The organism is Alphaproteobacteria bacterium HT1-32, from assembly GCA_009649675.1.
GTDB lineage: Bacteria > Pseudomonadota > Alphaproteobacteria > Rhodospirillales > HT1-32 > HT1-32.
In genome coordinates this window covers 2192598-2248859 of record WJPL01000001.1, presented here as the reverse complement: position 1 = coordinate 2248859, position 56262 = coordinate 2192598, and the positions used below count along the sequence as shown (strand labels likewise).

The following is a 56262-nucleotide window of genomic DNA, read 5'->3' as shown; positions in this document are numbered from 1 at the left end:
CGGTTTCCGGGACTGGAACATTGAGGAGTTCCTGCCGGACATTACGGTTCCGCTTCTCGCCATTCAGGGTGAGAAGGACGAATACGGCACCGAAGCACAGGTCAAATCGATCGTTTCCACCGTCTCCGGCCCGGCAGAGGCCTGGATGGTTGCGGGTTGCGGGCATTCACCCCATCTGGAAAACCGGGACGAAGTAGCAGAGCGTATCGTCGAGTTTATCACCCCCCTCTTGCAAAAGGACTGATCATCATGCAGCGCGAGGAATTCACCGAAATTCTGACACCCGTGATTGATACCGTGAAGGGATCAGAATGGAACACCACTCTTGAAACCGAGCTGAACAGCCGTTTTCCGGCTGATGGCAAGGTTGTTCAGGCCATCACCACCGCCTGTCATGCAGCCATTGAAGATGGCTGGATGTGCCGGCATGGAGAAGCGCCGCTGAAATATGGCCGGGTTATCAAGCCCGGTGACGCAACCGCTGGTATGAGCGTGGATGTCGTCGACATGACCGATATCGCCGGACCGCGCCACACCCACCCCAATGGCGAAGTCTGCCTGACCATGCCCGTCGACAGCAGCGCCACCTTTGACGGAGCCGGGGCCGGCTGGTCCGTCAACACACCCGGGAGCGCCCATCGCCCGACCGTTAAAGATGGCCGCGCTCTTGTGCTCTATCTGCTGCCCGATGGTGCCATTGATTTTGGCTGAGCCCGGCGATGCTGCTCATCCGCCGATGACTGACCCCAGTGTCTTGCTTTTCTCGACGGTTTCCTGCCATTCCTCTGATGGGACAGAACCGTCGACCAGGCCTGCACCGACATACAGATAGACAGTCCGCCCGATAATCTGTGCCACCCGCAGATTGACGAACAGGTCTGACGACCCGCCGATATTCAGCGGGCCGAGATAGCCGCAATAATAATCCCGTTCATAGCCTTCTTCTGCGGCCAGAAAGTCGATGGCTTTCTGCCGGGGCATGCCGCAGACAGCAGAGGTCGGGTGCATTTCGCGCAGCAGATGATTACAGGCATTTCTGAATGCACGGTCATCGGCAAAGTCCCCGGCATTCGCCGGCACCGTGAAGACAGACCGAAGATGCGCCAGGTTGGCCGCACGGACGGTACGCGGTCCGGCTTCCTGATAGGTATGAAAACCACAGGTTTCAAACCGGGTGCGCATATAACGACAGACCAGCGCCTGTTCCTCGATGAATTTGCCGCGCCAGCTCACAGCGTCCACATCGGCATCCGCATCCAGCGTCTGCGTTCCCGCAAGCGCCATGGTCCGGGCGCTTGCATCATCGACCGAAAGCAGACGCTCCGGCGTCGCGACAACCCAGCAGCCAATTCCCGGCAACAGGGTCAGACAGACAAAAGCCGCCGGATATTTCACCCTCAGCTTGTCGAACAGATCCAGCAGGTCGCCATCACCCGGCAGATCAACAGCGACCGCCCGCGAGCCCACGGCTTTTTCAATCTCACCACGATGGATTGCCGCCAGTGTCTTTTCGACCAGACCTTCATAATGCGCGCGATCGACAATCACCGGCGGTTCAGCCGACGACCCGTCAGCCGTCACGCGCCTGTCGTCCTCGCCGATCCCGTCCAGCAGGCTGGCAAAGTCAGTCTGGGCCGCGGTAACCGGGACATCATGCGACGTGCCATCCGGTCCGATAAACTCTGCCCGGCCATCCCGGATCAGCAGATCAGCCCGGATCAGTTCAGCCGCATCACCATCAAAATTATCATACCGGGAGAAGGCAAAGGCCGGACGGTTATCAGCGAAGTCCACCGCCCCTTTCGACCATCCACCAGGAAGTGAGATCAGCAGGTCTGTCGATGTGGCATCAGGCAGCCGCCAGAGAGCGACAGCAGCATTTCGGGACTGGGCAGCGGCAACCGCACGGCGAAGAAGCATCGGAGAGGACATGGTCGACATATGCTCGGCTGTTTCGAAAAATCGGGCAGCGAAGATGTCAGCCGACAGGCAATCATTCAACCGGAACGACAGATATCAGGACTCCGGGCAGGCTGCATTATGAGCCTGCCCCGCTATTTTCCCGACCGGCGGTAACAGCGAAGGCTGAGATCAGCCTTTCGCTTTCTTGATATTGCTTTTCAGTTCTTCAAGGCTTTCACCGATACGGCGGTTTACCTCGTCAACGGCCTGCGTGTTCGATTTGGCCATCATTTCCGACAGTTCGCGCATGTTGGAAACGGTTTTTTCAAACGACTGTTTCATCATGTCGGTCTGCTGGACGACAACATCTTCCGGCAGATTTTTCGTCGACATTGACTCCACGGCACCCCGCATTTCTTCCATCGCCTCACGCAGGATTTCCGCCTGCCGAGCCATCACTGCCTGCGCACCTTCAAAGGCCGTCCGGTTTGCGGCGGCCAGTGCTTCAAGGTTGCGCTGCTGGAACTGGACAATCGACTGGACATCAATTCCCGGCGCCTGCATGTCGCCCATCATTTTTGCCGGATCAAAGTCTTTCCAGAAGGCCATCGGGTCAAAACCGGGCATAGACTGGGTCTTCTTCGCCATATCTTCTCTCCTTCTGTGATGCCGGCCGGTATCAGCCGACGATTAAACAGCAGCCTCCGCCGCCGGTTCTGTCTCAGCCGCGCCTCTGCGCCGTCCGGGCATGCGCGACAGCCCGCGCTCCATCCCGGACGCAAACCGGCCAGCCTGTTTCAGCGCCCGGTCGAGGGCTGCCATGGTTTTCGCCATATCTTCACTGTCATCCCGCATCCAGACACGCAGCGTATAAAGATACACAGCCATCAGTCCCTTGATCCGGAGCATGCCGCGCCATCCGTCGGATGACAGGCCTGCTGCTTCCAGCATCCAGCTCATGGACTGGCGCAGCTGACCGGCACCACATAGTGCCATCATCGGGTCTCGCGATGATGCATCTACAATCGACAATACCCCCTCACGATAGCGGTTGAGCATATCAAAGCGGCGCATCAGCACATCGAACAGACGGTCTGCCGCCGGTTCGTCCATGGCAGCCGCACCGCCTGCCAGTACCCCGGCATCAATCATCCGGCCAAATCCGTTCAGCAGCGCAGACCGGCTGGAAAATTCTTCGTAAAGGTCGGCGATGCTGATATCTGCTTTCGCCGCAATGTCAGCCATCGACACGTCCCGCCAGTCGCAATCTGCCGCGCAAACAAGCGCGGCTTCGATGATTCTGGTTCGGATATCGGTTTTCTCGACCATAACTCACCTCGTCAGTTACTGACCCTGAGATGGTAACAGAAAGCCCGCATCGCAACCACCATGCGTTCGGGATTTGTCATGGAGGCATTGTTTCAATTGACGAGAGGCCCGACTTGGCAGTAGCCAGATCAGGCAAATGACAAACAGCTTTCTCTACGCAACCACCGTCCTGATCTGGGGTACCACATGGTACGCCATCATCTTTCAGCTTGGCGTGGTCTCACCGGAAGTCTCGATCGTCTGGCGATTCATTTCAGCCAGTCTGATCCTGTTTGGCTGGTGCCTGCTGCGGGGCAAAAACCTGCGCTTCAACTGGCGACAGCATTGCTGGATTGCCTTTCAGGGCTGCTTCCTGTTTTCCGGCAATTATCTGATCTTTTATTTTGCGACGGGGTTTGTCACCAGCGGCCTGGTCGCCGTCTCCTTTTCGATGATCATTCTGTTCAATATCAGCCTTGGCGCGCTGTTCTTCGGGCAACCTGTCCGTCCCCGGGTGGCCGTCAGTGCCATTATAGGACTGGGCGGCATTGGCCTGCTGTTTCTGCCGGAACTCAAAGGTTTCAATTTTGAGGACGAAGGCTTCCGGGGCATGGCACTCTGCATTGCCGGAACGGCTCTCGCCTCGGTCGGTAATCTGATTTCCGGACGGAACCAGCGCAGCGGTCTGCCGGTCATCCAGACCAACGCCTGGGGCATGCTCTACGGTTCAATGGTTGCCGCTACTGTCGCCCTGCTGCTGGGCCGGGATTTCATCATCGACTGGCAGGCACCCTATCTGCTGTCGCTGGTCTATCTGTCGCTGTTCGGCACCGTCTTCGGTTTTGGCGCCTATCTGACCCTGCTGGGCCGGATCGGGGCTGACAGGGCCGCCTATGCCACCGTGCTGTTTCCGCTGGTGGCATTGCTGTTGTCCACAATGTTTGAGAACTATCACTGGACCCTGCCTGCTGTTGGCGGTGTCGTGCTGGTGGTGTTCGGTAATATCCTGGCCCTGAAACCCTCCCGCCGCGCCGCGCTCGACGGACGCCTGAAGGAGACGGCAAAAAGGAGTTGAGATGAGCGACCTCGATTATTTCCGTCTGTTGTCACGCTATAACCGGTGGGCCAACAACCGCCTGTATGATGCCGCCTCGAAACTCAGCAGTGACGATTATTACCGTAACCGGCAGGCTTTTTTCGGCTCCCTGCATGGCACGCTGAATCATATCCTTGTCGGTGATCGCATCTGGATATCCCGCATCGAAGGGCGGGACAGCGGCATCAGCCGGCTGGATGAAGTCCTCTACGACGATCTCGACTCGCTCTGGTCCGCCCGGGAAAGCTTTGACGAGACGATCATCAACACGCTGCTGGATATGAAACCTGCCCGTCTTGAAGGTGATCTGGCCTACCACACCACGTCCGGTGAAGCCTGTGTCACACCGCTCAGGCTGGTGCTGGGTCACCTGTTCAACCATGCCACCCATCATCGCGGCCAGGCACATGGCCTGCTGAGCCAGACAACAACACCACCGCCGGTCCTCGACCTGATCTATTTTCTCCGGGAGGAGTAAAACCCGATATCCGTCCGATGACGAAAAGGTTGTCGTCAACCGGTCAAACCGGCATTAACCCGCATGGGCTGGCAAGCCCGCTGGATAAACGGCTGAGGACAGGACAATGCGCGGCTATTTCGGGATTGGTATCGAAGGCGGGAACAAGGCAATGAATATCGGCAACCTGTTCCGGTCTGCCCATGCCTTCGGTTCCAGCTTCGTATTCACCGTCAATCCGCAATACCGTGAGAAAGTGGTCCGGCTGTCGGACACGTCAAATGCCCGCGACAATATGCCTTTCTATGCCTTCGACACCGTGGACGAGATGATGCTGCCGTCGGGATGCCAGATCGTCGGCATTGAGCTGACGGAAGACGCCATTGAACTGCCAAGCTTCCGCCACCCCCGGCGGGCGGCCTATGTTCTGGGACCGGAACGGGGCGATCTCAGCCCGGCCATGCAGGAAAAATGCGATTTCATCGTCAAGATCCCGCTCGCTTTCTGCGTCAATGTCGGCATTGCCGGCGCCATCGTGATGTATGACCGGATGGTCTGCCTGGGTCGCTATGCCGAACGGCCTGTCCGCCCCGGCGCCCCGACCGAAAGCCTGCCGGAACATCAGCAGGGCGGCCCGGTGCTTCGGACCCTGCGGAAATTTGAGGCCAGCCTGCCCGTCCCGGAAGGCCGTCATATCGGCAAGGACTAGATTCTAGCCGTCGAGCCAGCCCTCGGCTGCACGGGTATGGCCACAGAGGACACCATTGCGGTTATGGATCGGCGGGGTCAGGATATCGGTAAGCCGGTCGAGATGCTCTCCGGACACAACCCCGAGATGCACCATCACAGCCCCCATCGCCACTTCGGCGGCCCGGGTGCCACCGTCATCAATTTTCAGGGCAACCCCCAGACCAAGGCCCGGTAATATCCCGGCATAAACACCTTCCGCACCGGTTTTGATCGCAGCCTTCTCACGAACAATTTTCATGACCTGGGTACAGAAGCGGCCTCGCCCCGCGACATAAAACGGCTCTTCCGTCATTGCCCTGACAATACGTTTCGCGGCCTCGGCCCGTGCCGGGGCAAGACCGTCAGGGGCCGCCATCCTCGCCATGCCCTGCGCCCAGCCTGTCAGGCTGGCACCGATGACCGGAATGCCACAGCCGTCAAAACCACAGGGTGAACTGCCGAAGGATTCACCGGTCATGTCACGCATGGCCGCCGTCACCCGCTCCATCACCGGATGGTCCGGTCCGATATAACCGGCGGGATTATCTTCCAGATGAACAGCTGTAGACAAAAATCCCGCATGCTTGCCGGAACAATTGTTGTGTACGGCACGCGGCGTGACCCCGTTTTCGATCAGCGGCCGGAACGCAACTTCCTTGTCCGGCAACTGCACCCCGCATTCCAGCGCATCACCGCTCAACCCGACCCGGGCCAGCATCTCGGAAACTTTCGCGACATGTTCGGCTTCGCCATTATGCGAGGCACAGGACAACGCAATCTCGACATCACCAAATCCGAAAGCGTCCGCTGCACCACTTTCAACGAACGGCAGGGCCTGCAGCGGCTTGGCCGAACTGCGGGCATAAACCGGCGCGGAGATATCGCCAATCGCCATCACCACCTTGCCGCGGGCGTCAACCACCGCCACCGAACCACGATGGCGACTCTCGACCATATCACCGCGTGTCACCTCAACCAGAACCGGATTTGCCTGTGTCATCATGTCTTCCAGATTATCGTGCGGACAGAATAGCTGTTGAAACTTTACTGCTTCAGAGTGCCTCAAATTAAGGAATCATCAACCGATCACGGTTAAGACACTATCTGAACCCAGATCAGCAACCGCGAAAGCGAGGAGACGCATGCGTTTCATGCCGACGATCAGGTCCCTGTTCCACACCTGCCTGCCCACCGGTGCCGCCATGGCGGTCGCCCTTATCCTTGTCACCCCGGCCCATGCCGCCGAACAGCGCCTCGGCAAGTTCAGTGAATGGGAAGCCTTTGTCTATAAGACAGAGAAGCAGAAAGTCTGCTACCTGTTTGCCACGCCGGAGAAAAGCGAAGGCAAATACAGCAAGCGCGGACAGACCTATGTGATGGTCACGCACCATCCGAAGTCGAAAGACATGAATGTGGTCAACGTCGTTGCCGGCTACACCTACAAGCTGCAATCCGAAGTCGAGGTCGAGATTGACGGCAAACAGACAAAACTGTTTACCGATCAGGATTCTGCCTGGGCTGTCGATGACGACACGGACAACAAGCTGGTGAAGATGATGCGGGCCGGTTCAACCCTGGTCGTCGAAGGCCGTTCTTCCCGTGGCACCCTGACCAAGGATGTCTATTCCCTGTCCGGCTTCACCGCCGCGCATAAGGCAGCCAGCAAGGCCTGCGGCGTCAAAGCCTGATCCCCGGATCAGTTGCTGTCGCTGGCGGAGAATACGCCGTACAGGTTCGGCCCCCAAAGAGGGGGCGGTGTCAGCAACGCCCATCCGAGAAAACGACGAAGCGCCGCGTCGGTAAAACGACGCCGGCGCGAACCGCGATGCTGGTCGTAAATCTGCTCGACCTGCAATCCGGCGGCGACCGCAAGCTGGCGGAGGCTGATACTGTTGAAGGCCGTCAGATGCGTCAGGTCACCGAACTGATAGGTCAGCCCCCAGGGTGATCCCGCATTCGGTACCTTGACGACAATCCGGCCACCCGGCGCCAGACGGCCTGCCAGATCCCGGATCAGCGACATGCCGTCAGATGCAGTGAAATGCTCCAGCACATCCATCAGCACGATCCGGTCAAAAGGCTGCTCACCCGCAGTCTGGTGCAGCCAGTCACGAACATCCTGAATAATAATCCGGTCCCGGACGGACTCCGGTGCAACCGCCGTCACCTCCGGGTCATGGTCAATGCCGACCATGTCCTGAATGCCTCTGGCTGCCAGATAGGCGAGGAACTGGCCCGTGCCACAACCCAGTTCAAGAATACGCATATCCCGGCCAAACGCCGCCCGATGCCAGACTTCATCGTCAAACCGGGCGATGTCCTTTGATGACAGTCCCGGCGTTTCATATTTCTTGAAGGCGCTGTAGCTCTGGTAGAAGTCGCTGGTCAATTCCCATCTCCACAGCAGATTGCGGGCAATGCCTGATTAATCCAGGAGCCAGTTCATCGCCGTCTTTTCATTCATGAAAATGCGAAATTCAACGCCGGTTGTTTCACCCACAGAGCTTAGTGCCTCCCAGAGGCCGAGGATTCCCTGATCAGCAATACTGCCACTGAGAATGGCACAGCGGATATTCACCCCGCCCCGGATTGACTGATTCTGCGTCTTCACCTGAGCCAGTGCATTGCGGAACTCTGACAGGTCAAAAGCTGAAAGGTCAGCCTGTCCATCGATAAAAACGATTGTGTTCCGGTCTGGCAAAAACTCCGGATGAGCCGCCATTTCCGCCATCGATGACACAATATCGGATGTCACGATATGGCCGGTCAGCCACCAGCAATTCAGCTTTCGGTCAGGTGATAAATCAACTTTATACGGCAACAGCAGTCTCCGGAACTTCTGCCGGATAATATCATTCTGTCTGCAACCGGAAAGCCCTATCCTCCCATGGCCATGCGCCGGTAGCTGATGGCCTCGGCAATATGGATGCGGCGCACCCCGTCGCTGCCGTCCAGATCGGCCAGCGTGCGGGCGACACGGAGAATGCGGTGATATCCGCGACCGGACAATCCCAGCATCCGGGCCGCATCGACCAGCAGGCTGCGACCATCCGCATCGGGACGGGCAACTTCTTCCAGCAGATCGCCATCCGCCTCCGCATTCAGGCGCACCCCGTCCTGTCCGGCATAACGTTCGGCCTGGATCGCGCGTGCCACCGCAACCCTTGCGGCAATTATCTGCGTGGCCTCTCCCGGCGGGGCATCCGCCAGATCCAGCGGGTTGACCGGCGGGGCATCGACATGCAGGTCGATACGATCGAACAGCGGGCCGGAAATCCGGGCCTGATAATCACGACCACAGGCCGGCGCGCGGGAACAGGCCCGTTGCTCATCACCCAGAAAGCCGCAACGGCAGGGGTTCATCGCCGCCACAAGCTGGAACCGGGCCGGATAGGTGACATGCATATTAGCCCGGGCAACCGAAATGCGCCCGGTTTCCATCGGCTGACGCAGCGCCTCCAGCGTGGCGCGCTGAAACTCCGGCAACTCGTCGAGGAACAGCACCCCGCGATGGGCCAGCGATGCCTCCCCCGGCCGCACCTTCAGCCCTCCCCCCACCAGCGCCGGCAATGATGCCGACTGATGCGGATCCCGGAAGGGCCGGGCGCGATGCAGACCGGCGGGGCCGATGCAGCCGGCAACCGAATGGATCATCGAGACTTCCAGCATCTCGTCCGGCGCCAGCGGCGGCAGCAGACCCGGTAGCCGGGACGCCAGCATCGACTTGCCCGACCCCGGAGGACCGATCAGCAACATGTTATGGCCGCCCGCCGCGGCGATTTCGAGGGCACGTTTGGCCGCCGCCTGCCCTTTGACCTCCTTCATGTCCGGATAGACCGGTTCAGGCGGGCGGTCTCCCCGACGCGGCGGACCGAGACACTGAGCACCACTGAAATGATTGACCAGCGCCAGCAGGTTGGGCGGGGCCAGCACATCGACATCCCCGGCCCAGAGCGCTTCGCTGCCCTGATCCGGCGGGCAGATGATGCCGCGCCCTCTGGCAACTGCGCCAATGGCGGCCGGCAGGACACCCGCAACCGGTGCAATGGCCCCGTCCAGCGCCAGTTCGCCCAGCGCCACAAACCGGTCCAGCGCATCCTGGGGTACCGCGCCGAGCGCCGCCAGCAGGCCCAGCGCCACCGGCAGATCGTAATGACCACCTTCCTTCGTGACATCCGCCGGTGACAGATTGATCGTCACCCGCTTCGGCGGCAGGGCCAGCCCCATTGCCGACAGCGCCGCCCGCACTCTCTCCCGGCTTTCCCCCACCGCCTTGTCCGGCAGCCCGACCATGGTAAAGGCCGGCATGCCGTTTGTGATATGCACCTGCACATCAATCGGCTTCACCTCGATCCCGAGAAACGCCACTGTCTCTACCCGTGCGACCATGCTGCATCTCCGCTTCCCTGTTCAGCTTCATTATGGAGCCGTCAGGTACAGTTCCGATGACACGGGCCCGGAAACGATCAGAGAACAATCGCAGCTATATTTCTTTAAGTAGAAAATTATAAATAGTTTCAATTTCAACAGAACGTCACGAGGCTTAAACATCTTTCGAAGATCAGCACCTTATTCTTATAATAAAATAATCCGAAAACCCCTGTCAGTTCAGTGATTAAGGATGGACAGGCTGCTTTATATTCCGATTATCCCCCCGCACATCAAAACAGCAGGGCTTCAGCCTACATCCATGCCTTTATTCAATAAGAAGAGTTCTGAGTCTGACGCGATTGTAGAGGCGATTACCAGATCCCAGGCCGTCATAGAATTCACGGTGGATGGCATCATCCTCCATGCTAATGATCTTTTTCTGAACGCCCTCAAATATGAACTGGCAGAAGTACAGGGAAAACATCATCAGATTTTTGTTGAACCGGCGCATGCGCAGTCAGAAGAATACAGAGAATTCTGGGCCGGTCTGAAGAAGGGTGAATATCAGTCAGCCGAGTATAAACGCCTTGCGAAAGACGGCTCTGAAATCTGGATTCAGGCATCCTATAACCCGATCTTCGACAAGACCGGCAAGCCATACAAAATTGTGAAATTCGCAACTGATATCACAGCACAGAAAGTACTGAACTCCGACTATGCCTCGCAGATTACAGCGATCAGCAAGTCGCAGGCCGTGATCCAGTTCAACATGGACGGCACGATCATTACGGCGAACGAGAACTTCCTCGATGTCCTCGGCTATACGCTGGAAGAGGTTGTCGGCAAACATCACCGGCTTTTCGTTGAGCCGGAATATGCAAAGTCAGCCGAATATCAGGAATTCTGGCAGCAGCTCGGCAAAGGAAAGTATCAGAGTGCCGAATACAAAAGGCGCACCAAGACCGGTAGAGATGTCTGGATTCAGGCGTCTTACAATCCGATCCTCGACCCCTCCGGAAGACTGCGGAAGGTCGTCAAGTTCGCCAGTGATGTAACCGATATCGTCAACGAACGGATGCGTCTTTCCGAGTTGCAGAAGACAATCGATCTGGAACTGGTAGAAATTGCCAATCGCATGTCAGACGCATCACAAAATGGCGCCAAAGCGGCAGAAGACACATCTGGAAATGTACAGGCCGTATCCGACGGCGCAGAGGAAATGTCTGCCTCGATCCGCGAGATCAGCGAACAGGTAAACCGGGCATCAGGAATGACCCGCGCCACCGTTGAACAAGCCGAACAGAGCAGCAACAGCATTGCCAGCCTGGCAAATGCCACAGGAAAGATCAGTAACGTCATCGAACTGATCAACGACATTGCGGCCCAGACCAATATGCTCGCGCTCAATGCAACAATTGAAGCGGCCCGTGCCGGAGAAGCCGGCAAAGGCTTTGCTGTCGTGGCGTCCGAAGTCAAAAACCTTGCAAAACAGACCTCAAAGGCGACAGAGGAAATTCGCAGCCTTGTATCGACAATTCAGCAGGCGACAGACAATTCCGTTGCGTCGATCAAAACCATCAGCGGATCGGTCAGCGAAGTTGATGAAATTGCCTCCGCAATTTCCGCCGCCGTGGAAGAACAGACCGCTGTCACCGCGGATATGTCGATGAATATGCAGACAGCGTCTCAAAGCGTGGAAACTGTTGCGTCAAATCTGGATGAAATTGTCGCCATTACCCAGCAGGTAAATGCCGCCGTCGAAAAGGTCCGGAACGCGACATCCTGATATTTCCTGACCGGCCGGAAACCGGGCCGGAGGCTCAGAACTGCCGGCCCCAGCTGATCCGGGACCACAGCTTTTCGTGCAGGTAGAATGTCGCCAGACCGACCACTGCACTGACGACCGCAATCAGACCACCGGCATTGATCGATCCGGTAATCAGATAACAGATCAGTGTCATCACGATGATCCCGGATGACTGCCAGCTGATCGACTTGGCAATAAGCCGGATATTGCTCTCCATTGTTATCTCCTGAATTCTTGTGTTGCGAGCCCTGATATAGACCGGGCCTGCGGTGATGTGTATTCAGGGAATTTGCTGCATAATAACTGATATGAGCACTTTTCACTGCTTTGGTGATTTTTATGGACAAACGCAATCGATCGACGCTGTTTCGTCAACGCCTTGAGCAGGCGATGGCGCATGTCGGCTTTTCGCGCAGCCGACTGGCGCGGGAAACCGGCGTTGACCGGTCGACCATCGGCCAGATTCTGGCGGAAGGAACAACCCGTCTGCCGAATGCCCAGCTGGCTGCGGATGCAGCACAGGTGCTTGGTGTCAGCACGGACTGGCTGCTCGGGCTGACAGAACGGCCGGAACGACCGGGGGATGTCATTGCCGCAGCCATGTCGGTCACCAAGGCTGAACGCAAACCGGCCGACCAGCAGATACTGGACTGGCACCACGAAGCAGCGGGCTACAAGATCCGCCATGTCCCGGCGACCCTGCCGGACAGCCTGAAGACCGAGGACATGCTGCGCTGGGAATATGCGGCCTTCCTGGGGGTTACACCGGAACAGGCCATTGAGACCATGCGCAGCAGTATTGAGCACCTGCGGTCAGGTGATTCCGACTACGAGATCGCCCTGCCGCTTCACGAACTGCACGCCCTTGCCGAAGGCTCCGGTTACTATCGCGGCCTCGACATCGAAATCCGTCGAGAGCAGTTGCGGCAAATGGCCGGCATTTGCGACGAACTCTATCCGGCATTGCGGTTGTTCCTGTTTGATGCCCGGGAGGTCTTCAGCGCCCCGATGAGCGTATTCGGGCCGATCCTCTCAGTGATCTTTGTCGGTCGTTTCTTTCTGGCTTTTCGCGAGTCCGAGCGAATCAAATCAATGACCACCCATTTCGACTGGCTGGTACGTGAAGCAAAGGTCGATGCACGGGATACGGCAGCCTTTATCAGCACACTTGCGGACAACCTGACAGACGATGTCCCGTCTCAATCGCCCGGAAATCAACTCTCCGGCCGGCAGGAACTGATGCTGTCGACCACGGGGCATGATCTGAAGACCTCCCTGTCCGTCCTGCTTGCCCAGGGTGAGAAGCTGTCGGGCAGTGCCCGTACCCTGTCACCCTCCGAACTGGAAAGCGCGGGCCGGGCCATCCGCCATGCCTCTGCCAGCGCCTGTAGCTTGCTTGCCGGGCTCACCGATGGTGACTTGCTGCGGGAAAACCGGGCCTCTGCGGTTCAGGAGATCTTTGAAGTTACCGACATCATTGACGCGGCCCTCGACCTTCTGAAACCGCTGGCAGATGAAAAGGACATCCGGATCACCCTGCATCACGAAGACGGCCTTAAAGCCACCGGCGATGCGCAGATGATCGAAGCGGTGATGCGTAACCTCATCGGCAATGCGATCAAATTCACCCTCCCCGGTGGAACAATAACCGTTGCTGCCCGTCAGACCGGTGACGAGGTCACTGTTCAGGTCACTGATGACGGCGTTGGCATGACCCCGGACCAGACAGAGGCCGGGATGTCCGGAAGGAAAATCATGTCGCTTCGCGGGACCGAAGGCGAGCGCGGGTCGGGCACAGGACTTGCCCTCTGCCACAAGCTTCTGACAGAAAACAATGGCAGGCTGAAACTCCTCAGCACATCAGGACACGGTACGGAAGCAAGCATAATGCTGCCATCCGGCGACCGGGGTCAATCTAGCGCCGGCACGTGACGCGGTCTCCCTGCCGGGTTATCCTCGTCAATTATCAGAGCAAGGATGGAAACCGGATGAAATTCAGCATCAGCAAGGCAGCAGACGGTAAATTTGACGATGGTGGATTACGGTCATTTTTCGAGTACCGCGACCTAGGCATCAGGGATGCCACAGAAGGCCGCTACATGGCTCATGTCATCCGCGCCAAACAGGCTTGCACAGACGGCACCGGCTTTCATCGCCATCCCCTCGATTTCCAGATCTTCTATGTTCTGAAAGGCACTGTCCGGTTTCGCTATGACGGACATGGAGAACATGATCTTGTGGCCGGGGATTGTGTCCACCAGCCGCCGGGCATACGCCACGAACTGATGAGCTGTTCCGACGATTGCGAGATCCTGGAAATCACCTCCCCTGCTGAATTCGAGACAATTGATGCCTGATACATTTCCTCTGCCAACCCCCTGCCTGATGCTGGATCGTGACCGGCTGAAACATAACGCTACGCGGATGAGTGAACGCGCAAACCAGCTGGGGGTGCGTTTGCGGCCTCATCTCAAGACCTCCAAATCGGCGGAGGTCGGGCGGGTGGCGACACGCGGACAGTTCGGCGGGATCACCGTGTCTACCCTGCGGGAGGCAGACTATTTCCTGACGGCAGGGTTCACCGACATCACCTATGCCGTCGGTATCGCCCCCGGCAAACTGGACAGCGTCGCCGCCCTGATGGATCGCGGCGCCAATATCGGCCTGATCGTCGACGAGGTGGAGACAGCACGGGCCATCGCCGCACATGGCCATCATTTTGCCGTTCATATTGAAGTCGATACCGGCGGTGAACGCGGCGGTGTGTTTGCGGATGACCCCGCATTGATGGAAATCGCAGCTGCCCTGACCGCAAACGGCACTGTCGATCTGCGCGGCGTGCTGGCCCATGCCGGGCATTCTTATGGCGCCAGCGACATTGCGGCGGTCGAACAGATCGCCGAAGAGGAACGGGCCGGAGCCGTCGATGCCGCGACACGCCTGCGGGCGGCTGGCCATGCCTGTCCGGTTGTCAGCGTCGGCTCAACCCCCACCGCCCTGTATGCCCGTCACCTTGATGGCGTCACGGAGATGCGGCCGGGCGTATATCTGTTCGGTGACCTGTTCCAGGCGGGCATTGGAAGTTGCAGCCTTGATGACCTTGCAGTCAGCGTACTGGCAACGGTTATCCGGCACCGGAAAGACGAAAACCGCCTGCTGATTGATGCCGGGGGGCTGGCGCTGTCGAAAGACCGGTCAACCGCGAAACTACCCCGTGATCTGGGCTACGGCATGGTAAAGGGTGCGCCCGAGATGATCATTGCCGACGTACATCAGGAACATGGCATCGTCGAGAGCACCGGACCGATTGATTTTGAGGCCTGGCCGATCGGCAGCCAGATGCGCATCCTGCCCAACCATGTCTGCATGACGTCTGCCGCCTATGACCGTTACCACGTCATCGAAGACGGTGAACTGACCACGGAATGGCCGCGCGTCAACGGCTGGTAGGCTGGCGGACTTGATATCCGGAGCGACTATTCTCTTATTATTTGCATAATCACGGGACCATACGTGTTTCCCCTCACTATGCATGATCTGTCGATTTCCTTATGACTTAATTCCTCTCAACGGGCAGGTAGTCAGGGGATAAAATCATGTTGCCATTTTCAGCACGGATTCGCGAACTGGAGGCTGTAATGGCCGCCATCGGCAAATCGCAGGCGACCATTGAATTCAATATGGACGGTACGATTATCACCGCGAACGATTTGTTTCTGCAGGCACTTGGCTATGAGCTGAGTGAAATTAAGGGTAAGCACCACCGGATCTTTGTCGATCCGGAGGAAGCAAAGTCACCGGAATATGAAGCCTTCTGGTCAACCCTGCGGGACGGCAACTATCAGTCCGCCGAATATCGCCGGGTTCGCAAAGACGGTCAGGGCGTCTGGATTCAGGCCTCCTACAATCCGATCCTCGGCAGCAAAGGCAAACCGTACAAAGTCATAAAGTTTGCCACCGACATTACTGCCCAGAAACGGCAGAACGCCGATCACGAAGGCCAGATCAATGCGATCAACAAGTCGCAGGCCGTTATCGAATTCAATCTTGATGGCACGATTCTGCGGGCGAATGAAAACTTCCTCAAAGCGACCGGATACGACGCCCGAGAAATCATCGGCCAGCATCACCGTATCTTCGTCGACAGTACCTATGCGGCATCGTCTGATTACAGGAGCTTCTGGGAAGCCCTCAATCGGGGTGAATTTCAGGCCGGTGAATTCAGGCGCTTGCGCAAGGGTGGTCAGGAGTTCTGGATTCAGGCGACCTACAACCCGATCAGACGGCCAAACGGCCAGCTTCTGAAGGTCGTTAAATTTGCCTCGGACATCACCGAGATGGTAAATGATCGCTTGCGCCGGGAAGAAGTCCAGAAATCCATCAATGCCGATCTGGTCAGGATTGTTCAGGAAATGGAAATCGTCACCAGTCAGGTCACCAGTGCGGCCTCTACAGCAGAAGTGACCTCCTCGAACGTACAAGCTGTCGCCGCCGGGTCAGAAGAGCTGTCAGCATCAGTACGGGAAATCAGCAGTCAGGTCGTCCGGGCATCACAGATGAGTAACGAAGCCGTGGATCAGGCAAGTCAGAGCGGTGAAACCATCGCCGGACTGGCAAAGGCGGCGGGCAAGATTGGTGATGTCATCGAACTGATCAACGATATTGCTGAACAGACCAACCTGCTGGCCCTCAATGCCACCATTGAAGCCGCCCGGGCCGGTGAAGCAGGCAAAGGGTTTGCCGTGGTTGCCTCAGAGGTCAAGAACCTCGCCAATCAGACAGCAAAAGCCACCGGGGAAATTCGCGGGCTCGTCACCGAGGTTCAGCAATCGACCGACGCTTCGGTCGGTGCCATTGCCGCCATTTCCGATTCAATCTCTGAACTCAGTCAGATTTCATCAGCGATTGCCGCCGCCGTCGAGGAACAATCAACCGTAACCGACGAGATGTCAGGCAACATGCAGACTGCTTCCAACGGCGTCGATTCAATCGCCAGCGGGCTGAGCGAAATCGTTGGTTCGGCGAACCGCGTCAATGAGGCGACATTCAAGGTACAGGAAGCCTCGGCACAGATAAGCTGAACGCCACCGGAACAGGTCCGGCCAAAAACTATTCGTTTGCGGCAATCTCCAGTAAACCGTCTGTGTCTTTCAGGAAGGCGTGCGATTTATCCGGCAATTCAATCAGTCCGGTCTTGCGGAATGATGTGAAGGTACGGCTGACCGTCTCGATGGTCAGCCCCAGATAATCGGCAATGTCCCCCCGGCTCATGGGCAGTGCGACGGGATTGGAAGGGCGACCCCGCCGGGCCTGACCTTCGGACAGACGCAGCAGGAAAGAGGCCAGGCGTTCCTTTGCCGTTTTCCGCCCCAGCAACAGCATCTGTTCACCTGCCGCATCGATTTCGGTCCGCGCCATATCAAGCAAACGCCGCCCCAGCTCCGGATGTTCTTCCGACAATACCCGGAAGTCCTTCAGGCCAAACCGGCAGAGCTTCACATCGTCAACCGCCTGTGCTGTCGACTTGTACTCCGGCGTCTGGGGCATCCCCAGATAATCACCCTCAAACATAAAACCGATGATCTGCAGCCGCCCGTCCGGCAACATCTTGTGCAGCTTTATGCAGCCTGCCGTGACGTTATAGACATGTTTTGCATCATCGCCTTCGTGATACAGAACGGCACCGGTTTCCGCGGTAATGGTGGTCAGTATCCGGGCAAGGTGATGGATTTCGCCTGCCTCAAGCGCGGAACAGAAGGACAGTTCGCGGGCCTCACACACATCACAGGGGCCACAATTCCGAAAACTCGGACTTGGCAGACTGACAATCTTGGGAAGTCCCATTAATAATCCTCCCGCACCATAGACGGCATATTTCCGACACAAGAATTATCTATAGCACGTCGCGCCGCAAACAAAATGACCTCCCGGTACAACGGGTTTACTGTTGCCGGACAGGCGCAGGCCGCCTATCGACAATGCCGACACAGGGAATAGCATGACCTTCACCAGACTTGTCCTCCTTGCGATTTGCAGCACCCTTCTGCTGTCTCCGGCATCCCGGGCACAACCGGGTGGCCAATATATGGTTTCGGCGGCAAATCCGCATGCGGCACAGGCCGGACTGGATATTCTGGCCGCTGGTGGCAGCGCCGTTGACGCCGCGATTGCGGCCCAGCTTGTCCTTGGTCTGGTTGAGCCACAGAGTTCCGGCATCGGTGGCGGTGGCTTCCTGATGCATTACCGTGCCGGCGATCAGGCCATCGACGCCTATGACGGACGCGAGACAGCCCCCGCTGCGGCAACCGCCGACATGTTTCTCGGACCTGACGGTAAGCCGCGGAAATTCTACGATGCCGTGGTCGGTGGACTGTCGGTCGGAACACCCGGTCTGTTGCGCATGCTGGAGCTGGCTCATCAGGATCACGGAGAGCTGCCCTGGGCTGATCTGTTCGCCCCGGCAATCCGGCTGGCCACCGACGGTTTTCAGGTGTCTCCGCGACTGCATTACCTGATTGATCGCGATGCGAAACGTCTGACGACCTTCGACGCCACCCGCAGCTACTTCTATCAGCCCGATGGCACGGCACTTCCCGTCGGTTCGCTATTGCGCAACCCGGCCTATGCAGACGTACTGCAACAGGTGGCACAGGGTGGAGCCAATAAATTCTACAATGGTGCCATTGCCGCCGATATCGTCCGGACAGTTCAGGAAGCCACCCGTAATCCCGGGCTGATGACACTGGAAGACCTGTCCGGTTATCGCGCGGTCAAACGACAGGCGGTCTGCGGACTCTATCGGAATAATCACATCTGTGGCATGCCGCCACCTTCATCCGGCGGTGTGACAGTCGCACAAATGCTGGGTCTGCTTGAAGGCTATGACCTCGCAGCAATGGCCCCCGACAGCCTGTCAGCAGCCCATCTGATTGCAGAATCCGGGCGGCTGGCCTTTGCAGATCGTAATCTCTATCTCGCAGACACCGATTTCGTTCCGGCCCCTCTGAAAGGCTTGTTGGACCCCGCTTATCTGAAAAGCCGTGCCGCACAGATCAGTCTCAAAAGCAGCATCGGCAAGGCTGAAGCCGGCACCCCGCCACAGGACCACGGTTCACTCACCCCCATGCAGGACGATTTCGAACGGGAATCGACCACTCATCTCTCGGTCCTTGATGCAGACGGGAATGCTGTCTCCATGACATCCAGCGTCGAGAATGCCTTTGGTGCGCGGTTGATGACCCGTGGTTTTATTCTGAACAACCAGCTGACCGATTTCTCCTTCAGCCCCGATAAAGACGGCATGCCTGTTGCCAACCGGGTCGAGCCCGGCAAACGCCCCCGCAGTTCGATGTCACCAACACTGGTTCTGGCCCCGGATCGCAGCCTCCGCATGGCTGTCGGGTCGCCCGGCGGATCGCGGATCATCGGTTATGTTGCCAAAACACTGATCGGTGTGATCGACTGGAATCTCTCAATGCAGCAGGCCATCAACCTGCCGCATGTGATCAATCGTAACGGCCAGACCGATCTGGAAGAGGGAACAGCAGCCGCAGAGCTGAAAACTTCACTGGAAGCTCTCGGCCACAACGTCAGTATTCGCAGCCTGAATTCCGGGCTGCATGGCATTCGCCTCACCACAGCCGGACCGGACGGCGGCGCAGACCCGCGTCGTGAAGGCGTCGTGCTGGAAGGACCAAAAGACAAATGACTGACCGGATCGACCCAGACAGCATGACACCTCATCCTGCGGATGATCCCCGGAAACGGTCGATTGTTCGACTGAAATCCGGTCGCGGAAAACGCGTCGGCGAAGGAATGCCGATACTCTATTCCAACTCCATCGACATGGATGAGCGGACCAAATCGCTGGACCCCGGCAGTATCGTTACGGTGATGACCGGCGATGGCGATGCGGTCGGTGTCGCAACCTTCAACCCCCGGTCACTGGCGTCATTGCGGATACTCGACTGGGAATCAAACACCGTGATCGACGATGATTTTCTGATGCGTCGCATTGCCCGCGCGCTGGCTGTCCGGGAGGCCTGTATTTCCGATCCCTTCTACCGTCTGGTCAATGGTGAGGCCGACGGGCTGCCGGGGCTCGTCATTGACCGCTTCAAGGGCAAGGTCGTGATTCAGGCAATGACTGCCGGTATGGAGCGCCTGTTGCCGGTCATCATGGCCGTCCTGCAGGCTGATGCCGTCGTCCTCCGGAACAATCACCGGTTCCGGGACACCGAAGGTCTGCCGAAATATGTCCATCTGGCAGCCGGCAGCATCGATCAGCCGGTGGAAATCTCGGAAAACGGCTTCCGATTCAGGGTCGACCTGATGCGCGAGGAAGGCGATATCTGGAGCTTTGACCAGCGTGACGACCGGAAATTCATTGCCGGACTGAAGTTTCATGGCAAGGCGCTGGACCTGTTTGCCGGGGCCGGTGGTCTTGCCATCGCTGCGGCAAACTCGGCTGACCGGGTGACAGCCATCTGCGCCAATGAAACAGACCTGTCACTTGCACTGCACAATGCGCGCATCAACAAGGCCATCGACCGGTCGGTCATTTCGTCGGGTAATCCGACTGCCGAACTGATCGAGCGCAGCGGGCTGAGCGAACGCTATGCCCTCGTGACCATAACGCCGCCGCCGCTTGTCCTGACCCGCAAGGAAGCAGACCGGGGAGAACTGGAATACCGGGAACTGGCCCGGCTGGCCGGACAGCTGATCAGTGCCGGCGGATATCTCTATCTTGCCTCACGCTCACCGGTTATCGGCATTGACCGGCTGGTCGCCGAAGTTGCGGCCGGGCTGAATGCCGCAGGCCGGTCCTGTCGCCTGATTCGCATGGCCGGCCCGTCACCGGACCATCCCGCACATCCGCTGCTGACCGATTCAAGCCCGCTGAAAAGCGTCGTCTTCGCCCTGGACTGAGGACAGGACCTGTCAGGGCATCGGGATCGACAGCCGGAAGGTACAGCCATTCCGGCTGTTTCGGGTCAGGATGATGTCACCGCCATGCGCCTGCACCAGTTCCCGCGATAACGACAACCCGAGACCGGAGCCACCTTTACGCGTCGAGGCAGAGAACGGCTTGAACAGGTTCTCGCTGATTTTCTCCGGAATACCCGGCCCGTCATCAGCGACAGTCAGCACAAACCGCAATCCCGGCCGTTGCCGGCGGGGCTCGGTCGAGGCTGTGAAGGTCACCGTCCTGGCCCCGGCCTCCACCGCATTGCGCCCGAGATTATCGGCAATCCGGAACAGATGCGCGCGATCAGCCGTCACGACAAAGTCTGCCGGGACGTTATTGACCCACAGCCATTCTGCCTCCGGCGATTTGTCACCGGCCGGCTCAAACGGGTCATCCAGCCCGACAGACGGCGAGAGCGCTTCCCCAACCTCCGCAATCAGGTCATGCAGATTAAAACTGGTCGGACTGGCCTCCTCCGGCCCTTCACGGGCATAGCGCATGGTCTTGCTGCACAAGGCGACAGCGCGGTCGATTGCCCGGATGATACGCGGTGCCACACGCCGGATTTCCGGATCTTCGCTTTGCTCCAGCCGGTCGAAGGCCAGCATCGCCGTGGCCAGCATGCCGCGCAGGTCGTGATTGACCTTGGTCATGCCTTCACCCAGCGCTGCCAGGCGATTCTTCTGGTGCAGTGCATTTCGCAGCGCCGTCTGCATGACCGCCAGTTCACGCTGCGCGACACCAATTTCATCACTGCGCTCGCTCGGCTGGATGGTCACATCCGGGTTCTCCGGATCGGACCGGAACTGTTCCATAGAGGCCGTGATCCGGCGCATGGGCCGGACCATCATCAGTTGCAGGCTGAGATAAACCAGCCCGGCCGTGAACAGGGAAATCACGATTGAAAGCTGGATGATCCGGGATGAGAATTTCAGCATCGCCCGGCGCAGCGGCTTCTCATCCAGCAGCACTTCGACCTGAATCGACATATCCTGTGGCGCCCTGCCGACAACCCGCAACACCCGGTTATCTGTCCGGACCAGGGTGGCAAAGGCATCCACCAGCAAATCAAGCATTGTTGCCATGCGCAGGTCGTAGGACTTGTCGACCTCCGGCGGCATCTTTGACGCCAGCATCAATTCCCGGCGCCCCTGCCCCTTCAGCGCGATACCATGGGCCATCACATGTTTCAGCAGCTCAACTTCAAGCTCTGCGCCAACGGTTTCATTGCTGGAGGCTTTCAGTGCCAGACTGGCGAGATGTGCAGACGAAATCCGGTCCTGCAGGTAATCAAGCCGAAACCGGGCAATCGACGGCGCGTAAATCATGAACTCCGCCACCATCACAAAGAACACGGTCAGCACCAGCAGACGCGCAGACAGACTGCGCCAGGGGCGTATGGGTTCCAGTTTCATCCGGGACACCCGTTCAGTGTCAGCCGAACCGAAGCAGGAAGCGAACAATTTTGCGGGTTCGCTCACTGAACAGCTTTTCCGTATAGAAGCTGCCGGCAGCCCGCTTGTTCACTTCGCCCAGCGTGGGATAAGGCGCGATGTAGGTCGCCATGGCACCGATCTTCAGTTTGTTCTGGATGGCAATGATCCAGGGGTGAATCAGCTCTCCGGCATTCTTGCCGACAATTGTCGCTCCGAGAATATGGCCCTTGCGGGTCGTCAGCACTTTCACAAATCCTTCCGTCGACCGTTCGGACTGGGCCCTGTCATTTTCGTCAAAGCCCCAGTGCAGAATACGCAGATTATCGCCCTGCTCCTGTTTTGCCTCATCAAGCGTCATGCCCACATGGGCCAGTTCAGGGTCGGTATAGGTTACCCAGGGAACCGCCCGGTAATCCACCTTCGCCGGCAGGCGAAACAGGATATTCCGGATCACCACACCGGCATGATATCCCGCCACATGGGTGAACTGATAGCTGCCCGCGACATCTCCCATCGCAAAGATTTTCCGGTTGGATGTCCGCAGACGTTTATCCACCTTGATCGCCCGGTCATAGTCGACCCCGGCCTTTTCGAGATCCAGCCCTTTGACATTCGCCGCCCGTCCGGCCGCGACCAGCAGGTGAGAGCCGGTAATCGTCTTCTCCGCACCCTTCGTCTCAATCGTGACAGACACGCCCTGTGCTGTCTTGTCCGTCCGGATAACCTTCACCTTCTCATGCAGCACCACGCCGTCTTCCAGCACGGATTTGCGCACGACCTCAACAGCGTCCGGATCATCCTTCGGCAGAATTGGCCCCAGATCGACGACCGTTACCGCGATGCCCAGCTGACGATGGGCCTGCGCCATTTCCAGCCCGATCGGGCCGCCACCGATAATCAGCAGATGGTCGATCCTGTCCTTGTTGTCGAACAGGGTTTCGTTGGTGAAGTAGGGCGTTTCCGACAATCCTTCGATCGGCGGTGCCACCGGGCTGGAACCGGTGGCAATCACGAAACGTCTGGCGGTAATGCGTGTGTCACCGGCCATCACTTCCTGCGGGCCGGTGAACCGTGCAGCAGCCTTGATGACCGTAACTCCGAAACTCTCAAAGCGTTCGACAGAATCCATGGGGGCAATGGCGGCGATTACACCTTTGACATGGTCGTGAACCGCGACCGGGTCATAGGACGCAGATCCGAGTGACACACCATATTTTGGAGCGACAGCACCTGCATGGGCTGCATGACCGGCTGCCAGCAGCGCCTTGGAGGGCACACAGCCGTAATTCAGGCAGTCACCGCCCATCTCACCCTTTTCGACGAGCACCACCCGTGCCCCCATCTGAGAGGCGCCTGCCGCTACTGACAGGCCAGCGGAACCGGCGCCAATCACGCAGATATCGGCATCAATTACATTCGCCATATTTCAGCTACTCCAGTATCAGGATAGGGGGATCGGACAGGAATGTCAGCCGTCAGGCTATCTGTGCCGCCGCCTGATTTTCTTGTAGATCACGGGAACCATCGCCAGCACGGCCATACCAATAATCGCACCGAGAATTGTCGGCTCGAAGATAATGCCGAGATCCGGGGTTTCTCCACGATCAAACACAACACCAAGGCCGTCACCGACCGTCGCATAGACAAAGGTTCCCGGAACGATGCCAAAGAACGTTGCCAGAATATAGGTCCGGGTTGTCACCCCCAGAAAGGCCGGCGCGATATTGACCAGCCAGAACGGGAACAACGGCACAAGCCGCAAAACCAGCATGTAACTGAGTGCGTCTTCACGGAAACCCGCTTCCATCCGCTTCAGCGTCCCTCCGACCTTCGCCCGCAGCAGATCGGCAAAGGCATATCTGGCCGCCAGAAAAATCACTGTCGCGCCAATTGTCGCACCAATGACAACCAGCAGCCCGCCCAGGAACCAGCCAAACAGAAACCCGGCGGCGATGGTCAGAACCAGCCCGATCGGCAGAGATGTCGCCGTCGCAACCGCATAGAGAAGCACCATGGCCAGATTTGCGGCAACCGCGTTATCGGCAACCCAGGACTGCAGAACTTCACGATGTTCCCGCAGGGCATCAAAAGAAACGAATCTTCCGAGATCGAAGGCAAAAAAAGCAATCATCACCGCACCGAGAACAATAACCGGAATTAATTTTCCAAACCGGCTGCTTTTCCCGGCAGGATTTTTTTCCTGATCCGCTGAAGTTTCCCTGATGCTCATAAACCCTGACTCCTTGACCCTGAAAGCCGTTGTTCCTCCCGGACCCAAGCATATAGCCGCCCCTCCTGATCCCAAAAAGTCACCATTCCGTGACAGAAGATAATCCGAAGAGATGTGTGACAGGCGTTGACTTGCCCTCCGCACCCCCCTATACACCCCCGCTCTATCCACCCGGAAAACGTACGGAGAGTCCGGTGAAACGCACGTATCAGCCCAGCAAGCTGGTTCGCAAACGCCGCCACGGCTTCAGAAGCCGCATGGCTACCGTAGGTGGTCGGCGTATACTTGCAAACCGGCGCGCCAAGGGACGGAAAAAACTTTCCGCCTAAGGCCAATTCGCATCATGGCATCCACCTGTGGCCGTCTGAAAAAGCGACCAGAATTTCTACGTGTCGCCAATCATGGTAGTCGCTCGGTGATGCGCGGTCTGGTTCTTCAGTCCGCGCAACGCCATGGCGAAGATGACGATGAACCAAGGATTGGTTTCACGGTTTCCAAAAAAGTCGGAAACGCCGTGAGACGCAATCGAGCACGCCGTCGCCTCAAAGCGATTGCAGACATGCTTGCCCCGGAACTGGCGAAAGCCGGCTGTGACTATGTCATTGTCGGACGCTATTCCGCTGCCGACCGACCTTTCGAGAAGCTGGTGAGCGATATGCGCCGCGCCTTTCTTGATCCGAATCCTCAACGGGGGCGCCGATGATTGGCCACCTGACAGGCTGGATTCTGAAAACCCCGGTCTATCTTTACCGATATATCATCTCACCGGTCATCCCTGCCCGTTGTCGCTATCTGCCGACCTGTTCGGAATATGCGATTGAGGCCCTGACCCTCCACGGACCGGTTCAGGGCGGGATTCTTGCAGCAAAACGCATTTGTCGCTGTCATCCATGGGCCGGTTCGGGTTATGACCCCGTACCACCCGTAAACGCGCGCCCGCAGGCGCATTCCTGTTCCCACCGAAGGTCAACGTAAGCACTTATCATGATTGAACAGAAAAACATCATCCTCGCCGTTGTCCTCTCGCTGGCAATCATCATCGGTTTTGATCACTTCTTTGCGTCCGACGCACCGCCGCCGCAGCCTCAGGCCCAGACACAGTCCGGTGCTCAGTCCCCGGCACCCGTCGTCGACGGTCCGGCCGGAACACCGGAAGGCACGGCCCCGGTTGAACTGGCCCCGGTTGGCGCGGCAGAAACCCTGCAGGATCCGCAGGCACAGGATTCCGGCGGCTTCCTGTCGATTCCCGGCACCCGCGGCAAGGAACATATCTCCAGTCAGATCGAACTTGAAACCCGGGCGAAAGCTGTCGCCGCGGACCCGCGTGTCACCATTGATACGGAAAAGCTGAAAGGCTCTCTTCGTCTGAAAGGTGCCCGTATTGATGACATCATTCTGGCAGAGCACACAGAATCCATCGAGGAAGGCTCGACGCTTGTTCATCTGCTGAATCCACAGGGCAGCATGCAACCTTATTATGTCGATTTCGGCTGGATCGTTGACCCGTCGTCGGCTGCCAAAATTGAACTGCCGGGCGGCAACACGGTCTGGACTCCGGATGCCAGCACGCTGACCGTCGGACAGCCGGTTACCCTGAGCTGGAACAACGGGACCGGCCAGACCTTCCGGATGAAAATCAATGTCGACGAGAATTACCTGTTCACCGTTGAACAGTCCGTCGAGAATGCCGGTTCCAGCGCGATCACGCTGCTGCCCTATGGTCGGGTCAGCCGCCTGAGAACACCGGCCACCACCGGCTTCTATATCCTGCATGAAGGTCCGCTGGGCGTCTTTAACGAAGTCCTGGAAGAAGTCGATTATTCCGACCTCGTCGAAGACAGCCGGGAAGCCTTCGCCAAAACCGGACAGGCCCGCCGCACCGCCCGCACCTTCGAAAGCAAGGGTGGCTGGCTTGGTATCACCGACAAATACTGGCTTGCTGCACTGATCCCGGATCAGAAGAGCAACATCAAGGCGACCATCAATCACAGCGCGGACCCGCGGGTTCTCGGTGTTGATGAAGATTACATGATGCTCGGCGCCCATCGTTATCAGACCGACTTCCTCGGTGAGCCGGTGGAAATCGCGCCCGGCCAGACCGCCGGCTCGACCAACAATGCCTATATCGGGGAAAAACGCCTGTCGCTGCTGGATGAGTATGAAACCCAGCTGGGCGTCACACATTTCGATCTCGCCATTGATTTCGGCTGGTTCTATTTCCTGACCAAACCGATCTTCCTGGCACTGGTCTGGCTCTATGGCGTGGTCGGCAACTACGGGGTTGCCATTCTGTTGCTGACTGTCGGCATCAAGCTGATTTTCTTCCCGCTCGCGAACAAATCCTACGTCTCGATGAGCAAGATGAAGAAGCTGCAGCCGAAGATGGTGGAACTGCGGGAACGTCTTGGTGATGACCGGCAGCGCCTGAATACGGAAATGATGGCCCTGTACAAGAACGAGAAGGTCAATCCGATGTCGGGTTGCCTGCCGATTCTGGTCCAGATTCCGGTGTTCTTTGCGCTCTACAAGGTGCTCTACATCTCCATTGAAATGCGCCAGGCACCGTTCTTCGGCTGGATTCAGGATCTTTCCGCACCGGACCCGACGACGCTGTTCAATCTGTTCGGCCTGATCCCCTGGACCACGCCAGGCTGGCTGCCGATGCTCGGTGTCTGGCCGGTGATCATGGGGATCACCATGTACCTGCAGCAGAAACTGAACCCGGCACCGGCTGATCCGGTACAGGCAAAAGTCTTCATGTTCCTGCCGTTCCTGTTCACCTTCATGCTGGCCGGTTTCCCGGCTGGTCTGGTGATCTACTGGGCCTGGAACAACAGCCTGTCGATCCTGCAGCAGTGGGTCATCATGCGACGTATGGGCGTAAGAGTGGGCGGTGGTTCCGACACCGACAAGAAATGACCGATAACCCCGCTGACGATGCCATGGAAGCAGCCCGGCTGGAAAAAGGCCGGCTGCTGTTCGCCAAACAATGCGACTTCCTGCGCGGTGCCGTCAGCGAGGAAGACCTGCCGGATTATACCCTGTCGGAAGTCGCCTTTGCGGGCCGGTCGAATGTCGGCAAGTCGTCGCTGATCAATTCGCTGACCGGTCGCAAGACACTGGCCCGCACATCGAACACCCCCGGTCGTACCCAGGAGGTCAATTTTTTCTCACTGGATGACCGGCTGACGCTGGTTGATCTGCCGGGCTATGGCTATGCCGCTGCACCGCGGGAAAAAGTCGCGACCTGGACCAATCTGATCGGGTTGTATCTTCAGGGCCGGCCCAACCTGCGCCGGGTCATGCTGCTGATTGATGGCCGCCACGGCCCGAAAAAAACCGACCTCACCGTCATGACCATGCTCGACAAGGCAGCGGTCAGCTATCAGGTCGTGCTGACAAAATGCGACAAGCCGAAACCCGCCGAACTTGAAAAGCTGGTTGAGGAAATCCGCGGCCTTCAGAAGACCCATGTCGCCTGTCACCCCGATATTCTGCTTTCCAGCTCTGTTGATCAGACCGGAATTGATGTCGTTCGTGCCGCAATAGCCGACCTCGTGGCTTGACGGTCGGGCAACGGCTCTTTATCCCAATCGGCAACAAGTCCGGGGAAACCGAGTGATGGCAAACGAAGACTTTCAGGATCAGGCGACCATACTGTCCGACGCCCTTCCCTATATGCGGGAATATGCGGGCGAAACTTTTGTGGTCAAATATGGCGGCCATGCGATGGGCAACGCAGACCTTGCGTCACGATTCGCCAGCGATATCGTCATGTTGCGTCAGGTCGGGATCAATCCGATCGTCGTGCATGGCGGCGGTCCCCAGATCGGCAAGATGCTGGAGCGCCTGAAGATTCAGAGCGACTTTGTCGATGGCCTGCGCGTCACCGACCAGGCAACGGTCGAAATTGTCGAGATGGTCCTGTCCGGTTCCATCAACAAGCAGATCGTCAGCGCCATCAATGCTGCCGGCGGCACCGCTGTCGGTCTGTCCGGCAAGGATGGTGACCTGATACAGGCCCAGAAGCTGCGCCGCACCCGGCGTGAGACCGACTCCAATATCGAGAAAATCCTCGACCTTGGTTTCGTCGGCGAACCGGACCGGATCAACCCCGGCATTCTCGAAGCCTTCGAAGAATCCGACATCATTCCGGTCATTGCCCCGATTGGTATTGGTGCCGGTGGCGAGACCTACAATATCAACGCCGACACAGCTGCCGGTGCCATTGCCTCCGCGCTTGGTGCCCGTCGCCTGCTGATGCTGACAGACGTTGCCGGTGTCCTCGACCAGAACAAGGAACTGATTGCTGATCTGAACCTTGAACAGGCCCGGGCCATGATCAAGGACGGCACCATCTCCGGCGGCATGATTCCGAAGGTCGAGACCTGCATGCAGGCCGTAAAGCGTGGTGTCGAAGCCGCCGTTATTCTGGATGGCCGCGTCCCCCATGCCCTGTTGCTGGAAATCTTCACCTCTCATGGTGCCGGCACCCTGATTGGCGATCACTAGGAATCTGACTTTCCGGGCAGCCTGCTAACCGCTGCCATCCTGACCTCTGCCGGGCGAGGTGCAGACGGGCATCATCAGATGAATATCGTCCGGACGATATTGGGAACCAAAGGTTCAAACACGTCTTGTGCAGTGCGGCGAAAGACGGCTAACTTCGCGAGCCGGTAATCGTCCGGTCTGGCTCAGGACAATTTCATGGAATATTCAATAGCGGGAATTCTGTTTCTCGGTCTCGTGATCGGGATGCAGCATGCGCTGGAGGCTGATCATGTCGCTGCGGTCAGCAGCATCGCCGTCCGGCAATCAAGCATCCGCAAGATCATCACTCATGGGGCCGTCTGGGGTCTTGGCCATACCATCACCCTGATGCTGTTTGCCGGTGCTGCCGTTCTGGCAGGTGCCGTCATCAGCGACGGACTGGCAGGCGGTCTGGAATTCGCTGTTGGTGTCATGCTGGTCGGGCTGGGCCTTAATGTGCTCTGGCGTCTGTGGCGTGACCGCATTCACTTTCACGCACATAGCCATGACAACGGTGTCCGGCATTTTCATGCTCACAGCCATGCCGGAGAGACAGGTAAACACAGTCTGCGCCAGCATGAACACAGCCATCGCCGGGCAGAGGTCCGTACCCTGCTGGTCGGCATGATGCACGGTATGGCCGGCTCCGCCGCCCTGCTGATCCTCACCGCAACCACAGCGCCTACCGCAACCCTCGGCTTTGCCTATGTCGTGCTGTTTGGTATCGGTTCAATCGCCGGTATGGCAATGTTGTCTGCCATCATCGCCGTCCCCCTGAGCTGGACTGCCCGTTACCTGACCGTCGCCCATAACGGCCTGCAACTGACCGTCGGCTGCGCGACAGCCGGTCTTGGCCTCTATGTCATGGCAACCAAGGGAATGGAGCTTCTCGCCTGAGACAAGAGGTCCGGTCATGCAGTTACAGTTTATCGGATGTGGAGATGCGTTTGGCAGTGGCGGGCGGTTTAACACCTGCTTTCATGTCACCGGTGAAACCACGAACTTCCTGATCGATTGTGGTGCCTCGTCGCTGATTGCGATGAAGCAGCTGGGCATCAGCCACAATGAGATTGATGTCATTCTGTTCACGCATTTTCATGCTGACCATTTCGGTGGCCTGCCCTTCCTGATGCTGGATGCCCAGTTCTTCACAAAGCGCAGAACACCGCTGACCATTGCCGGGCCTGCCGGACTGAAAGACTGGTATGTCCGGGTCATGGAAACTGCCTTCCCCGGGTCCAGCGGCACAAAGCAGAAGTTCGACCTGAACATGATCGAGCTGGAGCCGGATGTGACGACAGAGATTTGCGGCCTGTCCGTTACCCCGCGGTCCGTGATTCACGGCAATCCCGGCGGTCCTTTCTTTGCCTTACGGGTGGAGGCAGAAGGCAAATCCGTTGCCTATACCGGCGACACAGCCTGGACCGATACGCTGATTGAGACCGCGAAAGATGTCGATCTGTTCGTGGCCGAGGCATACTTCCGGGACAAGAGTGTTCCGCTGCATCTCGATCTGGCGACACTGGAAGCGCATCTGCCGGAAATCAATCCGAAGCATCTGGTCCTGACCCATATGAGCGATGATATGCTGCGGCAGCTGGATGATGTCCCCTATGATCTGGCCGAAGACGGCAAGATCGTGCGGTTCTAGATCAGCGTCAGCAGATACGGAACAACCACGTCACCGATCAGCCCGATCGCGGCAAAAGCCGAGATGACAAGGATCGCCAGACGTGCCCGGCTTTTGTTGATATGACGTGACAGATACCGGCCACCCAGAACCCCGATCAGCGTGGCTGGCAGGAAAGTCAGCGCCAGCCAGATTTCCGCCATCCCGAAATGTCCGAACAGCCAGAGCATAAAGAGAGAAATAACCACACCGATCAGCAAACTGACCGACAGGATGCTGCGCACTTTTGACGGCTCTTCCCCGGAATAGAGCAAGGCAATCGGCGGGGCACCCACCCCGGTCAGCGTGCCCATGATTCCTGCAGCCACCCCGGCGGCGGTAAGGCTGCCCCGGTTACGCCGGACCATGCGGGCACCAACACCTGCGGTCAGCAGGACAGCAATCAGCAAAGCGCCCCCGAGGACCAGCTTGAAGATATCAGGATTGAAGGCACCGAACATTGCGGCCGCAGCAAGCGCACCGGCAACCCGTCCGGCCGTTATCCAGCCAACAGCCGGGAAATCGACATCCCCGCGTTCACGGAAAGCGATCTCGCTGTTGATCGCCAGGGTCAGCAGCAGGATAGGACCGGGAATCAGCTCCGGCAGAATAAATACAGCAACAGGGGCAAGCAGATAGGGAAAGCCAAATCCCACGGCGGCCTGAATGGCCGCACCGGCAGCAAGCAGCGCCGAAAGTAGAAAAAAATCACCGTCCATAATTCACGCCAGATAAAGCTGCCGTGACGATGGAGTAAGGTCAGGCGCGCAGGGAGTAAGGTTCAGGGCGTGACCCGCTGGCCACGCCCTGAATGCCTCAATACATATGCTGACCGCCGTTGATCGACAGGGTCGAGCCGGTAACGAAACCGGCCTCGTCAGCCACCAGAAACAGGACGCCGCGAGCAATCTCGCTGGCTTCACCGAGACGGCCAACCGGCACTTTCGCGACGATCTTTTCCAGCACCGCTTCCGGCACCGCACGCACCATGTCGGTGTTGATATAGCCCGGCGCAATCGCGTTGACCGTGATCCCCTTGGCAGCACCTTCCTGCGCCAGCGCCTTGGTGAAACCGTGGATACCGGACTTGGCCGCGGCATAGTTTACCTGGCCATACTGACCGGCCTGACCATTGATCGATCCGATATTGACGATACGCCCAAAATTCCGGTCACGCATTCCGTCGATGACACAACGCGACATGTTGAAGCAACTGCCGAGGTTCGTATCAATCACAGCCTGCCACTGGTCCTGCGCCATACGGTGCATGGTTCCGTCGCGGGTGATACCCGCGTTATTGACCAGCACTTCAATCGGACCAACTTCAGCTTCAATCCTGGCGATCCCCGCCTTGCAATCCTCAAAATTCCCGACGTCAAACTTGTAGGCCGGAATGCCGGTAGCCGCCGTGAATGCCTTCGCGGCATCATCATTGCCAGCGTAACTGGCGACCGTGTTATATCCGGCATCTTTCAGGGCAATACTGATTGCCTCGCCAATGCCCCGGGTGCCGCCTGTCACTAACGCTACTCGCGCCATAGAAACCTCCTGTTGGTATTACTGTTATGCCCGTTCAGGCTGTTGGCGAAGGCGGACTCCCACCCGCCTTCGCAAGATCAGCCTATCAGCGTTCGACGCAGAGGGCGATGCCCATTCCGCCGCCGATGCACAATGTCGCGATGCCTTTCTTTGCGTCCCGACGCGCCATTTCATGCAACAGCGTCGTGATCACGCGCGCACCGGATGCGCCAATCGGATGGCCAAGGGCAATGGCACCACCATTCACATTCACGATATCCGTGTTCCAGCCAAGATCCCGGTTCACGCCGATCGCCTGTGCAGCAAATGCTTCGTTGGCTTCGATCAGGTCGAGATCACCAATCGACCAGCCCGCCTTGTCCAGTGCCTTGCGGACGGCCGGAATAGGGCCGGTCCCCATGATTGCCGGATCAACACCGGCGGTCGCCCAGGAAACAATACGGGCAAGCGGTGTAATACCCCGCTTTGCAGCAGCATCACCAGACATCATGACCAGTGCCGCAGCCCCGTCATTCAGGCCGGATGCATTACCGGCCGTGACCGTGCCATCTTTTGAAAATGCCGGGCGCAGTTTTGCCAGCGAGTCAACGGTCGCACCGTGACGAATATATTCATCCTGATCGACAACGATATCGCCCTTGCGGTTCTTCACCGTTACCGGAGCGATCTCATCAGCAAACCGGCCATCCTTCTGCGCGGCTTCCGCCTTGTTCTGGGAAGCACAGGCAAAAGCGTCCTGTTCGTCGCGGGTAATCTGGAACTTCTCGGCGACGTTTTCTGCCGTCGTGCCCATGTGATAGCCGTTGAAAGCGCACCACAGCCCATCCCGGATCATGGTGTCGACCATCTGGGAATCACCCATCTTCGTGCCAGACCGCAAATGCATGGCATGGGCAGAAAGGCTCATGCTTTCCTGACCGCCAGCGACAACAATATCAGCATCGCCGCATTTGATTGCCTGCTGCGCCATCGCAACCGCCCGCAGACCGGAACCACAGACCTGATTGATCGTCATCGCCGTGGCACTTTCTGGAATGCCGGCAGCCATTGCAGTCTGGCGCGCAGCATTCTGGCCGACGCCCGCCGTCAGCACCTGACCCAGCAGCACTTCATTGACTTCCCCCGGCTCGACACCCGCCCGTTGCAATGCGGCATCAACCGCCACCTGACCGAGTTGCGTAGCGGAGAGCGTGCTCAAAGCGCCCGAGAATGAGCCAATCGGCGTTCTTGCTGCACCTGCGATAACAACGTCCGTCATGGGGGTCTCCTCCTGAGGTTGCGACTTGTTCTGAATGGCCTTCAATAGCCGAGAAAAAGCCAAAAATCAATTCATATGCAGGTTTTGAATTCAGCCTGAAGCCCAATGCTGCATTGCAGCATAAAAGACAAAACCCTGAATCTTCCGGAAGATTCAGGCCTTCGGCTTCGCCGGCTTTCTGGTTGTCCGGCGGGGTTTTGCCGCCTTTGCTTTCTTCAATGCTGCAAGTTCTGTCTCGACCTGTGCCAGGCGCGCTTCGAGCTGTTCGATCCGGGCTGTATTCACCACGGAAGGCTCTGCTGAAGAAGCCGCCTCGCGAAAATGTTGTACCGCCCGCTCACTGAACCCGGTGGCAAATGCCTGCATTCCTTCCATCACCATCCGGTAGGCTTTTTGCTGCACTTCGGCAAAATCCTTCTCCGTCTCATTGAGGTCGGACGGTGGCTTCATCAGCTCCATCCAAGCGCGGGAGAATTCATCAAAAGGTGGCTTGTCTGTCATGCTCTTATCATAGCCCGGAAATGCTGCAGCCGTCACGTTCAGGCTGTTTCAGGCCAATCGCGTCTTGCATTGCACAATAATTTGGTTGATGGTTTTTGCTGCGCAATAATTACGGGTTGGAACAGGATGGCCGAAAGCTCAGACGGCGCCAAACCAATTACAATAAAAAAATACGCGAACCGGCGCCTGTATAACACCGAGACAAGTTCATACGTGACGCTCGATCACCTCGCCCAGATGGTGAAGGACGACAAGGATTTTGCGGTCTTCGACGCAAAAACCGGTGAAGATATCACCCGTTCGGTCCTGACCCAGATCATTGTCGAGGAAGAAAGCAAGGGCGGACAGAATCTGTTGCCCATCAGCTTCCTGCGACAGCTGATCGGTTTCTACGGCGACAGCCTTGGCGGGCTGGTTCCGCGTTATCTGGAACATGCGATGGGCAGCTTTTCGACCAATCAGGACGAAATGCGCGGCTATATGGAAAAAGCCCTCGGCGGCATGTTTCCGCTGAACCAGATCGAGGAACTGAACAAGCAGAACGTCGCGATGTTCGAGAATGCGATGAAGATGTTTGCCCCCGGCATACCAACGCCGAACCTGTCAGAAAAGCCTGCTGCGGATTCCAAGGAAGAAGAGCAGGATGATGATCTGAACGACATGAAGTCGCAGCTTGAAGCGATGCAGAAGCAGCTCGACAAGCTCATCAAGGATAAATAGCCCCGCGCTGATTTCAGGTCTTCTTGCCCGTCATCTGGTCTGACAGGGCAGCAAGCGGATGCGCGCGCCGGACGGTTGCTGACAACCGGTCATCCTGCACATGCGTATAGATTTCGGTTGTCGCGATGTTCGCATGGCCCAGCATTTGCTGCACAGCACGCAGATCCGCATCATTGGCGACCAGATGCGTGGCGAAACTGTGCCGCAATATATGCGGCGACACACGGGTCGGGTCGATCCCTGCCCTGACCGCCAGTTCTTTCAGTTCATTATAGAAAGTCTGGGCCGTCAGATGCCCGGCGACACCACGTCCGGGAAACAGATAAGAGGCCGCGCGTGATCGTCCGTTGGTCACCGGCCGCACCATCAGCCAACCCTCAATCGCCTGCCGGGAGGGCGGGCTGAGCGGGACAATCCGTTCCTTGTCACCTTTACCCCGAACCGTCAGCCAGCCTTCGTCCCGTGCCGCAGCATTCAGCGGCAGGGAAACCAGCTCAGAAACCCGCAGGCCCGAGCCATAAGCCAGTTCCAGCAGTGCCACCAGACGGATATCCCGTGCTGCATGTCCCAGCGCCGCCGTCTCGATCAGCAGAGCGGTTTCAAATTCGGTCAGATATTTCGGCAGCGGCTTGCCCCGGCGCGGACCATCAATGGCCGCCGTCGGGTCATCGCTCCGGATTTTCTCGGCAATCAGAAAGCGATAGAACTGCCGCAGACAACTCAGCCGCCGGGCCTGCGTTGTCGCCGCCATTCCCGAGCGTGATAATGCCGTCAGATAATCTGAAATCTGCTCGCGCCCGGCCCGCGCCAGATCCCGTCCGCGGGCATCAAGAAAATCCGCAAAGTCTTCCAGGTCACTGCGGTAGGCTTTTGATGTCCGGCGCGCAGCCCCCCGCTCTGCTGCAATCATCTCAAGGAAAAGCTCAAGCTCCGGGACAGCCAACGGTCAGCTGCCTGAACCAATACCGGCAATGGCAGATTCCAGGGCAATGGCCCGGGCGTCCATTTCCAGGCCGACCCGGTTAAGGGCCTCAACCGCGACCACAACTGCCTGACGTGCAGATCCCCCGGGACCAGCGGCCCCCAGAAGGCGCAGGGCCAGCACGGCGGTCTCTGCCGTCCTGTTTTCATTCGACGCCCGGCGCAGACCGGCAATCAGATGTTCCGGTGCAATCTCCACCGCCTGAGGTGCCGTCCAGGACAACAGTGGCGTCCAGCTTTCGCCCGGCGTCTCGATATCGACAGCAGCCATCAGCGGCAGCAGCCGCGCACGGACGCTGAGATCAGTTCCCGCATCCGTACCCGGAAAAACCGAGGCAATCTGCGGCAGGGTCGGTACCGGTGACTGTGCAACCCAGATCAGCGGACGAAGATCATGCGCCAGCCGGGCCGCTTCATCACTGACCGGAGCATTTGCCTCCATCATGGCAACCCAGCGTTCCGCCGACGGATAATCACCTGCCGTCAGCAGCCCGGCCACCGCAAAGGGGGCAAACCAGTTCAGTGACGGATTGGGTGAGATACTGCTGACCACAGGCTGAAATGCGTGGGCGACGACCAGATACTGCCAGGCGGTTCCGGCAGTCGCCAGTGCAGCACGCATCAGTTCCGCCTGAGCTGCGTCAAAGGACTGGCTCTGGCTTGCCTGATAGAGCAATGCCCGCGCCTGACCGGGTGCCAGCGTCCCGGCGGCAGCAATCGGGTCCGATATTTGCGCCGTCCCGAAACCGACGAACTGATAAATGCTGCGCAGCGTATCGGCCTCGACAACACCCGCCGCAACACCGCGTTCAGCCGCCAGCAGACGGATTTCAGTTGGCACGGTATCAGCGAAGGCCAGTGACAGCAGGGTTGAAGTGGGGATGGTTTCGATGGCTTCCGGCGGCGGCCCGTAACCGCCCGCAATCAACATGGCAACATCCAGCACGTCCAGACCATCAGCCTGAATCGACGGCTGGCTGGCGGCGGCCAGTGTTGCCTCGGCCGCAAGCAGGAACGGTGCCGTTCCGGAGGATTCACGCAACAGATCAAGCCCGAGCATGGCGCCATTGCGGTCCTGCTGGCGAATCCGGCAATAGATATCAAGACGCTGCCAGAAGCCCGTATTGTACTGCTGATTTACATATCCCGCGCTTGCACAGGCGGTCATCGGGTCACTCGACATCAGTGCCGCTTCGGCCATCAGACGATCCAGCACCTCATTGCCCTGCCGGTCAGGCGCAGACCCGACCAGTCGCTCGACATTTTCCAGATCGCCAAGCGCTGCCAGTTTGAGAGCACGGAGTTCCAGAATTGACCGGCCCTCACCTGACGGAATGGTCGCAGCAGTCAGCAACAGGCGTTGCTGCAGATCACGCAGCGCCGGGCTGGCCAGCTGATCCGGTAATGCTTCAAGCAGGGCTGCAACCCGGCTGCGGTCGAGGTTACCCCACATACCACTGCCCAGACCGCCCTGACCACTGGTCAGAACACCGACAGATTCAGCACTGACAACGCCCAGCCGCCGAACCGTCACCCCACTGGGTGCCCGGGTTCCGGACTGCGGTTGCTCAACCGCGGGGCCAGGCGGCGTTGCCCGGTCGGGTTGCCGTTTTTTCAGCAGCTGAACCGGTCCGGACTGCGCATGGGCCGGAACATGAAACATACCAAGCAGTGAGGCGGTGAGTGCCGCCAGCAGGCTGCGCTTAATTGCTGTTGAAACGGTCATTGGGAATAACTTTCTCCAGGCGTTCAGAGGGCGGCGGCATATCCCAGGTCGCAAGATAAACTCCTCCGCCGACAATTCCGGCCAAAATTAACAACAGGATAAACTTCCACATTATTCTGACGACGCCCTGACGATTGGTTGCGTTTTCCGCCCGGATGCTGTTGACACCGGCACGAGTTTACCGAAGGTAGTTGCCCAACATGACGATAATGCGGCAGTGTACCGACAGGCGACCGGGGGCGCAACGCGTGCCAGCGGACCAGAAACTGAAGTAGAGATGAATCATTCAAGCCTGACACAGGTAAAGACCAGTGATGTGATACCGGACCGCCCGCTTGTTTTTGTTGGTCTGATGGGTGCCGGGAAAACCTGTATCGGTCGCAAGATCGCTGAGCGATTCAATCTGCCTTTCACCGATGCGGACAGCGAAATCGAGGCGGCAGCCGGGTTATCTGTTGCCGATATCTTTGCCACCTATGGCGAACCGGAATTCCGTGATGGTGAACGCCGGGTCATCCGGCGGCTGCTGTCTTCCAAACCGATGATCCTGTCAACCGGTGGCGGGGCATTCATGGACCCGGATACCCGGCAACTGATTCTCCAGAAAGCGATTTCAGTCTGGTTACGCGCTGATCTGGAACTGCTGATCAAGCGCACTGCCGGGCGGACCCACCGCCCGATCCTGAACAAGGGTGAACCCCGCGATATCCTTGCCGGCCTGATGGACCAGCGATATCCGGTCTATGCGGAATCTGATATCACGGTAGACTGTCATGATGAATCAGCAGACGACATGACGGACCGTGTTGCCCGCGCCATTGCCGATTATCTCCAGTCCGGAACATCCCGGAGAAAGCGACCAAATGTCTGACTATGAACGCCTGACCGTCGATCTGCAGGATCGCAGCTATGATATTCTGGTCGGCCCCGGCCTGATCGCACAGGCCGGAACACATATCGCACCGTTGTTGCGAGAGCCAAGATGCTTTGTCGTAACCGACGAAACGGTTGCCCCTCATTATCTCGGCCCGCTGACGGACTCCCTGACCACCGCCGGTGTGACGGTTGAAGCTTTTGTCGTGCCTGCCGGTGAAGCCAGTAAAAGCTTCGATCAGTTTCAGCGACTGATGAATGACATGCTGTCGCGGCGGGCCAGCCGCGGACTGGCCGTCGTCGCACTTGGCGGGGGCGTGGTGGGTGATCTTGCCGGCTTTGCCGCTGCCAGTCTGCTGCGCGGTGTCGACTTCATCCAGATCCCGACCACCCTGCTGTCTCAGGTCGACAGTTCCGTTGGCGGCAAGACCGGCATCAACTCGCCCCATGGCAAGAACCTGGTCGGTGCCTTCTATCAGCCCCGTATCGTGCTGGCAGACACCGAAACCCTCGACACCCTCCCGGAACGTGAATTGCTGGCGGGATATGCCGAGGTGGTGAAATACGGGCTGATCGACCGTCCGGAATTCTTTGACTGGCTCTGTGAAAACGGCACGGCACTGATCGGCGGGGATGCTGCCGCCCGCCGCCTGGCGATCATGGAAAGCTGTCGTGCAAAGGCCGAGACCGTCGCAGCAGATGAACGCGAAAGCGGACGCCGTGCCCTGCTCAATCTCGGCCATACTTTTGGTCACGCGCTGGAGGCGGAGGCCGGATATAACGGATCACTGCTGCATGGCGAAGGCGTTGCAATCGGCATGCGGCTGGCCTTCGACCTTTCCGCACGGCTTGGTCTCTGCCCGCCTGAAGATGCCGAACGCGTCCGCGACCATATGGTTCGCGTCGGGCTGCCGGCTGATATTCCCGGCCAGTTGAGACAGACCGGCCTTGCGGACCGGCTGATGGACCATATGAGCCGTGACAAGAAGGTCGACCGCGGTCGCCTGACCCTGATTCTTGCCCGTGGTATCGGGCAAAGCTTCATCACCCATGATGTCGAGCCCGCGGCTATCCGTGCGCTCTGGGATCATGACCTTGCTGCCTGATATCGTGAAACAGCCCGGAACCAACCAACCGTCATCATGACCATAACGCTCATCTCGATATTCATCCTGCTGTTGCTCTCGGCTTTCTTTTCCAGTTCCGAGACGGCCCTGACCAGCACCTCGAAACATATCATTCATCGGCTGGAACAGCAGGGTGACAAACGTGCGGCCATTGTCTCCGAACTGCATTCCCGCAAGGAACGGCTGATCGGCGCCATCCTGCTTGGCAACAATCTGGTCAATATTCTGGCTTCGGCTCTGGCCACCAGCGTAATGATCACCACCTTCGGTGAGGCCGGAGTGGTCTACGCCACCATCGTCATGACACTGATGGTTCTGATCTTTGCCGAGATCATGCCAAAAACCTATGCCCTGCAGAACGCCAACAAGCTCGCGCTGAAGGTCTCGCCGATCCTGAAAGTCATGGTGCTGGTCTTCTCACCGGTCACTCATGCCATCGAAATTCTGGTTGCCGGTACCCTGAAGATGCTGGGAGCGAAGAACGAGGCCGATGACTCCTCTCTGCATCCGGAAGAAGAACTGCGGGGTGCCATCGACCTGCATGATGGTGATGCCGTGACGACCCGCCATGAACGGGCCATGCTGCGCAGTGTGCTGGATCTTGATGATGTCGATATCGGCGAGATCATGACACACCGGAAAAACGTCAACCTGATTGATGCCAACCAGTCAGCCGACGACATTGTTGACCAGGTTCTTGCCAGCACCTTTACCCGTATCCCGCTCTATCGCGAAGACCCGGATGACATTGTCGGGGTCATCCACGCCAAGCAATTGCTGCGCGAAGTCCGCGCCCGTAATGGTGATGTCTCAGAAATCGACGTGGTTGCCCTGTCGGCCGAACCCTGGTTCGTGCCTGATACCACAACCCTGCTGGACCAGTTGCAGGCATTCCGTTTGCGTCGGGAGCATTTTGCGCTGGTGATTGATGAATACGGCACCCTGCAGGGTATCGTGACACTGGAAGACATCCTGGAAGAAATTGTCGGGGATATCGATGACGAACATGATGAAACCGTTGCCGGTGTCACCCAGGAAGCCGACGGCAGCTATCTGGTCAATGGCGATGTGACCATCCGTGACCTGAACCGCGAATTCGACTGGTCCCTGCCCGATGATGAAGCCTCGACCGTAGCCGGGCTGTTGCTGCATGAAGCACGTCGCATTCCGGAGACCGGTCAAAGCTTCATGTTCCACGGCTTCCGGTTCGATGTGATACGCAAAATTCGCAACCAGATCACCCAGTTGCGTCTGGCACAGGTTGATCCGGTCGGTGAAGAGGCTGATGACGGTTGAGAATCATCCCCTAAACCCGTGAAACTTGACCTGATTCACGGACCGGCGCAGACTTCACGTCTGACGGAAGCCGGAGAATAACGAAAAATCGCTCCCGGTTGCCGCCCCCCATCACAGGAGGAAGCGATGGATCGGAAGATTGTACCGGATGTAGTAAGCGGACAAACCCTGGCGTCACTGACGCCCGATGACACCGTACGACAGGCTGCTGAACTGATGGTATCCCATCACTGCAGCGCCATACTTGTCATGCAGGGCGACAAACTGGCGGGTATCTTCACTGAACGCGACATCACCCGTCGGGTTGTCGCCAGCAATCGCAACCCGGACACGACAAAACTGTCGGAGGTCATGACACCCGATCCCGATACCCTGTCCGGCGACGATCTGGCAGGCAGCGCGCTGGAACGCATGAGTGAGCGGGGATATCGTCACCTTCCCGTCGTGGATAATGGCAAGGTCATCGGCATGGTCTCGATCCGCGATCTCTATCGCATGGCAAAGGAGATGCTGGAGGCCGATCTGCGGGATCGCGAAGCCTTCATCTTCGGGGATGGCTACGGACATTAAGCTGTAGTACGGGGCAGGATAAACTCAGGCAGGCCGGGCTGCCGGGTTTACCCGCGCCCGCCGATCTATATAGTCCGGACCTGATATTTATCCGGAGATGATTAATGCCCTTGTCGCCCCCTGTTGAACGGGAACCTATTCATACCCGCAAGGTCACCTGTCGCGGTTATCTGCGGCAGGACGGGTTGTGGGATGTCGAAGGTCATATGACCGACCAGAAATCCTATGCCTATCCGAATGATTATCGCGGGCAGATAGAAGCCGGCGAGCCGGTGCATGACATGTGGATGCGCATGACCGTGGATGAAACCCTGACAATCCGGGCGATGGAATGTGTCACGGATTCCGGCCCTTTTGCGATCTGCGGTAACATCACCCCGAACTTTCAGCGCATGGTCGGTGTTCAGATCGGCAAGGGGTTCCGCGGCAAGGTGAAACAGCTGGTTGGTGGCACCGAGGGCTGTACCCACCTGGTGGAACTGTTCGGGCCGATGGCCACCACAGCCTTTCAGTCGATCTATCCCTATCAGGAAAAGCGACGCCGCGAGAACCCGGAAATAGCCGCGGCGGAAGGCCCCCGCGAACGTCCGCGCATTCTGGACACCTGCCACGCACTCGCCTCTGACAGCTATGTCGTCAAAAACAACTGGCCTGAATTCTACACCGGTCCCGACAATCCTGTCCTGCCTGACTGCTGATCAGGTAATTTCAGGTCAGTTCGTCAGACAATACCCGTGCCGTCAGGACAAAATGGGCTTCCGTAAGCTGGCAGGCAGCGACCGCATCACGCGCGAGGACCGCGTTCATGATGGCATTATGTTCTGAATTCAGATCACGCCCGTCATCCCGCAGGACGACTGAAGCCCGACGATAACGCTCACACTGATCATGCAGGTTCTTGCGCACTCTCAGCAGCCAGTTTGAACCGCAGGCTGCAACCATGGCGCCATGGAAGGCATCATTGGCCTTTTCCCAGTTGTCCAGGCTGTCCGTGCCACCTTGGACCAGAGCCTGGTCTTCCTTGCCCAGCCGCCAGCCTGCTGCCACGACACCGGCTTCCCATTCATTATCACCATTCACAATGGACAGGCGCAGAGCCTCTTTCTCCACCGCGATGCGGGCGATGTTCAGGTCAATGAATTCATCCGGGTCAAGCGGCGCGACGGAAAAGCCGCGATTGCCGCTGGCCAGTACCAGTCCATCGGCACAAAGCCGCTGCAACGCTTCACGGAGCGGCGTCGGACCAACATTATAAAGTTTGCTCAGATGCTCGATCCGCAGCCGTTCCGTTGCCGGTCGCGCACCGGAAATGATGTCGGTACGGAGCGCCTGATAGGCAGCTTCAGCAAGTGTTTCCCCATCACGGGCCTGAACCAGCGTCGGGTCAGCGCCCGGGGCACTCCCTCGTCGTCCAGTTTCCTCACCCTGTGACATAAACCCTCCGAAACCAGATGAATGGTCAACCCTCTCCTAACCCGATTGAACTGGCATTGACAGGGCAAAGCTAATTTATATATTATTTTCTAAATTATCGATGATTTAAACAAGGCTCGATGAAATGAAATTGATTACCTTCAAGACTGACAACACTGTCTGTGCCGGGTTTATCGATGGGGATGATGCTGTCATCTGCGTCGAGGGCAGCAGCGCCATGACCGCAGTGCGCGATATCATCGCCGGCGGCGATACCGCCATTAGTACCTGGAAAGCAAAGGCGGTCTCGGCTGCACGCCAGAAGCTGTCGGATGTCACACTGATGGCACCGATGCCGGAACTGGTTCGCGATGTCTTCTGCGTTGGTAAAAACTATTATGCCCATGCCCGCGAATTTCACTCGAGCGGCTACGATACCGGATCAACCGAGGAAGTGCCGAGCGCACCGGTGATCTTCACGAAAGCTACGACGTCACTTGTCGGACCGGGAGACATCGTCCGGGGCTCACTCGACCCGACCGGCTCTGTGGATTATGAAGGTGAGCTTGGCGTCGTCATCGGCAAACGGGCTTCACAAATCACAAAACAGAATGCCTTCGATGTTGTCTTTGGCTATGTGGCACTCAATGACGTCACTTCCCGCGACCTGCAGCAGCGCCATAATCAGTGGGTTATTGGCAAGGGCATCGACACCTTCTGTCCGATGGGCCCCTGGATCGCGACTGCGGATGAAGTTGAAGATGTTACCGCTCTGAAACTGGAAACTCATATCAACGGCGAACTGCGCCAGCAGGCAACCCTTGCGGATCTGGTTTTCGATATTCCGACACTGATCGAGACCCTGTCATCCTATATCACCCTGCTACCGGGTGACGTCATTGCTACTGGCACACCCGTCGGTGTCGGCATTGGCTTCACGCCACCGAAATATCTTGTTGCGGGTGACCGCATGGATGTCAGCATCACCGGCCTTGGCGTGTTGACCAATACCGTCGGCTGACATCCCCTTACACAACGAGCGGCGACAGGTCGCAGCAGGCAGCGGCATTTTGATATCCGCATGCGAACAAACAAAAAGGGCGGCTGCCACTGCAACCGCCCTTTTGCGTTCCGGAGAAGAACTGTTCTGTAAAGGTCTCAGGCAGCCTTGCGCAGATGCGAGGCGATGAGTTCCTCGGCAATCTGTACGGTATTCAGCGCCGCACCCTTACGCAGGTTGTCGGAAACAACCCAGATGCTGAGACCATTTTCCACAGTCGGATCCTGACGGATACGACTGACATAAACACCGTCTTCGCCTGCACATTCAGCCGGCGTGACATAGCCTTCATCGACACGATGATCGAGCACGATGACACCTGGTGCATTACGCAGGGCCTCGCGGGCTTCCTCTTCACTGATGTCGTTCTCGAATTCGATATTGACCGCTTCTGCATGACCGACAAAGACCGGGACACGCACGCAGGTTGCATGGACCTTGATCGACGGATCGAGAATCTTCTTGGTCTCGACGACCATCTTCCATTCTTCCTTGGTCGACCCGTCATCCATGAACACATCAATATGCGGAATCACATTGAAAGCGATCTGTTTGGTGAACCGTTCCTTCTTGATCGGATCGTTCACATAGATACCACGGGTCTGCTCGAACAGTTCGTCCATGCTTTCCTTGCCGCCGCCAGAGACCGACTGATAGGTCGCGACAACAACACGTTTGATCTTCGCCAGATCATGCAGCGGTTTCAGCGCCACCAGCATCTGAATGGTCGAGCAGTTCGGGTTCGCGATAATGCCTTTCTTCGCATAACCGGCAATGGCCTGCGGATTGACCTCGGGCACAACCAGCGGCACGTCCGGGTCCATGCGGAACTGTGACGTGTTGTCGATAACGACACATCCGGCCTTTGCCGCGCGCGGTGCATGAATGGCAGACACCTTTGCCCCCGGAGAGAACAGGCCGATATCGGTTCCCTTGAAATCAAATTTTTCAAGGTCCTGAACCTTCAGGACTTTCTTGTCACCATACGAGACTTCCCGGCCAACCGAACGGTTGGAAGCCAGTGCGACGACTTCATCCGCCGGGAAGTTGCGTTCTGCGAGAATTTGCAGAAGCTCCCGACCCACATTTCCCGTCGCGCCTGCGACCGCTACTTTATAACCCATTTCCTATATTCCTTTGATGGTCAGGCTGCGGCGATGAAAACCGAGCCGTCATGCTGTGCGACACCGAGGTTGAGCCGCTTGCCCAATGTGGCCGAATCTGCCGAAAGAGGCGCTTCATCCCACTCCGCGTGGAGATATCCGTTTCGCGCGTAGAAGAAAAGCACGGAACGATGGGCATGAAGGACAACCCGCAGCCGACCATGATGTTTTGCGAACTGCTCCGCCAGGGTAAGAGCTATCGAACCATAGCCCTGACGCTGGCAGGCCGGATCGATGGCAAGCAGCCGGAAAGCCACTTTTTCGCTGTCCAGAAAATCAACCCGGATCACCCCGACCAGGGTGCCGTTGCGAAACAGACAGAGCGGATGGTTCTCTGCCTTCTGCTCATCCGGATGATCCGTCCGGTATTTCATTTCCGGCAAGTGACGTTCAAAGATCGCCCGCTCGCGGATTGAATGATAACCCGCCCATTCAGCGGCCCTTTCCGGCGATCTCAGTTCAAACTTACTTCCTGTCGTATAAGCTTCAAATCTCATCGTTCCTCTCCAAAACAAAAAAGCCCGCGGTGGCTACCGCGGGCTGTACAGTCATAATGTGACAAAAGTACGCCCGCGTTACCTGCCGGTCATTTTAATGGTGGTAACGACGGTTTTGACCCAGGCGCGCGCAACCGCATTGCCCTCGGCGAGGGCAATAATCAGACGGGTGGCGTTTGCGTAAATCTGTGTCATAACTAGCGTTGATTAGCGCAGACTGATTTTCAACGCAACGTTTTTTCGCATAAAACCGCCAGCGGCGAATAAGAAGTCTCAAATCACCCTATTTTTGACATCTTTCTATACGATTGAAAATTGAGCGTTCCACAGACGTCCGGTGGCTGTAACGCAGTCTTAACCATCCGTCGTTGACAATTCGGAGAGCCACGTCAAGTTAGCCCCGATATTCGGCGGATTACGGCGGTTTTCGCAGGATTTTGCTTTTCGGGCCACAGGGAACTTTCGCCGGAAGATAAAGCCATGACAGAACAGACAATGAATTCGACCCAGGCTAATTCAGAAAATCGCGTGCTGATTTTTGACACCACGCTGCGCGATGGCGAGCAGTCACCCGGCTGTTCCATGAACCTCGATGAAAAGCTGCGGATTGCCCGACAGCTTGCCGCTATGCGCGTCGATATCATCGAAGCCGGGTTCCCGATCGCCTCCAATGGTGACTTCGAAGCAGTCAATGAAGTCGCAAAGACAGTCCGGGGCAGCATTATTGCCGGTCTGGCGCGAGCCGCGAAAGGCGATATCGAACGCGCTGCCGAAGCGTTGAAGCCGGCTGAACGCGCCCGCATTCATACCTTCATCTCAACCAGTCCGCTGCATATGAAGTTCAAGCTGCGGATGGAACCGGACGCGGTGCATGATGCCGTGGCCTCCAGTGTCGCCCATGCCCGCAACTTTACCGACGATGTCGAATGGTCGCCGGAAGATGGCAGCCGCACCGATCACGATTTTCTCTGCCGCTGCGTCGAGACAGCGATCGCCAACGGCGCCGGTACAATCAACATTCCCGATACAGTCGGCTATGCCGTTCCCTCGGAATTCGCGGCCCTCATCGACATGCTGATGAACCGCGTACCGAATATCGACAAGGCAGTCATCTCGGTTCACTGTCATAACGATCTGGGGCTGGCCGTGGCCAATTCGCTGGCAGCTGTCGGCGCCGGTGCGCGCCAGATTGAATGCACCATCAACGGTATCGGCGAACGGGCCGGCAATGCGTCGATGGAAGAAATCGTCATGGCGCTGCGGACACGCGCCGACATTCTGCCGCATCAGACCAACATCGAGACCACTGAAATCATGCGGGCCTCGCGCCTGCTGTCGTCGATTACCGGCTTCAATGTACAGCCCAACAAGGCGATTGTCGGGGCGAATGCCTTTGCACATGAAAGCGGCATCCATCAGGACGGCATGCTGAAGAACGCCCAGACCTACGAGATCATGACCCCGGAATCGGTTGGTCTGACCAAATCGACACTGGTGCTGGGCAAGCATTCCGGCCGCCATGCCTTTTCCAAGAAGGTTGAGGAACTGGGCTACAAACTGGGCGACAATGCCCTGAATGAACTTTTCAAGCGCTTCAAGGATCTTGCCGACATCAAGAAGGAAGTATTCGACGAGGATATCGTCGCCCTGATCGATGATGAAGTTGCCCGCGGCGATGAACGCATCCGCCTGGTCAGCCTTGAAGTCAAATGCGGCACCGAGCATCGTCCGCCAACCGCGGCCCTGTCGCTGGAGATTGACGGCGAAGTCAAATCCACTTTCTCGAAAGGGGATGGACCGGTTGACGCCACATTCAATTGCATCAAGGAACTTTTCCCGGCAGACGCCCGGCTACAGCTCTATCAGGTCAGTGCTGTGACACAGGGCACAGACGCCCAGGCGGAAGTCACCGTAAGGCTGGAAGAGAACGGAAAATCAGTAAATGGCCAGTCGGCAGACACCGACACGCTTGTTGCCTCGGCAAGGGCCTATATAAGCGCCCTGAATAAACTGCTGACAAAACGAGAAAAGTCTGCCCCGGCGGCGTTAACTGCGTGATATATATCGAGTCGGTGATTCGCCGGCACCCACAACCACTGAACTATAAGAAAAGCGAGGGCTAGTCCGCCCATGTTCTCCAAGATTCTCGGATGGCTTTCCGCCGATATGGCTATCGACCTCGGCACCGCCAACACACTGGTCTATGTCAAAGGCCGCGGCATCGTTCTGAACGAGCCGTCAGTCGTCGCCATACTCGAAGAAAAGGGCAAAAAACGTGTCCTCGCCGTTGGTGACGAAGCGAAGATGATGCTGGGTCGTACACCCGGCAACATCCACGCGATCCGGCCTTTGCGTGATGGCGTCATCGCCGACTTCGAAGTTGCGGAAGAAATGATCAAACATTTTATCCGCAAGGTTCATAACCGTCGCAGTTTTGCCAGCCCGCTGATTGTGGTCTGCGTTCCCTCCGGCTCGACCGCTGTTGAGCGCCGGGCTATTCAGGAATCAGCCGAACATGCCGGTGCCCGCAAGGTCTATCTGATCGAGGAACCCATGGCTGCCGCAATCGGCGCCGGTCTTCCTGTAACCGAGCCTACCGGCTCCATGGTCGTCGATATTGGTGGCGGCACCACGGAAGTTGCCGTGCTGTCCCTCGGCGGCATTGTCTATGCCCGGTCTGTCCGCGTCGGCGGTGACAAGATGGATGAAGCAATCATTGCCTATATCCGTCGCAACCATAACCTGCTGGTCGGTGAAGGTTCCGCCGAACGGATCAAGAAGGAAATCGGCAGCGCCTACCCGATGGGTGAAGGCGAAGGCAAGTCGATGGAAATCAAGGGCCGTGACCTGATGAACGGCGTGCCCCGCGAACTGGTCATTACCGAAGCCCAGATTGCTGAAAGTCTGGCCGAACCGGTTGGTGCCATTGTCGAAGCCGTAAAGGTCGCGCTGGAACATACCGCACCGGAACTGGCTGCCGACATCGTCGACAAGGGAATCGTCCTGACCGGAGGCGGTGCCCTCCTGTCCAATCTCGATTTCGTCCTGCGGCATGAAACCGGTCTTCCCGTCTCCATCGCGGATGATCCGCTGTCCTGCGTTGCCCTTGGCACCGGTCGTTCGCTCGAAGAACGGGCAAAACTGCAAAACGTACTGACGACATTCTAGACCTGACACTGCGCGCTCACGGAGAGAGCCTTGGCGACTAAACGCAGCCCGGCACTGAGACTGGCACAGCCTTTCCGGCTGTTTGTGCAGAGGTTTGCCTTTTTGTCGCTGGTTATTGCCTCGTTCGGGCTGATGGTCTTCGGCAAGGCCGACCCGAAAAGCATCGCGTCTCTCCGGACCTCGATCAGCGATGCCGTGGCTCCGATCCTCGATGTGATGTCGCGACCGACCAGTGCCGTTTCGAACACCGTCACCCATCTGGAAGAGCTGCGGGATATCCGTGCCCATAATGAAAGCCTGATCGAGGAGAACAGACGCCTCCTCGAATGGCGGCAGGCCGCCCTTGAACTTCAGGCACAGAATCAGTCCCTGCGGGAATTACTGAACTTCGACCCGCCGCCACCGCCTGAATTTGTCACCGCCCGTGTCATTGGTGATCCCGGTGGTCCTTTCGCCCAGTCAGTTCTGCTGAATGTCGGTGCCCGTGATGGTATTGCCAAGGGACAGGCCGTCATTACCGGCGAAGGGCTGATCGGTCGCGTGGCGCAGGTTGGTAACCGGTCGGCGCGTGTTCTGCTGCTGACAGACATCAACAGCCGGATTCCGGCGGTCATCGAATCCAGCCGGGCACGGGGTATTCTGACCGGAGACAACGGTGACCAGACACGGCTGCTGTTCCTGCCCGCGAACACAACCGTCGGCCCCGGCGAACGGGTTGTGACATCCGGCCATGGGGGCGTCTTTCCGCCGGGCCTGCCCATCGGGGTGGTCTCTTCCGTTTCAGACGGGGTTGTCCGGATTCAGCCGTTCCTGCGGCGCCATCGCCTTGAATATGTCCGCGTGGTAAATTATGGCCTCGCCGGCATCCTGAACAGCGACAGGATGGACGAGGCGGGCGGACTGTCGGAATGACCCCCTTAACTTTCAGCCAGAGGCTCGATCACGTCGCACGTCAGATCGTCCCCTGCCTGAGTGTCCTGCTCCTGATCCTGATCAGTGCCATGCCGGTTCACCTCCCCTTCTGGGGTGTCATTGCACCGATGTTGTCGCTGCCTGCGATCTTTTACTGGGCCGTTCACCGGCCCGATCTGGTACCGGCATCAATGGCCTTCCTTCTCGGGCTTTTTCAGGATGCCATCCTTGGTACACCGCTGGGGGTCGGCGCCCTGATCCTGTTGCTGATGCAGGGCGGAATCTCTGCGCAGAGTGCCGTATTCTACGGGAAAAGCTTTCTGATCAGCTGGTGGGGGTTCGGCATGGTGACCGCACCGGCCATGCTGCTTTTCTGGCTGCTGGTATCCATGTTCGACGGTGCCCTTGTTCCGTTTCGGCCTGTCATCTTCCAGTATCTGATCATGATCGGTCTCTATCCGCTGCTGAACTGGCTGCTGGCCCGTCTGCAATATGCCGCGCTGAGGCAGGAAATATGAATCGCGATACGGACCGCGCAAAGCTGTTCGGCCGTCGCGCCGCCTTTCTGGGTGTTGCCAAACTCGCCCTGCTCGGCGGGCTGGCCGGGCGCATGTATTATCTCCAGATTATCGAAGGCAGCCGATACGCCACCCTGGCAGATGAAAATCGCATCAATATCCGCCTGCTGCCACCCCCGCGCGGCCGTATTCTCGACCGGTTCGGCAAACCTCTTGCTGATAATGAAATCAATTATCGTGTTCTGATTGTTGCCGAAGACACGGAAAAGGCCGGCGGGATGAAGGCAACGCTGGAGCGCTTGTCGCAGATTGTCGATATCAGCCCGAAAGATATCCAGCGCGTGCTGCGCGATGCCCGCAGACGGCGCAGCTTCGTTCCCATCAAGGTCGTCGAAAACCTGACATGGGAAGAAGTCGCCAGCATTCAGGTTAATTCACCGGATCTTCCGGGCATTGATATTGATGTCGGACAAAGCCGGAATTATCCGAACGGCGAAACACTTGCCCATGTGCTCGGTTATGTCGCCCAGGTCTCCGAGACGGACCTGACCGGTGACCCCCTGCTGGAACTGCCAGGCTTTCGGATCGGCAAGGCCGGGGTGGAGAAGGTCCATGATCTGGCCCTGCGCGGGGCCGGTGGTACCAGTCAGGTCGAGGTCAATGCGTTGGGCCGCATCAAGCGGGAACTGGAACGCAAAGAGGGCGAGCCCGGCGTCGAGGTCGAACTGACGATTGATGTGGAACTCCAGAAGTTTGTGGAACAACGGGTTGGCGAGGAAAGTGCCGCCGTTGTCGTCCTCGACATACATACCGGCGAAATTCTCGCCATGAGTTCCCAGCCGGGTTTCGACCCCAATGCCTTCAACAAGGGGCTGACCACCACCTACTGGCGGTCTCTGGTGAACAATGAGAAATCGCCACTGATCAACAAGGCTCTGGTGGGCCAGTATCCGCCCGGCTCAACCTTCAAGATGGTCGTGGCACTCGCTGCACTGGAAGCCGGCATCATCGCCCCGGATCAGACCGTCTTCTGTAACGGCGTGACAGAACTGGGGAATGCCAGGTTCCATTGCTGGAAAAAATGGGGCCACGGCCATATGGACATGCACGAAGCGATCGAGCAGTCCTGTGATATCTATTTCTATGAAATCGCCAAACGCCTCGGCATCGACCGGATCGCCGAAATGTCGCGCCGGTTCGGACTGGGAGAGCCGGTTGATATCGATCTGCCCGGTGCCCGCTCCGGCGTCATCCCGACACGGGACTGGAAGGCGGCAACTATTGGCCAGCCCTGGCAGAAAGGTGAAACACTGATTGCCGGCATCGGTCAGGGCTATGTGCTGACCACCCCCCTGCAACTCGCAGTCATGACCGCCCGGCTGGTCAATGGCGGGATGGCCGTCCAGCCTCACCTGACCCGTACCATCGGCGGCAAACCGGCACATGCCTACGAGCCGGCCCGGATTGATGTTTCCCCGCGGTCGCTGAAACTCGTCGCGGATGCCATGGCCGCAGTCGTCAACAGTCCGAAAGGAACCGCAAAATCTTCAAGGATCGAAGACGAGACCATGAAGATGGGCGGCAAGACCGGCACGGCACAGGTCCGGCGTATTTCAAAATCCGAACGCGACACCCGCGTCCTGAAGAATGAAGAACTGGAATGGCGTGAACGCGACCATGCCCTCTTCGTGGGTTACGCACCGGTCGGGGCACCCCGCTATGCTGTATCGGTGGTTGTCGAGCATGGCGGCAGCGGCTCTGCCGCCGCCGCCCCGATTGCCCGGGACGTACTTGAGGAAGTCCAGCGCCGCAGCATTCTGCCACCGCTGCCACCCAAAACAGTCGCCAGCGACAAAGATCAGCCGGGCGGAGAAGATTCTCCGCTGCAAGCCGCCAGCCTGACAGGGCGATCCCTGTGAGGGGCCTGATTTCCAGCCGCACAAGCGAAATGACCCTGCGGGAGAAGATCTGGCAGATCAACTGGTCGCTGATCCTGCTCATTCTGGCAACGGCCTCCGTCGGCTTCGCGATGATGTATTCCGCCGCCAACGGAAACTTTGACCCATGGGCCACACGACAGATGGCGCGTTTCGGTGTCGGCATGGCCATCATGCTGTTCATCGCCCTGCTGGATATCAGATTCTGGCTGCGATCCGCCTATCTGGCCTATGTCGTGGTACTTGTCCTGCTGATCGCTGTGGAAGTGTTTGGTTCCATCGGCATGGGCGCACAGCGCTGGATTGCCGTCGGCCCGATACAGGTTCAGCCTTCCGAGCTGATGAAAATAGCTCTCGTCCTTGCACTGGCCCGCTATTTTCACGGCATCAATCTGGAAGACGTCAACCGCGTTACCTCGTTCATTCCACCGATCATCATGATCCTGATGCCCACCGCCCTGGTACTGCGTCAGCCCGACCTCGGGACCGCGATGATGCTGGCGGCCGGCGGGATTGTGCTGATGTTTCTGGCCGGGGTCCGGCTGTGGGTCTTTATTGCCGGTGGCGTGGCCGCTCTCGCCTCTATCCCGATTGCCTGGCAGTTCCTGCGCGACTATCAGAAACAGCGCGTGCTGACCTTCCTGGACCCGGAAACCGATCCGCTGGGTGCCGGCTATCATATCCTGCAATCCAAGATCGCCCTCGGATCCGGCGGCATGTTCGGCAAGGGCTTCCTGCAGGGGACACAAAGCCATCTCAGCTTCCTGCCGGAAAAGCAGACCGATTTCGTCTTCACCATGCTGGCGGAAGAATTCGGCATGATCGGCGGGCTGGGTCTGCTCGGTCTCTATGCCCTGCTGCTGATCTATGGTGTTTTCATCGCCATGCGATCGCGCAGCCACTTTGGCCGGTTGCTGGCCATGGGGGTAACCGTCACCTTCTTCCTCTATGTCTTCATCAATATCGCCATGGTCATGGGGCTGGTCCCTGTGGTCGGTGTTCCCCTGCCGCTGATTTCCTATGGCGGGACCGCAATGCTGACCCTGCTGATGGGATTCGGCCTGCTGATGTGTGTCTATATTCACCGCGACGTGCCCTTCGGTCGCCGTGGCGAGGAAGAGACCTGAGCAACCGGCCGGCCTGTCTGTGACATCCGTCACTTCCGGCAATACGCTATTTCCCTTACGTAGTTCCCACGATTACCAAAACATCCCTCTGCCCTGAATATAGACTGGGACGACAAGGGAGGGGGACGCAATGGCCGACAACGAAACGAAAACACCGGTAACCGGAACAGACGCCACATCTGACACGCCCCGGACCGGCATTGTTGCCCCTGATAATCCTGACAAGGGCAATCTGACAGAACTGTCGAAACTCGGGGCTTTCAGCCCGGACCTGCTCGATCTGCTGAGCGAGATGCAGGGCACAGCAGATGACCTCCCCGAGCAGCCTTCAGATTCCCCGGTCACCGGGATGCCGGGCAGCGATTCCCCGTCTGACTAGGCCCCACCGTCACCTTTCACGCCATCCCCGTGCATTTTATCTCGACAGCCCCCCGCTCCTTCGCTAGAACCGCGTCTCCGCTTAAGGCGGGCGCATAGCTCAGTTGGTAGAGCAGCTGACTCTTAATCAGCGGGTCCCAGGTTCGAGTCCTGGTGCGCCCACCAACCCTTTCAAAGGGTTAGCGGGAATTCTCATAAAACAAACCGCCAATGAGTACCAGGCCACTCGTCAAGTGTGGCGGATCGGCAAGTCAATCCGGGGCATTTTCTTTTAGTCACGGCGCAGTATCATGCAGCCGAGCCAAGTGACCTGGGAAATCGCAGATCAGGTGAGCAGCTTTGCAGGCGCCTGCATAGCTGTTGTTATGTGGAAGGTTGCGTACCACCTTGGCTCAGATACCTGATTGGCCGGTGATAGAATTGATTCATGCACCGGGCTGCAAATCCGGGACACCGGCTCGAATCTGGCCCGCACCTTCAGAAGCTGTCAGTCTGGAACCGAAGCCGTGACAAGTCTGTCTGTCGGGCGGTATCTTCGCTGCCCGCATGGCTTTCGCCGTGCCTTTCCCGCGACACGGTTACCAGCCGGTGCTTTTGACATTCAGACGAGGGTTCTCTTATGCCGACTTATCCTGACGTAAAGCTTTTCATCAACGGTACATGGCGTGACGGCAAGGCGGGTAAATCGCTGCCGGTCATTGATCCGGCGACCGAGGAAGAAATCGGCCGTCTGGCCATGGCGGGCACGGCGGACCTGGACGAGGCGCTTGCGGCGGCGGAGAAAGGTTTCGCCATCTGGCGCGCCACCCCTGCCTTCGACCGTTACCAGATCATGCGCAAGGCCGCCAATATCCTGCGCGAACGGGCCGACGACATCGGCTGGCTGATGACCCGCGAACAGGGCAAGCCGCTGGCCGATTCCGTGGGCGAGATCATGCGCGGAGCCGACACCATCGACTGGTTTGCCGAAGAAGCCCGCCGCGCCTATGGCCTGATCATCCCCGCCCGCGCCGCCGGTGTCACCCAGATGGCGATCAAGCAGCCGGTTGGCCCGGTCGCCGCCTTCACCCCCTGGAACTTCCCGATCAACCAGATCGTCCGCAAGCTCTCTGCCGCGCTGGCAGCCGGCTGTTCGATCATCGTCAAGGCACCGGAAGAAACCCCGGCCTCACCCGCTGAGCTGATCCGCGCCTTCGCCGATGCGGGCGTTCCGGCAGAGGTCATCAGCCTTGTTTACGGTGTGCCTGCCGAAATCTCGGAATATCTGATTCCGCATCCGGTCATCCGCAAGATTTCCTTCACCGGATCGACCCCCATCGGCAAGCATCTCGCCGCCCTTGCCGGACAGCATATGAAACGTGCCACCATGGAGCTGGGCGGTCATGCGCCGGTTCTCATCTATGATGACGCTGATCTGAAAAGCGCCATCAACATCATGGCACCGTTCAAGATCCGCAATGCCGGTCAGGTCTGCATCTCGCCAACCCGTTTTCTGGTACAGGACGGGGTTGCCGACGAGTTCATTTCCAGCTTCGTCAGCCGGATGGAGCAGGTAAAGATCGGCAACGGACTGGAAGACGGCACAGAGATGGGCCCGCTGGCCAACGAACGCCGCATCCCCGTCATTGAGGACATGATCAGTGACGCCACCGGCAGAGGGGCGAAGCTTGCCACCGGCGGCGAGCGCATCGGCAACAAGGGCTATTTCTTCCAGCCGACGGTGCTGACTGACGTACCGACAGACGCCAAGATCATGAATGACGAGCCGTTCGGCCCGGTCGCCGTCATCAATCGCTTCTCCGGCCATGATGACGCGATTGCCGAAGCCAACCGCCTGCCCTTCGGCCTTGCGGCTTATGCTTTCTCCTCATCTGCCGAAACCATTCAGCGGCTCGGTCAGGAAGTTGAAAGCGGCATGCTGACCATCAACCATATGGGCCTGTCCCTCCCGGAAGTTCCGTTCGGCGGAATCAAGGATTCCGGCTATGGTACCGAAGGCGGCGCCGAAGCCATTCAGGCCTATCTGGAAACACGTTATGTAACGGCGATGGTCTGACGCCCACGGCCAACCGGCACGTCCCCGGCCTCTCGGTATTACAGCAGAGAGTGCCGGAGGCGGGCCAGCCCGGCATCATCATCGCCACCCGCCGGAATATATTCGCAGCCAAAAGCCCCCTGATATCCGGCAGCCTGGAACGCCGGCAGCAGATTCGGATAGAGCAGGTTGCCGGACAGCGGTTCAACCCGGTCCGGTATCGACGCGATCTGTACATGACCGATAATACCCGCATGTTTGCGGAACAGGTCTGCAACTTCTGACGGGCCATCTTCCATCCCGACATGAAAACAGTCGAACATGATCTTCAGGCGGGGATTTCCGATCTCTGCGATGATCTCTGCCGCCTGCTCCACTGTGCGAAGGAAATAACCGGACATCGCGGTCTGACAAAGCGGTTCGATCAGGATCGTTCTGTCCGTTGCCTCCAGCGCGACAGTCAGATTTCTGATATAAGTCGCCCGCGCTTCCGCCCCCTCTGCCACACCGGCCAGCACATGAATGGCCCCGGCATCAATGCGCCCGGCAATCCCGGCGGCTTCATCAATATCTTTCCGGAACTGATCCTCCTGCCCGGGAATGGCAGAACAGCCCGGCTTACCCTCCATCCGGACATTCATCCCGCAAACCGGCAGACCCACCTCTGCCAGCAGATCATCAAGGGCTGCCGGGTCTTCACCCCGCGCCTCGTCGTGAAATTCCAGTGCATCAAAACCCGCTGTTTTCGCCGCACGGATGCGATCCATGAACGGGCGCTCCTTGAACAGGAACCCGGTATTGGCCGAAAAACGAAAGCTCATTTGTTCTCTCCTTCCGGCAGGGTCAGTCCGGCATTGCGGGCATAGACCTTGGCCACGGCGGCATCATCCTCACCACCCAGCCCGGACCCGGCGGCGGCCAGAAACTGTTGCAGGGCGGCCGCGGTCAGCGGAGCCCCGA

At 58.1% G+C, this 56262-nt stretch carries 59 protein-coding genes and 1 tRNA gene (2 of these 60 running past the window's edge); 37 read left to right on the top strand and 23 right to left on the bottom strand.

The window, feature by feature from the left end; all coding sequences use genetic code 11:
- Together GH722_10695 and GH722_10690 are read left to right on the top strand one after the other, a co-directional pair.
- Positions 1 to 244, top strand: partial view of an alpha/beta fold hydrolase gene (locus tag GH722_10695; GenBank protein ID MRG72241.1) — the end only. 572 nt of this gene lie to the left of the window's left edge; only the last 244 of its 816 coding nucleotides appear in the window; the start codon falls outside the window, past its left edge; its stop codon occupies positions 242 to 244.
- 5 nt (positions 245 to 249) lie between these two features.
- Positions 250 to 711 (top strand): DUF4863 family protein, encoded by a 462-nt coding sequence (locus GH722_10690; protein ID MRG72240.1) that lies wholly within the window; start codon positions 250 to 252, stop codon positions 709 to 711.
- A gap of 15 nt (positions 712 to 726) precedes the next feature.
- Here GH722_10690 and GH722_10685 read toward each other — a convergent pair whose 3' ends face one another.
- The 3 genes from GH722_10685 to GH722_10675 all read right to left on the bottom strand — a co-directional run bounded on the left by GH722_10685 (position 727) and on the right by GH722_10675 (position 3231).
- Positions 727 to 1941 (bottom strand): hypothetical protein, encoded by a 1215-nt coding sequence (locus GH722_10685; GenBank protein ID MRG72239.1) that lies wholly within the window; start codon positions 1939 to 1941, stop codon positions 727 to 729.
- Between the two features lie 150 nt (positions 1942 to 2091).
- Positions 2092 to 2511, bottom strand: coding sequence for a phasin family protein (locus tag GH722_10680; GenBank protein MRG72238.1), 420 nt, complete (start codon positions 2509 to 2511; stop codon positions 2092 to 2094).
- A gap of 81 nt (positions 2512 to 2592) precedes the next feature.
- A complete protein-coding gene (locus tag GH722_10675; GenBank protein MRG72237.1) occupies positions 2593 to 3231 on the bottom strand; it encodes a TetR family transcriptional regulator in 639 nt (212 codons plus the stop codon).
- Positions 3232 to 3367: 136 nt separating this feature from the next.
- Here GH722_10675 and GH722_10670 point away from each other — a divergent pair, with 136 nt between their 5' ends.
- The 3 genes from GH722_10670 to GH722_10660 all read left to right on the top strand — a co-directional run bounded on the left by GH722_10670 (position 3368) and on the right by GH722_10660 (position 5472).
- Complete coding sequence (locus tag GH722_10670) at positions 3368 to 4285, top strand: EamA family transporter (GenBank protein MRG72236.1); 918 nt, start codon at positions 3368 to 3370, stop codon at positions 4283 to 4285.
- Between the two features lies 1 nt (position 4286).
- Positions 4287 to 4784: a damage-inducible protein DinB gene (locus GH722_10665; protein ID MRG72235.1), complete on the top strand. Its 498-nt coding sequence runs from the start codon at positions 4287 to 4289 to the stop codon at positions 4782 to 4784.
- A 106-nt stretch (positions 4785 to 4890) separates the two neighbouring features.
- The gene (locus tag GH722_10660; GenBank protein ID MRG72234.1) at positions 4891 to 5472 is read left to right on the top strand and encodes a TrmH family RNA methyltransferase; all 582 of its coding nucleotides are present in this window, start codon (positions 4891 to 4893) and stop codon (positions 5470 to 5472) included.
- A 3-nt stretch (positions 5473 to 5475) separates the two neighbouring features.
- On the opposite strand, the gene GH722_10655 is transcribed toward GH722_10660, so the two are convergent.
- Positions 5476 to 6492, bottom strand: coding sequence for an asparaginase (locus tag GH722_10655; protein MRG72233.1), 1017 nt, complete (start codon positions 6490 to 6492; stop codon positions 5476 to 5478).
- Positions 6493 to 6634: 142 nt separating this feature from the next.
- On the opposite strand from GH722_10655, the gene GH722_10650 reads away from it, so the two are divergent.
- A complete protein-coding gene (locus GH722_10650) occupies positions 6635 to 7180 on the top strand; it encodes a hypothetical protein (GenBank protein MRG72232.1) in 546 nt (181 codons plus the stop codon).
- A gap of 8 nt (positions 7181 to 7188) precedes the next feature.
- Here the strand turns inward: GH722_10650 and GH722_10645 are convergent, their stop codons facing one another.
- From GH722_10645 to GH722_10635, 3 genes are read right to left on the bottom strand one after another with little or no spacing between them, the layout of a single operon-like run.
- Complete coding sequence (locus tag GH722_10645) at positions 7189 to 7911, bottom strand: methyltransferase domain-containing protein (GenBank protein ID MRG72231.1); 723 nt, start codon at positions 7909 to 7911, stop codon at positions 7189 to 7191.
- Between the two features lie 6 nt (positions 7912 to 7917).
- Positions 7918 to 8313 (bottom strand): hypothetical protein, encoded by a 396-nt coding sequence (locus tag GH722_10640; protein ID MRG72230.1) that lies wholly within the window; start codon positions 8311 to 8313, stop codon positions 7918 to 7920.
- Positions 8314 to 8369: 56 nt separating this feature from the next.
- A complete protein-coding gene (locus GH722_10635; protein MRG72229.1) occupies positions 8370 to 9881 on the bottom strand; it encodes a YifB family Mg chelatase-like AAA ATPase in 1512 nt (503 codons plus the stop codon).
- 301 nt (positions 9882 to 10182) lie between these two features.
- On the opposite strand from GH722_10635, the gene GH722_10630 reads away from it, so the two are divergent.
- The gene (locus tag GH722_10630; protein ID MRG72228.1) at positions 10183 to 11649 is read left to right on the top strand and encodes a PAS domain-containing protein; all 1467 of its coding nucleotides are present in this window, start codon (positions 10183 to 10185) and stop codon (positions 11647 to 11649) included.
- A 34-nt stretch (positions 11650 to 11683) separates the two neighbouring features.
- On the opposite strand, the gene GH722_10625 is transcribed toward GH722_10630, so the two are convergent.
- Complete coding sequence (locus tag GH722_10625; protein MRG72227.1) at positions 11684 to 11887, bottom strand: DUF2061 domain-containing protein; 204 nt, start codon at positions 11885 to 11887, stop codon at positions 11684 to 11686.
- Positions 11888 to 12009: 122 nt separating this feature from the next.
- Between GH722_10625 and GH722_10620 the strand changes: the two genes are divergently transcribed.
- From GH722_10620 to GH722_10605, 4 genes are all read left to right on the top strand, one after another.
- Positions 12010 to 13602 (top strand): helix-turn-helix domain-containing protein, encoded by a 1593-nt coding sequence (locus tag GH722_10620; GenBank protein MRG72226.1) that lies wholly within the window; start codon positions 12010 to 12012, stop codon positions 13600 to 13602.
- 56 nt (positions 13603 to 13658) lie between these two features.
- Positions 13659 to 14027 (top strand): cupin domain-containing protein, encoded by a 369-nt coding sequence (locus GH722_10615; GenBank protein MRG72225.1) that lies wholly within the window; start codon positions 13659 to 13661, stop codon positions 14025 to 14027.
- Positions 14020 to 15120: a DSD1 family PLP-dependent enzyme gene (locus GH722_10610; GenBank protein ID MRG72224.1), complete on the top strand. Its 1101-nt coding sequence runs from the start codon at positions 14020 to 14022 to the stop codon at positions 15118 to 15120. The genes GH722_10615 and GH722_10610 overlap by 8 nt, the downstream gene beginning before the upstream one ends.
- A 146-nt stretch (positions 15121 to 15266) precedes the next feature.
- A complete protein-coding gene (locus GH722_10605) occupies positions 15267 to 16751 on the top strand; it encodes a PAS domain S-box protein (protein MRG72223.1) in 1485 nt (494 codons plus the stop codon).
- A 28-nt stretch (positions 16752 to 16779) separates the two neighbouring features.
- On the opposite strand, the gene GH722_10600 is transcribed toward GH722_10605, so the two are convergent.
- Complete coding sequence (locus GH722_10600; GenBank protein ID MRG72222.1) at positions 16780 to 17514, bottom strand: helix-turn-helix domain-containing protein; 735 nt, start codon at positions 17512 to 17514, stop codon at positions 16780 to 16782.
- 154 nt (positions 17515 to 17668) lie between these two features.
- Between GH722_10600 and ggt the strand changes: the two genes are divergently transcribed.
- The gene (ggt, locus tag GH722_10595; protein MRG72221.1) at positions 17669 to 19378 is read left to right on the top strand and encodes a gamma-glutamyltransferase; all 1710 of its coding nucleotides are present in this window, start codon (positions 17669 to 17671) and stop codon (positions 19376 to 19378) included.
- Complete coding sequence (locus GH722_10590; GenBank protein MRG72220.1) at positions 19375 to 20598, top strand: RlmI/RlmK family 23S rRNA methyltransferase; 1224 nt, start codon at positions 19375 to 19377, stop codon at positions 20596 to 20598. Before ggt ends, GH722_10590 begins: the two co-directional genes overlap by 4 nt.
- Before the next feature lie 12 nt (positions 20599 to 20610).
- On the opposite strand, the gene GH722_10585 is transcribed toward GH722_10590, so the two are convergent.
- The 3 genes from GH722_10585 to GH722_10575 are packed head-to-tail and all read right to left on the bottom strand — an operon-like array spanning position 20611 to position 24304.
- On the bottom strand, positions 20611 to 22053 hold the full coding sequence (locus GH722_10585; GenBank protein MRG72219.1) for a sensor histidine kinase: 1443 nt from the start codon (positions 22051 to 22053) through the stop codon (positions 20611 to 20613).
- Between the two features lie 19 nt (positions 22054 to 22072).
- Positions 22073 to 23497: an FAD-binding protein gene (locus GH722_10580; protein MRG72218.1), complete on the bottom strand. Its 1425-nt coding sequence runs from the start codon at positions 23495 to 23497 to the stop codon at positions 22073 to 22075.
- A gap of 57 nt (positions 23498 to 23554) precedes the next feature.
- The gene (locus GH722_10575) at positions 23555 to 24304 is read right to left on the bottom strand and encodes a TVP38/TMEM64 family protein (GenBank protein ID MRG72217.1); all 750 of its coding nucleotides are present in this window, start codon (positions 24302 to 24304) and stop codon (positions 23555 to 23557) included.
- A gap of 194 nt (positions 24305 to 24498) precedes the next feature.
- On the opposite strand from GH722_10575, the gene rpmH reads away from it, so the two are divergent.
- The 8 genes from rpmH to GH722_10535 all read left to right on the top strand — a co-directional run bounded on the left by rpmH (position 24499) and on the right by GH722_10535 (position 30485).
- The gene (gene rpmH / locus GH722_10570) at positions 24499 to 24633 is read left to right on the top strand and encodes a 50S ribosomal protein L34 (protein MRG72216.1); all 135 of its coding nucleotides are present in this window, start codon (positions 24499 to 24501) and stop codon (positions 24631 to 24633) included.
- Between the two features lie 14 nt (positions 24634 to 24647).
- Positions 24648 to 25007 (top strand): ribonuclease P protein component, encoded by a 360-nt coding sequence (gene rnpA / locus GH722_10565; protein ID MRG72215.1) that lies wholly within the window; start codon positions 24648 to 24650, stop codon positions 25005 to 25007.
- Positions 25004 to 25279 (top strand): membrane protein insertion efficiency factor YidD, encoded by a 276-nt coding sequence (gene yidD / locus GH722_10560; GenBank protein MRG72214.1) that lies wholly within the window; start codon positions 25004 to 25006, stop codon positions 25277 to 25279. Before rnpA ends, yidD begins: the two co-directional genes overlap by 4 nt.
- A gap of 9 nt (positions 25280 to 25288) precedes the next feature.
- On the top strand, positions 25289 to 27223 hold the full coding sequence (gene yidC / locus GH722_10555; GenBank protein ID MRG72213.1) for a membrane protein insertase YidC: 1935 nt from the start codon (positions 25289 to 25291) through the stop codon (positions 27221 to 27223).
- Positions 27224 to 27246: 23 nt separating this feature from the next.
- On the top strand, positions 27247 to 27870 hold the full coding sequence (locus tag GH722_10550; protein MRG72212.1) for a YihA family ribosome biogenesis GTP-binding protein: 624 nt from the start codon (positions 27247 to 27249) through the stop codon (positions 27868 to 27870).
- Between the two features lie 55 nt (positions 27871 to 27925).
- Entirely contained in the window at positions 27926 to 28816 is an 891-nt protein-coding gene (gene argB, locus GH722_10545; protein MRG72211.1) for an acetylglutamate kinase, read from the top strand.
- 207 nt (positions 28817 to 29023) lie between these two features.
- A complete protein-coding gene (locus GH722_10540) occupies positions 29024 to 29731 on the top strand; it encodes an urease accessory protein (protein ID MRG72210.1) in 708 nt (235 codons plus the stop codon).
- 16 nt (positions 29732 to 29747) lie between these two features.
- Positions 29748 to 30485 (top strand): MBL fold metallo-hydrolase, encoded by a 738-nt coding sequence (locus tag GH722_10535; protein MRG72209.1) that lies wholly within the window; start codon positions 29748 to 29750, stop codon positions 30483 to 30485.
- Here the strand turns inward: GH722_10535 and GH722_10530 are convergent.
- From GH722_10530 to GH722_10515, 4 genes are all read right to left on the bottom strand, one after another.
- Complete coding sequence (locus GH722_10530; protein ID MRG72208.1) at positions 30482 to 31222, bottom strand: TSUP family transporter; 741 nt, start codon at positions 31220 to 31222, stop codon at positions 30482 to 30484. The two genes, GH722_10535 and GH722_10530, sit on opposite strands and share 4 nt — an antisense overlap.
- A gap of 97 nt (positions 31223 to 31319) precedes the next feature.
- Positions 31320 to 32042, bottom strand: coding sequence for an acetoacetyl-CoA reductase (gene phbB, locus GH722_10525; protein MRG72207.1), 723 nt, complete (start codon positions 32040 to 32042; stop codon positions 31320 to 31322).
- Positions 32043 to 32127: 85 nt separating this feature from the next.
- Positions 32128 to 33300, bottom strand: a complete 1173-nt coding sequence (locus GH722_10520; GenBank protein MRG72206.1) for an acetyl-CoA C-acyltransferase — start codon at positions 33298 to 33300, stop codon at positions 32128 to 32130.
- A gap of 153 nt (positions 33301 to 33453) precedes the next feature.
- Positions 33454 to 33801: a hypothetical protein gene (locus tag GH722_10515; GenBank protein ID MRG72205.1), complete on the bottom strand. Its 348-nt coding sequence runs from the start codon at positions 33799 to 33801 to the stop codon at positions 33454 to 33456.
- Positions 33802 to 33927: 126 nt separating this feature from the next.
- On the opposite strand from GH722_10515, the gene phaR reads away from it, so the two are divergent.
- The gene (gene phaR / locus GH722_10510; protein MRG72204.1) at positions 33928 to 34521 is read left to right on the top strand and encodes a polyhydroxyalkanoate synthesis repressor PhaR; all 594 of its coding nucleotides are present in this window, start codon (positions 33928 to 33930) and stop codon (positions 34519 to 34521) included.
- Positions 34522 to 34534: 13 nt separating this feature from the next.
- Here the strand turns inward: phaR and GH722_10505 are convergent, their stop codons facing one another.
- Positions 34535 to 35431: a tyrosine recombinase gene (locus GH722_10505; protein MRG72203.1), complete on the bottom strand. Its 897-nt coding sequence runs from the start codon at positions 35429 to 35431 to the stop codon at positions 34535 to 34537.
- 36 nt (positions 35432 to 35467) lie between these two features.
- On the bottom strand, positions 35468 to 37228 hold the full coding sequence (locus GH722_10500) for a hypothetical protein (GenBank protein MRG72202.1): 1761 nt from the start codon (positions 37226 to 37228) through the stop codon (positions 35468 to 35470).
- Between the two features lie 277 nt (positions 37229 to 37505).
- On the opposite strand from GH722_10500, the gene GH722_10495 reads away from it, so the two are divergent.
- The 5 genes from GH722_10495 (at position 37506) to GH722_10475 (ending at position 41792) form a co-directional block, all read left to right on the top strand.
- Positions 37506 to 38099 carry a shikimate kinase gene (locus GH722_10495; GenBank protein MRG72201.1) on the top strand — a complete coding sequence of 198 codons (594 nt, stop codon included), beginning with the start codon at positions 37506 to 37508 and terminating at the stop codon, positions 38097 to 38099.
- Positions 38092 to 39207: a 3-dehydroquinate synthase gene (locus GH722_10490; GenBank protein ID MRG72200.1), complete on the top strand. Its 1116-nt coding sequence runs from the start codon at positions 38092 to 38094 to the stop codon at positions 39205 to 39207. The genes GH722_10495 and GH722_10490 overlap by 8 nt, the downstream gene beginning before the upstream one ends.
- Positions 39208 to 39243: 36 nt before the next feature.
- Complete coding sequence (locus tag GH722_10485) at positions 39244 to 40524, top strand: DUF21 domain-containing protein (GenBank protein ID MRG72199.1); 1281 nt, start codon at positions 39244 to 39246, stop codon at positions 40522 to 40524.
- 126 nt (positions 40525 to 40650) lie between these two features.
- Positions 40651 to 41094 carry a CBS domain-containing protein gene (locus tag GH722_10480; GenBank protein MRG72198.1) on the top strand — a complete coding sequence of 148 codons (444 nt, stop codon included), beginning with the start codon at positions 40651 to 40653 and terminating at the stop codon, positions 41092 to 41094.
- 104 nt (positions 41095 to 41198) lie between these two features.
- Positions 41199 to 41792, top strand: coding sequence for a DUF2889 domain-containing protein (locus tag GH722_10475; GenBank protein MRG72197.1), 594 nt, complete (start codon positions 41199 to 41201; stop codon positions 41790 to 41792).
- Between the two features lie 10 nt (positions 41793 to 41802).
- Here the strand turns inward: GH722_10475 and GH722_10470 are convergent, their stop codons facing one another.
- Positions 41803 to 42528, bottom strand: coding sequence for an FCD domain-containing protein (locus GH722_10470; GenBank protein MRG72196.1), 726 nt, complete (start codon positions 42526 to 42528; stop codon positions 41803 to 41805).
- 124 nt (positions 42529 to 42652) lie between these two features.
- Here GH722_10470 and GH722_10465 point away from each other — a divergent pair, with 124 nt between their 5' ends.
- Entirely contained in the window at positions 42653 to 43528 is an 876-nt protein-coding gene (locus tag GH722_10465) for a hydrolase (GenBank protein MRG72195.1), read from the top strand.
- 137 nt (positions 43529 to 43665) lie between these two features.
- Here GH722_10465 and GH722_10460 read toward each other — a convergent pair whose 3' ends face one another.
- Entirely contained in the window at positions 43666 to 44691 is a 1026-nt protein-coding gene (locus GH722_10460; protein MRG72194.1) for an aspartate-semialdehyde dehydrogenase, read from the bottom strand.
- Between the two features lie 20 nt (positions 44692 to 44711).
- Positions 44712 to 45227 (bottom strand): GNAT family N-acetyltransferase, encoded by a 516-nt coding sequence (locus GH722_10455; GenBank protein MRG72193.1) that lies wholly within the window; start codon positions 45225 to 45227, stop codon positions 44712 to 44714.
- Between the two features lie 495 nt (positions 45228 to 45722).
- Here GH722_10455 and GH722_10450 point away from each other — a divergent pair, with 495 nt between their 5' ends.
- From GH722_10450 to GH722_10410, 9 genes are all read left to right on the top strand, one after another.
- Positions 45723 to 47285: a 2-isopropylmalate synthase gene (locus GH722_10450; GenBank protein MRG72192.1), complete on the top strand. Its 1563-nt coding sequence runs from the start codon at positions 45723 to 45725 to the stop codon at positions 47283 to 47285.
- 72 nt (positions 47286 to 47357) lie between these two features.
- Positions 47358 to 48395, top strand: a complete 1038-nt coding sequence (locus tag GH722_10445) for an MreB/Mrl family cell shape determining protein (GenBank protein MRG72191.1) — start codon at positions 47358 to 47360, stop codon at positions 48393 to 48395.
- A gap of 54 nt (positions 48396 to 48449) precedes the next feature.
- Positions 48450 to 49307 (top strand): rod shape-determining protein MreC, encoded by an 858-nt coding sequence (mreC, locus tag GH722_10440; GenBank protein MRG72190.1) that lies wholly within the window; start codon positions 48450 to 48452, stop codon positions 49305 to 49307.
- Positions 49304 to 49825: a rod shape-determining protein MreD gene (mreD, locus tag GH722_10435; GenBank protein ID MRG72189.1), complete on the top strand. Its 522-nt coding sequence runs from the start codon at positions 49304 to 49306 to the stop codon at positions 49823 to 49825. The genes mreC and mreD overlap by 4 nt, the downstream gene beginning before the upstream one ends.
- A complete protein-coding gene (mrdA, locus tag GH722_10430; protein MRG72188.1) occupies positions 49822 to 51744 on the top strand; it encodes a penicillin-binding protein 2 in 1923 nt (640 codons plus the stop codon). Before mreD ends, mrdA begins: the two co-directional genes overlap by 4 nt.
- 29 nt (positions 51745 to 51773) lie before the next feature.
- Entirely contained in the window at positions 51774 to 52889 is a 1116-nt protein-coding gene (gene rodA, locus GH722_10425) for a rod shape-determining protein RodA (protein ID MRG72187.1), read from the top strand.
- Between the two features lie 130 nt (positions 52890 to 53019).
- On the top strand, positions 53020 to 53268 hold the full coding sequence (locus tag GH722_10420) for a hypothetical protein (protein ID MRG72186.1): 249 nt from the start codon (positions 53020 to 53022) through the stop codon (positions 53266 to 53268).
- An 88-nt stretch (positions 53269 to 53356) separates the two neighbouring features.
- Positions 53357 to 53432 (top strand) — tRNA-Lys (locus tag GH722_10415).
- A gap of 454 nt (positions 53433 to 53886) precedes the next feature.
- The gene (locus tag GH722_10410; GenBank protein MRG72185.1) at positions 53887 to 55323 is read left to right on the top strand and encodes an aldehyde dehydrogenase family protein; all 1437 of its coding nucleotides are present in this window, start codon (positions 53887 to 53889) and stop codon (positions 55321 to 55323) included.
- Between the two features lie 38 nt (positions 55324 to 55361).
- On the opposite strand, the gene GH722_10405 is transcribed toward GH722_10410, so the two are convergent.
- Both GH722_10405 and GH722_10400 read right to left on the bottom strand, forming a co-directional pair.
- Positions 55362 to 56123, bottom strand: a complete 762-nt coding sequence (locus GH722_10405; protein ID MRG72184.1) for a TIM barrel protein — start codon at positions 56121 to 56123, stop codon at positions 55362 to 55364.
- Positions 56120 to 56262, bottom strand: the end of a protein-coding gene (locus GH722_10400) for an NAD-binding protein (GenBank protein MRG72183.1). The gene runs 757 nt beyond the window's last position; only the last 143 of its 900 coding nucleotides appear in the window; its start codon lies beyond the right edge, outside the window; the stop codon is at positions 56120 to 56122. The genes GH722_10405 and GH722_10400 overlap by 4 nt, the downstream gene beginning before the upstream one ends.

What these genes read in the sequence shown, in the direction of transcription:
- GH722_10690 (MRG72240.1), top strand. Translation starts at nt 250, where the DNA reads ATGCAGCGCGAGGAATTCACCGAAATTCTGACACCCGTGATTGATACC.
- GH722_10685 (MRG72239.1), bottom strand. Translation starts at nt 1,941, where the DNA reads ATGTCGACCATGTCCTCTCCGATGCTTCTTCGCCGTGCGGTTGCCGCT.
- GH722_10680 (MRG72238.1), bottom strand. Translation starts at nt 2,511, where the DNA reads ATGGCCTTCTGGAAAGACTTTGATCCGGCAAAAATGATGGGCGACATG.
- GH722_10675 (MRG72237.1), bottom strand. Translation starts at nt 3,231, where the DNA reads ATGGTCGAGAAAACCGATATCCGAACCAGAATCATCGAAGCCGCGCTT.
- GH722_10670 (MRG72236.1), top strand. Translation starts at nt 3,368, where the DNA reads ATGACAAACAGCTTTCTCTACGCAACCACCGTCCTGATCTGGGGTACC.
- GH722_10665 (MRG72235.1), top strand. Translation starts at nt 4,287, where the DNA reads ATGAGCGACCTCGATTATTTCCGTCTGTTGTCACGCTATAACCGGTGG.
- GH722_10660 (MRG72234.1), top strand. Translation starts at nt 4,891, where the DNA reads ATGCGCGGCTATTTCGGGATTGGTATCGAAGGCGGGAACAAGGCAATG.
- GH722_10655 (MRG72233.1), bottom strand. Translation starts at nt 6,492, where the DNA reads ATGACACAGGCAAATCCGGTTCTGGTTGAGGTGACACGCGGTGATATG.
- GH722_10650 (MRG72232.1), top strand. Translation starts at nt 6,635, where the DNA reads ATGCGTTTCATGCCGACGATCAGGTCCCTGTTCCACACCTGCCTGCCC.
- GH722_10635 (MRG72229.1), bottom strand. Translation starts at nt 9,881, where the DNA reads ATGGTCGCACGGGTAGAGACAGTGGCGTTTCTCGGGATCGAGGTGAAG.
- GH722_10630 (MRG72228.1), top strand. Translation starts at nt 10,183, where the DNA reads ATGCCTTTATTCAATAAGAAGAGTTCTGAGTCTGACGCGATTGTAGAG.
- GH722_10625 (MRG72227.1), bottom strand. Translation starts at nt 11,887, where the DNA reads ATGGAGAGCAATATCCGGCTTATTGCCAAGTCGATCAGCTGGCAGTCA.
- GH722_10620 (MRG72226.1), top strand. Translation starts at nt 12,010, where the DNA reads ATGGACAAACGCAATCGATCGACGCTGTTTCGTCAACGCCTTGAGCAG.
- GH722_10615 (MRG72225.1), top strand. Translation starts at nt 13,659, where the DNA reads ATGAAATTCAGCATCAGCAAGGCAGCAGACGGTAAATTTGACGATGGT.
- GH722_10610 (MRG72224.1), top strand. Translation starts at nt 14,020, where the DNA reads ATGCCTGATACATTTCCTCTGCCAACCCCCTGCCTGATGCTGGATCGT.
- GH722_10605 (MRG72223.1), top strand. Translation starts at nt 15,267, where the DNA reads ATGTTGCCATTTTCAGCACGGATTCGCGAACTGGAGGCTGTAATGGCC.
- GH722_10600 (MRG72222.1), bottom strand. Translation starts at nt 17,514, where the DNA reads ATGGGACTTCCCAAGATTGTCAGTCTGCCAAGTCCGAGTTTTCGGAAT.
- ggt (MRG72221.1), top strand. Translation starts at nt 17,669, where the DNA reads ATGACCTTCACCAGACTTGTCCTCCTTGCGATTTGCAGCACCCTTCTG.
- GH722_10590 (MRG72220.1), top strand. Translation starts at nt 19,375, where the DNA reads ATGACTGACCGGATCGACCCAGACAGCATGACACCTCATCCTGCGGAT.
- GH722_10585 (MRG72219.1), bottom strand. Translation starts at nt 22,053, where the DNA reads ATGAAACTGGAACCCATACGCCCCTGGCGCAGTCTGTCTGCGCGTCTG.
- GH722_10580 (MRG72218.1), bottom strand. Translation starts at nt 23,497, where the DNA reads ATGGCGAATGTAATTGATGCCGATATCTGCGTGATTGGCGCCGGTTCC.
- GH722_10575 (MRG72217.1), bottom strand. Translation starts at nt 24,304, where the DNA reads ATGAGCATCAGGGAAACTTCAGCGGATCAGGAAAAAAATCCTGCCGGG.
- rnpA (MRG72215.1), top strand. Translation starts at nt 24,648, where the DNA reads ATGGCATCCACCTGTGGCCGTCTGAAAAAGCGACCAGAATTTCTACGT.
- yidD (MRG72214.1), top strand. Translation starts at nt 25,004, where the DNA reads ATGATTGGCCACCTGACAGGCTGGATTCTGAAAACCCCGGTCTATCTT.
- yidC (MRG72213.1), top strand. Translation starts at nt 25,289, where the DNA reads ATGATTGAACAGAAAAACATCATCCTCGCCGTTGTCCTCTCGCTGGCA.
- GH722_10550 (MRG72212.1), top strand. Translation starts at nt 27,247, where the DNA reads ATGGAAGCAGCCCGGCTGGAAAAAGGCCGGCTGCTGTTCGCCAAACAA.
- argB (MRG72211.1), top strand. Translation starts at nt 27,926, where the DNA reads ATGGCAAACGAAGACTTTCAGGATCAGGCGACCATACTGTCCGACGCC.
- GH722_10535 (MRG72209.1), top strand. Translation starts at nt 29,748, where the DNA reads ATGCAGTTACAGTTTATCGGATGTGGAGATGCGTTTGGCAGTGGCGGG.
- GH722_10530 (MRG72208.1), bottom strand. Translation starts at nt 31,222, where the DNA reads ATGGACGGTGATTTTTTTCTACTTTCGGCGCTGCTTGCTGCCGGTGCG.
- phbB (MRG72207.1), bottom strand. Translation starts at nt 32,042, where the DNA reads ATGGCGCGAGTAGCGTTAGTGACAGGCGGCACCCGGGGCATTGGCGAG.
- GH722_10520 (MRG72206.1), bottom strand. Translation starts at nt 33,300, where the DNA reads ATGACGGACGTTGTTATCGCAGGTGCAGCAAGAACGCCGATTGGCTCA.
- GH722_10515 (MRG72205.1), bottom strand. Translation starts at nt 33,801, where the DNA reads ATGACAGACAAGCCACCTTTTGATGAATTCTCCCGCGCTTGGATGGAG.
- phaR (MRG72204.1), top strand. Translation starts at nt 33,928, where the DNA reads ATGGCCGAAAGCTCAGACGGCGCCAAACCAATTACAATAAAAAAATAC.
- GH722_10505 (MRG72203.1), bottom strand. Translation starts at nt 35,431, where the DNA reads ATGATTGCAGCAGAGCGGGGGGCTGCGCGCCGGACATCAAAAGCCTAC.
- GH722_10500 (MRG72202.1), bottom strand. Translation starts at nt 37,228, where the DNA reads ATGACCGTTTCAACAGCAATTAAGCGCAGCCTGCTGGCGGCACTCACC.
- GH722_10495 (MRG72201.1), top strand. Translation starts at nt 37,506, where the DNA reads ATGAATCATTCAAGCCTGACACAGGTAAAGACCAGTGATGTGATACCG.
- GH722_10490 (MRG72200.1), top strand. Translation starts at nt 38,092, where the DNA reads ATGTCTGACTATGAACGCCTGACCGTCGATCTGCAGGATCGCAGCTAT.
- GH722_10485 (MRG72199.1), top strand. Translation starts at nt 39,244, where the DNA reads ATGACCATAACGCTCATCTCGATATTCATCCTGCTGTTGCTCTCGGCT.
- GH722_10480 (MRG72198.1), top strand. Translation starts at nt 40,651, where the DNA reads ATGGATCGGAAGATTGTACCGGATGTAGTAAGCGGACAAACCCTGGCG.
- GH722_10475 (MRG72197.1), top strand. Translation starts at nt 41,199, where the DNA reads ATGCCCTTGTCGCCCCCTGTTGAACGGGAACCTATTCATACCCGCAAG.
- GH722_10470 (MRG72196.1), bottom strand. Translation starts at nt 42,528, where the DNA reads ATGTCACAGGGTGAGGAAACTGGACGACGAGGGAGTGCCCCGGGCGCT.
- GH722_10465 (MRG72195.1), top strand. Translation starts at nt 42,653, where the DNA reads ATGAAATTGATTACCTTCAAGACTGACAACACTGTCTGTGCCGGGTTT.
- GH722_10460 (MRG72194.1), bottom strand. Translation starts at nt 44,691, where the DNA reads ATGGGTTATAAAGTAGCGGTCGCAGGCGCGACGGGAAATGTGGGTCGG.
- GH722_10455 (MRG72193.1), bottom strand. Translation starts at nt 45,227, where the DNA reads ATGAGATTTGAAGCTTATACGACAGGAAGTAAGTTTGAACTGAGATCG.
- GH722_10450 (MRG72192.1), top strand. Translation starts at nt 45,723, where the DNA reads ATGAATTCGACCCAGGCTAATTCAGAAAATCGCGTGCTGATTTTTGAC.
- GH722_10445 (MRG72191.1), top strand. Translation starts at nt 47,358, where the DNA reads ATGTTCTCCAAGATTCTCGGATGGCTTTCCGCCGATATGGCTATCGAC.
- mreD (MRG72189.1), top strand. Translation starts at nt 49,304, where the DNA reads ATGACCCCCTTAACTTTCAGCCAGAGGCTCGATCACGTCGCACGTCAG.
- mrdA (MRG72188.1), top strand. Translation starts at nt 49,822, where the DNA reads ATGAATCGCGATACGGACCGCGCAAAGCTGTTCGGCCGTCGCGCCGCC.
- rodA (MRG72187.1), top strand. Translation starts at nt 51,774, where the DNA reads ATGACCCTGCGGGAGAAGATCTGGCAGATCAACTGGTCGCTGATCCTG.
- GH722_10420 (MRG72186.1), top strand. Translation starts at nt 53,020, where the DNA reads ATGGCCGACAACGAAACGAAAACACCGGTAACCGGAACAGACGCCACA.
- GH722_10410 (MRG72185.1), top strand. Translation starts at nt 53,887, where the DNA reads ATGCCGACTTATCCTGACGTAAAGCTTTTCATCAACGGTACATGGCGT.
- GH722_10405 (MRG72184.1), bottom strand. Translation starts at nt 56,123, where the DNA reads ATGAGCTTTCGTTTTTCGGCCAATACCGGGTTCCTGTTCAAGGAGCGC.